Source organism: Streptomyces sp. NPDC107454 (genome assembly GCF_055582885.1).
Map to the genome: position 1 here is coordinate 230,467 of NZ_JBVJPA010000009.1, position 57,671 is coordinate 288,137.

General features: G+C 69.6%; 43 protein-coding genes and 1 pseudogene (1 of these 44 running past the window's edge). 21 read left to right on the forward strand and 23 right to left on the reverse strand.

Annotated features, from left to right (window positions below; all coding sequences use genetic code 11):
- Positions 1-685 carry the 5' portion of a 2,3-diaminopropionate biosynthesis protein SbnA gene (gene sbnA / locus ACZ69M_RS24425; RefSeq protein WP_470052810.1) on the reverse strand. The gene continues 302 nt to the left of window position 1, outside the view, so 685 of the gene's 987 nt are visible here — the first part of the coding sequence; the start codon lies at positions 683-685; its stop codon lies beyond the left edge, outside the window.
- A gap of 463 nt (positions 686-1,148) precedes the next feature.
- On the opposite strand from sbnA, the gene ACZ69M_RS24430 reads away from it, so the two are divergent.
- The 4 genes and pseudogenes from ACZ69M_RS24430 (at position 1,149) to sbnB (ending at position 7,640) form a co-directional block, all read left to right on the forward strand.
- On the forward strand, positions 1,149-3,800 hold the full coding sequence (locus ACZ69M_RS24430; RefSeq protein ID WP_470052812.1) for a Pls/PosA family non-ribosomal peptide synthetase: 2,652 nt from the start codon (positions 1,149-1,151) through the stop codon (positions 3,798-3,800).
- Positions 3,801-3,835: 35 nt separating this feature from the next.
- A pseudogene (locus tag ACZ69M_RS24435) lies at positions 3,836-6,373 on the forward strand (non-ribosomal peptide synthetase); the annotation flags it as partial.
- 53 nt (positions 6,374-6,426) lie between these two features.
- A complete protein-coding gene (locus ACZ69M_RS24440) occupies positions 6,427-6,573 on the forward strand; it encodes a hypothetical protein (RefSeq protein ID WP_470052813.1) in 147 nt (48 codons plus the stop codon).
- Positions 6,570-7,640, forward strand: coding sequence for a 2,3-diaminopropionate biosynthesis protein SbnB (sbnB, locus tag ACZ69M_RS24445; protein ID WP_470052815.1), 1,071 nt, complete (start codon positions 6,570-6,572; stop codon positions 7,638-7,640). Before ACZ69M_RS24440 ends, sbnB begins: the two co-directional genes overlap by 4 nt.
- A 60-nt stretch (positions 7,641-7,700) precedes the next feature.
- Here sbnB and ACZ69M_RS24450 read toward each other — a convergent pair whose 3' ends face one another.
- On the reverse strand, positions 7,701-8,126 hold the full coding sequence (locus ACZ69M_RS24450) for an ATP-binding protein (protein WP_470052817.1): 426 nt from the start codon (positions 8,124-8,126) through the stop codon (positions 7,701-7,703).
- A 200-nt stretch (positions 8,127-8,326) separates the two neighbouring features.
- Between ACZ69M_RS24450 and ACZ69M_RS24455 the strand changes: the two genes are divergently transcribed.
- Positions 8,327-9,091: an IclR family transcriptional regulator gene (locus ACZ69M_RS24455; protein ID WP_470052819.1), complete on the forward strand. Its 765-nt coding sequence runs from the start codon at positions 8,327-8,329 to the stop codon at positions 9,089-9,091.
- Between the two features lie 42 nt (positions 9,092-9,133).
- The gene (gene glpK / locus ACZ69M_RS24460) at positions 9,134-10,648 is read left to right on the forward strand and encodes a glycerol kinase GlpK (protein ID WP_470052821.1); all 1,515 of its coding nucleotides are present in this window, start codon (positions 9,134-9,136) and stop codon (positions 10,646-10,648) included.
- A 101-nt stretch (positions 10,649-10,749) separates the two neighbouring features.
- Here glpK and ACZ69M_RS24465 read toward each other — a convergent pair whose 3' ends face one another.
- From ACZ69M_RS24465 to ACZ69M_RS24480, 4 genes are all read right to left on the reverse strand, one after another.
- The gene (locus tag ACZ69M_RS24465; RefSeq protein ID WP_470053187.1) at positions 10,750-12,789 is read right to left on the reverse strand and encodes a DUF1996 domain-containing protein; all 2,040 of its coding nucleotides are present in this window, start codon (positions 12,787-12,789) and stop codon (positions 10,750-10,752) included.
- Between the two features lie 177 nt (positions 12,790-12,966).
- Complete coding sequence (locus ACZ69M_RS24470; protein ID WP_470052823.1) at positions 12,967-14,250, reverse strand: sugar ABC transporter permease; 1,284 nt, start codon at positions 14,248-14,250, stop codon at positions 12,967-12,969.
- A gap of 5 nt (positions 14,251-14,255) precedes the next feature.
- Positions 14,256-15,038: an ATP-binding cassette domain-containing protein gene (locus ACZ69M_RS24475; RefSeq protein ID WP_470052825.1), complete on the reverse strand. Its 783-nt coding sequence runs from the start codon at positions 15,036-15,038 to the stop codon at positions 14,256-14,258.
- A 38-nt stretch (positions 15,039-15,076) separates the two neighbouring features.
- Positions 15,077-16,165 (reverse strand): substrate-binding domain-containing protein, encoded by a 1,089-nt coding sequence (locus ACZ69M_RS24480; RefSeq protein WP_470052827.1) that lies wholly within the window; start codon positions 16,163-16,165, stop codon positions 15,077-15,079.
- Positions 16,166-16,284: 119 nt separating this feature from the next.
- Here ACZ69M_RS24480 and ACZ69M_RS24485 point away from each other — a divergent pair, with 119 nt between their 5' ends.
- Together ACZ69M_RS24485 and ACZ69M_RS24490 are read left to right on the forward strand one after the other, a co-directional pair.
- Positions 16,285-18,801 carry a SpoIIE family protein phosphatase gene (locus tag ACZ69M_RS24485; protein ID WP_470052829.1) on the forward strand — a complete coding sequence of 839 codons (2,517 nt, stop codon included), beginning with the start codon at positions 16,285-16,287 and terminating at the stop codon, positions 18,799-18,801.
- Complete coding sequence (locus tag ACZ69M_RS24490; protein ID WP_470052831.1) at positions 18,798-19,883, forward strand: sugar ABC transporter substrate-binding protein; 1,086 nt, start codon at positions 18,798-18,800, stop codon at positions 19,881-19,883. Before ACZ69M_RS24485 ends, ACZ69M_RS24490 begins: the two co-directional genes overlap by 4 nt.
- Positions 19,884-19,907: 24 nt before the next feature.
- Here the strand turns inward: ACZ69M_RS24490 and ACZ69M_RS24495 are convergent, their stop codons facing one another.
- Together ACZ69M_RS24495 and ACZ69M_RS24500 are read right to left on the reverse strand one after the other, a co-directional pair.
- The gene (locus ACZ69M_RS24495) at positions 19,908-20,702 is read right to left on the reverse strand and encodes a polysaccharide deacetylase family protein (RefSeq protein ID WP_470052833.1); all 795 of its coding nucleotides are present in this window, start codon (positions 20,700-20,702) and stop codon (positions 19,908-19,910) included.
- Between the two features lie 210 nt (positions 20,703-20,912).
- Complete coding sequence (locus ACZ69M_RS24500; RefSeq protein WP_470052835.1) at positions 20,913-23,663, reverse strand: glycoside hydrolase family 2 TIM barrel-domain containing protein; 2,751 nt, start codon at positions 23,661-23,663, stop codon at positions 20,913-20,915.
- A gap of 157 nt (positions 23,664-23,820) precedes the next feature.
- On the opposite strand from ACZ69M_RS24500, the gene ACZ69M_RS24505 reads away from it, so the two are divergent.
- Positions 23,821-24,546: a GNAT family N-acetyltransferase gene (locus ACZ69M_RS24505; RefSeq protein ID WP_470052837.1), complete on the forward strand. Its 726-nt coding sequence runs from the start codon at positions 23,821-23,823 to the stop codon at positions 24,544-24,546.
- Between the two features lie 82 nt (positions 24,547-24,628).
- On the opposite strand, the gene ACZ69M_RS24510 is transcribed toward ACZ69M_RS24505, so the two are convergent.
- Together ACZ69M_RS24510 and ACZ69M_RS24515 are read right to left on the reverse strand one after the other, a co-directional pair.
- Positions 24,629-26,299 carry an MFS transporter gene (locus tag ACZ69M_RS24510; protein WP_470053189.1) on the reverse strand — a complete coding sequence of 557 codons (1,671 nt, stop codon included), beginning with the start codon at positions 26,297-26,299 and terminating at the stop codon, positions 24,629-24,631.
- A 104-nt stretch (positions 26,300-26,403) separates the two neighbouring features.
- Entirely contained in the window at positions 26,404-26,865 is a 462-nt protein-coding gene (locus tag ACZ69M_RS24515) for a MarR family winged helix-turn-helix transcriptional regulator (protein WP_470052839.1), read from the reverse strand.
- A 221-nt stretch (positions 26,866-27,086) separates the two neighbouring features.
- Here ACZ69M_RS24515 and ACZ69M_RS24520 point away from each other — a divergent pair, with 221 nt between their 5' ends.
- The 5 genes from ACZ69M_RS24520 (at position 27,087) to ACZ69M_RS24540 (ending at position 32,883) form a co-directional block, all read left to right on the forward strand.
- Complete coding sequence (locus ACZ69M_RS24520) at positions 27,087-28,643, forward strand: hypothetical protein (protein ID WP_470052841.1); 1,557 nt, start codon at positions 27,087-27,089, stop codon at positions 28,641-28,643.
- A 124-nt stretch (positions 28,644-28,767) separates the two neighbouring features.
- Positions 28,768-29,625 (forward strand): class I SAM-dependent methyltransferase, encoded by an 858-nt coding sequence (locus tag ACZ69M_RS24525; protein ID WP_470052843.1) that lies wholly within the window; start codon positions 28,768-28,770, stop codon positions 29,623-29,625.
- 11 nt (positions 29,626-29,636) lie between these two features.
- Positions 29,637-30,425: a class I SAM-dependent methyltransferase gene (locus tag ACZ69M_RS24530; protein WP_470052845.1), complete on the forward strand. Its 789-nt coding sequence runs from the start codon at positions 29,637-29,639 to the stop codon at positions 30,423-30,425.
- Between the two features lie 105 nt (positions 30,426-30,530).
- A complete protein-coding gene (locus tag ACZ69M_RS24535; protein ID WP_470052847.1) occupies positions 30,531-31,862 on the forward strand; it encodes a hypothetical protein in 1,332 nt (443 codons plus the stop codon).
- A gap of 307 nt (positions 31,863-32,169) precedes the next feature.
- Positions 32,170-32,883 (forward strand): DUF3472 domain-containing protein, encoded by a 714-nt coding sequence (locus ACZ69M_RS24540; RefSeq protein WP_470052849.1) that lies wholly within the window; start codon positions 32,170-32,172, stop codon positions 32,881-32,883.
- A 105-nt stretch (positions 32,884-32,988) separates the two neighbouring features.
- Here ACZ69M_RS24540 and ACZ69M_RS24545 read toward each other — a convergent pair whose 3' ends face one another.
- The 4 genes from ACZ69M_RS24545 to ACZ69M_RS24560 all read right to left on the reverse strand — a co-directional run bounded on the left by ACZ69M_RS24545 (position 32,989) and on the right by ACZ69M_RS24560 (position 37,520).
- On the reverse strand, positions 32,989-33,987 hold the full coding sequence (locus ACZ69M_RS24545) for a sugar phosphate isomerase/epimerase family protein (protein ID WP_470052851.1): 999 nt from the start codon (positions 33,985-33,987) through the stop codon (positions 32,989-32,991).
- 36 nt (positions 33,988-34,023) lie between these two features.
- Positions 34,024-35,220: a Gfo/Idh/MocA family protein gene (locus ACZ69M_RS24550; RefSeq protein WP_470052853.1), complete on the reverse strand. Its 1,197-nt coding sequence runs from the start codon at positions 35,218-35,220 to the stop codon at positions 34,024-34,026.
- Positions 35,221-35,304: 84 nt separating this feature from the next.
- On the reverse strand, positions 35,305-36,162 hold the full coding sequence (locus ACZ69M_RS24555) for a sugar phosphate isomerase/epimerase family protein (protein ID WP_470053191.1): 858 nt from the start codon (positions 36,160-36,162) through the stop codon (positions 35,305-35,307).
- Between the two features lie 329 nt (positions 36,163-36,491).
- Positions 36,492-37,520 (reverse strand): sugar ABC transporter substrate-binding protein, encoded by a 1,029-nt coding sequence (locus ACZ69M_RS24560; protein ID WP_470052855.1) that lies wholly within the window; start codon positions 37,518-37,520, stop codon positions 36,492-36,494.
- A 396-nt stretch (positions 37,521-37,916) separates the two neighbouring features.
- On the opposite strand from ACZ69M_RS24560, the gene ACZ69M_RS24565 reads away from it, so the two are divergent.
- Positions 37,917-38,948, forward strand: coding sequence for a LacI family DNA-binding transcriptional regulator (locus ACZ69M_RS24565; RefSeq protein ID WP_470052857.1), 1,032 nt, complete (start codon positions 37,917-37,919; stop codon positions 38,946-38,948).
- Between the two features lie 145 nt (positions 38,949-39,093).
- Here the strand turns inward: ACZ69M_RS24565 and ACZ69M_RS24570 are convergent, their stop codons facing one another.
- Complete coding sequence (locus tag ACZ69M_RS24570; protein ID WP_470052859.1) at positions 39,094-39,792, reverse strand: LuxR C-terminal-related transcriptional regulator; 699 nt, start codon at positions 39,790-39,792, stop codon at positions 39,094-39,096.
- 231 nt (positions 39,793-40,023) lie between these two features.
- Here ACZ69M_RS24570 and argG point away from each other — a divergent pair, with 231 nt between their 5' ends.
- Positions 40,024-41,472 (forward strand): argininosuccinate synthase, encoded by a 1,449-nt coding sequence (gene argG, locus ACZ69M_RS24575; RefSeq protein WP_075029507.1) that lies wholly within the window; start codon positions 40,024-40,026, stop codon positions 41,470-41,472.
- Between the two features lie 242 nt (positions 41,473-41,714).
- Here the strand turns inward: argG and ACZ69M_RS24580 are convergent, their stop codons facing one another.
- Complete coding sequence (locus tag ACZ69M_RS24580; RefSeq protein WP_470052862.1) at positions 41,715-42,848, reverse strand: glutathione-independent formaldehyde dehydrogenase; 1,134 nt, start codon at positions 42,846-42,848, stop codon at positions 41,715-41,717.
- 176 nt (positions 42,849-43,024) lie between these two features.
- On the opposite strand from ACZ69M_RS24580, the gene ACZ69M_RS24585 reads away from it, so the two are divergent.
- Positions 43,025-43,216 carry a hypothetical protein gene (locus ACZ69M_RS24585; protein WP_030190387.1) on the forward strand — a complete coding sequence of 64 codons (192 nt, stop codon included), beginning with the start codon at positions 43,025-43,027 and terminating at the stop codon, positions 43,214-43,216.
- Positions 43,217-43,389: 173 nt separating this feature from the next.
- On the opposite strand, the gene ACZ69M_RS24590 is transcribed toward ACZ69M_RS24585, so the two are convergent.
- Positions 43,390-44,688, reverse strand: coding sequence for an MFS transporter (locus ACZ69M_RS24590; RefSeq protein WP_470052863.1), 1,299 nt, complete (start codon positions 44,686-44,688; stop codon positions 43,390-43,392).
- 76 nt (positions 44,689-44,764) lie between these two features.
- Here ACZ69M_RS24590 and ACZ69M_RS24595 point away from each other — a divergent pair, with 76 nt between their 5' ends.
- The gene (locus ACZ69M_RS24595) at positions 44,765-45,322 is read left to right on the forward strand and encodes a TetR/AcrR family transcriptional regulator (RefSeq protein ID WP_470052865.1); all 558 of its coding nucleotides are present in this window, start codon (positions 44,765-44,767) and stop codon (positions 45,320-45,322) included.
- Between the two features lie 77 nt (positions 45,323-45,399).
- Here the strand turns inward: ACZ69M_RS24595 and ACZ69M_RS24600 are convergent, their stop codons facing one another.
- From ACZ69M_RS24600 to ACZ69M_RS24610, 3 genes are all read right to left on the reverse strand, one after another.
- Positions 45,400-45,843: a hypothetical protein gene (locus ACZ69M_RS24600; protein WP_470052867.1), complete on the reverse strand. Its 444-nt coding sequence runs from the start codon at positions 45,841-45,843 to the stop codon at positions 45,400-45,402.
- A gap of 132 nt (positions 45,844-45,975) precedes the next feature.
- A complete protein-coding gene (locus ACZ69M_RS24605) occupies positions 45,976-47,427 on the reverse strand; it encodes a purine-cytosine permease family protein (RefSeq protein WP_470052869.1) in 1,452 nt (483 codons plus the stop codon).
- Between the two features lie 647 nt (positions 47,428-48,074).
- Positions 48,075-48,449 carry a helix-turn-helix transcriptional regulator gene (locus ACZ69M_RS24610; protein ID WP_470052871.1) on the reverse strand — a complete coding sequence of 125 codons (375 nt, stop codon included), beginning with the start codon at positions 48,447-48,449 and terminating at the stop codon, positions 48,075-48,077.
- Positions 48,450-48,814: 365 nt separating this feature from the next.
- Between ACZ69M_RS24610 and ACZ69M_RS24615 the strand changes: the two genes are divergently transcribed.
- Positions 48,815-49,219, forward strand: coding sequence for an ANTAR domain-containing protein (locus ACZ69M_RS24615; protein ID WP_470052873.1), 405 nt, complete (start codon positions 48,815-48,817; stop codon positions 49,217-49,219).
- Positions 49,220-49,238: 19 nt separating this feature from the next.
- On the opposite strand, the gene ACZ69M_RS24620 is transcribed toward ACZ69M_RS24615, so the two are convergent.
- Positions 49,239-50,051: an SAM-dependent methyltransferase gene (locus ACZ69M_RS24620; protein ID WP_470052875.1), complete on the reverse strand. Its 813-nt coding sequence runs from the start codon at positions 50,049-50,051 to the stop codon at positions 49,239-49,241.
- A 142-nt stretch (positions 50,052-50,193) separates the two neighbouring features.
- Here ACZ69M_RS24620 and ACZ69M_RS24625 point away from each other — a divergent pair, with 142 nt between their 5' ends.
- Together ACZ69M_RS24625 and ACZ69M_RS24630 are read left to right on the forward strand one after the other, a co-directional pair.
- Positions 50,194-51,597 (forward strand): PP2C family protein-serine/threonine phosphatase, encoded by a 1,404-nt coding sequence (locus ACZ69M_RS24625; RefSeq protein WP_470052877.1) that lies wholly within the window; start codon positions 50,194-50,196, stop codon positions 51,595-51,597.
- Between the two features lie 80 nt (positions 51,598-51,677).
- On the forward strand, positions 51,678-51,833 hold the full coding sequence (locus tag ACZ69M_RS24630; protein WP_470052879.1) for a DUF6131 family protein: 156 nt from the start codon (positions 51,678-51,680) through the stop codon (positions 51,831-51,833).
- On the opposite strand, the gene ACZ69M_RS24635 is transcribed toward ACZ69M_RS24630, so the two are convergent.
- Complete coding sequence (locus ACZ69M_RS24635) at positions 51,824-55,072, reverse strand: alpha-L-rhamnosidase (RefSeq protein WP_470052881.1); 3,249 nt, start codon at positions 55,070-55,072, stop codon at positions 51,824-51,826. The two genes, ACZ69M_RS24630 and ACZ69M_RS24635, sit on opposite strands and share 10 nt — an antisense overlap.
- 180 nt (positions 55,073-55,252) lie before the next feature.
- Entirely contained in the window at positions 55,253-57,364 is a 2,112-nt protein-coding gene (locus tag ACZ69M_RS24640) for an acyltransferase family protein (RefSeq protein WP_470052883.1), read from the reverse strand.
- Positions 57,365-57,671: the final 307 nt, after the last annotated feature.

Below are 57,671 nucleotides of genomic sequence, written 5' to 3' on the forward strand. Positions count from 1 at the left end.
GCGGGCGTCTGCTGGCGCCCAGACCCGGAATCATCCGCCGACCGGCGTCGCCCCCGAACGTCACGGAGCCCACGCTGTCCACGGCCACGATGCGCACCGGTCGGTGCCACTCGCGGAAGTAGCGCGCGCAGCCCATCAGGGTCCCGGTGGTGCCGGCCCCGACGAACAGGACGTCCAGGTCCGGGAACTGCCGGGCGATGGCCGGTGCGGTCCTGCGGTAGTGGGCCATGCCGTTGTTGGGGTTGGTGTACTGGTTGAGCCACACGTAGCGGTCCTCGGAGGCGCACAGCGCGCGGACGTGGTCGATGCGCGCGCCGAGGAAGCCGCTGACGGGGTCGGGTTCGGTGATGACGTGGACCTGGCCTCCCAGGGCCTCCATCACCAACCGGGTCGCCAGGTTGCAGCGGGAGTCGGTCACGCACAGGAACGGGTAGCCCTTCGCGGCAGCGATCATGCTCAGGGCCACGCCCAGGTTGCCCGAGGACGACTCGACCAGAACCGAGCCCGGCGTCAGCAGGCCGTCGCGTTCGGCGGCCTCGACCATTTCGGTGGCGGCTTTGAGTTTGATCGAACCGGCGAAATTGAAGCCCTCGCACTTGAGGAACAGCGGGTGCCCGAAGATTCCCTCGAGGTCGACGAAGAGATCGTCCTCGTTGAAGTCCTGGGGGGCGGATATGACGGGCATGGTCGTCTCCTTCACTGCGGGGGTGAGATTGCCTTCCGGTCTTCCTGCCGCTGATCCGTCCGGGTCTGGCGCGGGGAGGAATGAGGAGCGGCGAGTCGCGAGTCGCCGGAACGACTCCAGTACGCCCGAATACGGACCCCCTGTCATGCCACCGAAATTCGGGACTTGACACGCGCTGTCTTCGTGCAAAAGCAGCCGTGACCTGGCCGGGCGGGGCCGTTCAGCGCAATTCCCGGGTGATTTTCCCGCGGATCGAACGGGTCCCTGTGAGACGTGGTCGTAAGCCTCCGCAACGCGCACGGAAAGCAGGGGATCGCGGGGCGACGACAGGCAAAATGGCCGGGCTATCAAGACCCATGTGCTTCGTCAAGCCCCGAAATGCAGGGGCAGGACACGAAGCCCCCGGCCGGGCCTACTGGAGAGGCGCGGACATCACGAATCCGTCCGTACCGACCGACGCTGAATGACACGTCACCGAGGAGCTCACGTGCTAGAGAAATCCGTGGAGGTCTTGACGGCCGAACCGGCTGACATCCCACCCCTCCAGGACGGCGGGGACACCGGTTCGGCGACTGACACAGAAAGGCTTCTGGCCGACGTGCTGGCCGGCGTCGTACGCGTCGAGCAGGTTCCGGTCGACAGCCACTTCTTCAACGACCTGGGTGCCGATTCCCTGGTGATGGCCCAGTTCTGCGCGCGGGTCAGGAAGCGGGGGGACATGCCTGCGGTGTCGATGAAGGACATCTACCGGCACCCCACCATCCGGAGCCTGGCCACCGCGCTCGTCGATGCCGCTCCTGCTCCCACCCCTGTCCCCGCTCCCGTCCCGGCCCCGTCCGTGGAAGCGCGGACACCGACCGATGTACGGGCAGCGGCCGAGGGGACGGCGCGGGCCGAGGCGCGGGCGGCGGCTCGTACGCGGCGCTACGTCGTCTGTGGAGTGCTGCAGTTCCTGATCTTCCTGGGCTATTCCTGCCTTGTCGCCCTGGCCGTCGAGGAAGGTCAGCAGTGGATCTCCGCGGGATCAGGCCTGTTCGACCTCTATCTGCGGTCCGTCCTGCTCGCCGGCGCGGGCTTCCTCGGCCTGTGCGCCTTTCCGATCGTGGTGAAGTGGACGCTCGTCGGCCGCTGGCGGTCCGGGGAGTTCCCTCTGTGGGGCATGGCCTATCTGCGCTTCTGGGTCGTCAAGACGTTGATCCGCACCAGCCCCGTGCGTCTGTTCGCCGGTTCACCGCTCTACGTGCTCTACCTCAGGGCGCTCGGCGCACGGATCGGCAAGGGCGTCACGATCCTCACCCACACGATCCCGGTCTGCACCGACCTGCTCACCGTCGGCGAGGGCACGATCATCCGTAAGGACGTGCTGCTGTCCTGCTACCGCGCCCACGCGGGCGTGATCCAGACCGGCCCGGTCACCCTCGGCAGCAACGTGCTCGTCAGTGAGCACACGGTCCTCGACATCGAGACCTCGATGGGCGACGGCGCCCAGCTGGGCCACGCCTCCTCCCTGCACACCGGCCAGGTGGTGCCCGCAGGCGAACGCCGACACGGCTCCCCCGCGCAGCCGACCGAGGTGGACTACCGGAGGGTCGCCCCCGCCGACTGCCCCACCGCCAAAAGGACCGCGTACGGAGTCGTGCAGCTGCTGAGCCTGCTGGCGGTGTACCTGCCGCTGGCGCTGGGCGGCGTGACAGCCCTGCTCACGGGGCTCCCACAGCTTCAGACGCTCCTGAACCCGCAGCCGATGGCCAGCCCGGCGTTCTACGTCGATGCCCTGATCGCCTCCGTGGTCCTCCTCTTCGGATCCCTGCTCGCCGCCCTCTTCGTCGTGGGCACCGTGCCGCGTCTTCTGAGCCGGGCCGTCGAACCCGGCAAGGTCTATCCGCTGTACGGCTTCCACTACGGCATTCAGCGGGCGATCGCGGTGATGACCAACAGGAAGTCCCTCACCACCCTCTTCGGCGACAGTTCCGGCATCGTCCACTATCTGCGCTACCTCGGATACGACCTGTCCCGCGTTCAGCAGACCGGTTCGAACTTCGGCACCGAAGTGCAGCACGAGAATCCGTACCTGAGCTCGGTCGGCACCGGCACCATGATCGCCGACGGACTGTCCATCATGAACGCCGACTTCTCCAGCACGTCCTTCCGCGTGTCCCGCACGGCGATCGGGCCGCACAACTTCCTCGGAAACCGCATCGCCTACCCCGCGCAGGGCAGGACCGGAGACAACTGCCTGCTCGCGACGAAGGTCATGGTCCCCATCGACGGACCCGTGCGCGAAGGCGTGGGCCTGCTGGGCTCACCCAGCTTCGAGATCCCGCGCACGGTGATGCGCGACAACCGGTTCAACCACCTCGAGACCGGCGCCGAACTGCGCCGCCGCCTGGCCGCCAAGAACAGGCACAACGCGGCGACCGCCGGCCTGTATCTGCTCGCGCGGCTGATCCACTTGTTCGTGATCACCCTCATCACCATGGGCGCGGTCGACCTCTACCCCTCGTTCGGCGCACTGGCGATCGCACTGGCCAGTGTCCTCACCCTCACATACACCGTCGTCCACTTCGCGCTCGTCGAGCGGGCCTCCACCGGATTCAAGCCCCAGAAGCCGCTGTACTGCTCGATCTACGAACCCTCCTTCTGGCGCCACGAACGCTTCTGGAAGATGGCCTCGGTCCACTACATCCAGGCCTTCGACGGCACCCCGTTCAAGAACGTGATCTGGCGGCTGCTGGGGGCCCGGATCGGCAAGCGGGTCTTCGACGACGGCTGCTTCTTCCCGGAGCGCACCCTCGTCACCATCGGCGACGACAGCACGCTGAACGCGGGCACCGTGGTCCAGTGCCACTCGCAGGAGGACGGCGCCTTCAAGTCCGACCGCAGCGCCCTCGGCAACGGCTGCACCCTCGGGGTCGGTGCCTTCGTCCACTACGGCGTCACGATCGCGGACGGCGCCGCGCTGGCCCCCGACTCCTTCCTCATGAAGGGCGAGGAAATCCCCTCGCACGCCCAATGGGGAGGCAACCCCGCCCGGGAAATGCCGGACCACAAGACCCAGGTCGAGGCCGGTGAGGAACCCCACGCCAACCAGACCGCCCCGGCTCGCTGTCTCTGACACCGCGCACCGCAGACAAGCAGAGGAAAGACCCGATGGCAACGCATGCGAGTTCCAGCCGGACCGGCCGTGCATACTGGCGCGGCGTACTGACAGCCGGGGGCTTCACGCCCGCCCCACGCTGGACCCTTCAGCCGGTGCCCGGCGTGGGGGAGTACGAGACACCGGTCCCCGACGACACCGTGACCGGGCTGCGCCGACTGGTGGCGGAGCTGGCGGTACCACTGCCCTCGCTCCTGCTGACCGCGCACGCCAAGGTGCTCGCGGCACTGTCCGGAGAGCGGGAGATCACCACCGGCTGCGTCGCCCGGGGCGGCAGCCCGCTCCTGTGCCGCCTCACCACCGCACCCGCCTCCTGGCGTGCGCTGCTGCACCGCACCCACCAGGTCGCCACCGAACTGTCCGCACACCAGGACGTCCCGGCCGAGGACATCGAGGCTCTCATGAGCGAACTGGGCCTGACCGGGCCGCTGTTCGAGACCGTCCTCGACCTCACCGAGACCGTCCTTGCCCCCGCCGAGACCGTCAGCGACACCGTCTGCGATCCCGCCGCGAGCGACGGAGCCCTCACCGAGGACACCGCACTTCGGGTAGGCGTCCGTCACCACGACGGGCGGCTCGTCCTGCGGCTGCGCTACCGCACCGACGCGCTCGACGCCGACAGCGCCGCCCGTATCGCCGGCTACCACCTGACCGCGCTCGCGCTGATCACCGCCGACCCCGATGCCGAGCACACACGGCAGAGCCTGCTGTCCGCCGGGGAGTTGCGGTTCCAGCTCGACCAACTGGCCGGTCCGGACCGGGAACTGCCCGATGCGCGGATGCACGAGTTGTTCGAGGACCGGGTGCGCGAGCATCCGGACGCCGTCGCCGCCGTGCACGCCGACCGGCAGTGGACGTACGCGGAGCTCAACGCCCGGGCCAACCGGCTCGCCCGCGCCCTAGTAGCTCGTGGGCTCGCCCGCGAGGGCGTCGTCGCGGTGGTGACCGAACGCAATCTGGACTGGCTGGCCGCCGTCATCGCGGTCTTCAAGGCCGGAGGCGCCTACCTCCCCATCGAGCCGCACTTCCCGGCCGCACGCATCGCCGCCACCCTCTCCCGCGCCGCATGCACGCTGGTGCTGACCGAGCGCGGCAGTACCACCACCCTCGACCAGGCCCTCGACTCCCTTCCCGGAACCGAGCGGCTCCTCGTCGACACGGCCTACGCGGAAGACCAACCCGACGGTGATCTCGGCATCCCGGTCACGCCCGGCCAACTCGCCTACATCTACTTCACCTCCGGCTCCACGGGTGAGCCGAAGGGCGCGATGTGCGAGCACGCGGGGATGCTCAACCACCTCTACGCCAAGATCGACGACCTCCAGGTCGGCGAGGGGCACGTGGTCGCCCAGACCGCGCCCCAGTGCTTCGACATCTCCCTGTGGCAGTTGGTCTGCGCACTGCTGGTCGGCGGCCGGACCTTGCTGGTCGCACAGGACGTCATCCTCGACGTACCCCGTTTCCTCGACACCCTCACCGACGGCGAGGTCACCGTCCTCCAGGTCGTGCCCTCCTACCTCGAAGCCGTCCTGACGGAGCTCGAACAGCGTCCCCGCCCGCTGCCCGACCTGCGGTACGTGTCGGTCACCGGCGAGGCGTTGAAGAAGGAGCTCGCCGAGCGCTGGTTCGCCGTCCAGCCCGGGATCAAGCTGGTCAACGCCTACGGGCTGACCGAGACCTCGGACGACACCAACCACGAGGTCATGGACCGGGCGCCGGAGCGCATCCTGCTCGGCCGCGCGGTCAACAACGTGCGCGTCCACGTCGTCGACGAACACCTCACCCCGGTGCCGCTCGGCGCCCCCGGTCTGATCGTGTTCTCCGGCGTCTGCGTCGGGCGCGGCTACATCAACGACCCCGAACTCACCCGGGCCTCCTACCTGGTCGATCCGCACCGCGAAGGCACACGGCTCTACCTCGGCGGCGACCACGGCCGCTGGCACCCCTCGGGAAAGCTGGAGTTCCTGGGCCGCCGCGACGCCCAGGTCAAGATCCGCGGGTTCCGGATCGAGATCGGTGAGATCGAGAACACCCTGCTCCGTCTCCCCGGTGTCCGCGACGGCGCGGTGGTGACGGTCGAACGCGCCGACCGGAGCAAGCACCTGGTCGCCTTCTACTCCGGCCCGAAGCCCCTGGACACCGGGACCCTCATCGACCGGCTCGCCGAGTCGCTGCCCGAGTACATGGTCCCGTCGGCCTTCCACTGGCGCGAAAGCCTGCCGCTGACCGCCAACGGCAAGATCGACAAGAAGGCCCTGGCGGCACTCGCCGAAGAACCCGTCACCACCGACGACGAGCATCAGCCGCCGGCCACCCCGACCGAGCAGCGTCTCGCGGCCGCCTGGGCGAAAGTCCTCGGCGTCCCGCAAGACCGGATCGGACGCGGCGACCACTTCTTCGACCGCGGCGGCACCTCCCTCTCGGCGGTGAAGCTCGCCATCGCCCTGGACCGCGCCGTGTCCCTCAAGGACGTCACCGCACACCCGGTCCTCACCGACCTCGCCGCTCTGGTCGACCACGGACCCCAACGCCACACGACCCCGCCACCGGCCTCCGCCTGACCGACGTCGAAAGGAACAGCACCATGCCGTACGCGACCCCGACGCCCCCCATCGAGGCGGACCCGCACCCCGGCGACACCTTCCAAGGACCACGCGAGGGCCTGCTCGCCATGGCCGAGCCGGTGCGCCGGGCCGCGTGGCCGCCGACCGGCGAGGTGAGCGCCGTATGACCACCGTCCGTTCCATCGCACTGGAGCCCGTCATGTCCCAGCCGCACCTCGTGCCGACTTTCGCAGTGATCTCCGGCGCCCAGGTCCAGCACGCCCTTCAGGACCGGGAGAAGCAGATCGTGGACCTCGTCGAGGCCACCTATCACCTGCACGCCGCCGGAGAGTCGGTCAACCCCCCGTCCTACTTCCTGCGCTTCCCCGACCGGCCCACCGCCCGGATCATCGCGCTGCCCGCCTCGATCGGCGGACCGGCGCCGGTGGACGGCATCAAATGGATCTCCAGCTTTCCCGACAACGTCCGGGCCGGCATCCCCAGGGCCTCCGCGGTACTGATCCTCAACGACCACGACACGGGCTACCCCTTCGCCTGCCTGGAAAGCTCCATCATCAGCGCCACCAGAACCGCCGCGTCGGCGGCGCTGGCCGCCGACCACCTCACCCGCAACCGGCTGCGCCCCATCCGCATCGGCTTCTTCGGTACGGGCCTGATCGCCCGCTACATCCACACTTTCCTGACCGCCCTGGGATGGTCCTTCGAGGAGACCGGCGTGTACGACCTGTCAGGCGACAGCGCCGCCGGATTCCGCGACCACGTCCAACAGAGCGACGCCGCGGGACAGGTCACCGTGCACGAGAGTGCCGAGGCGGTCATCCGCTCCAGCGACCTCGTCGTCTTCGCCACCATCGCGGGTGAGCCGCACATCGGCGACCCGGCCTGGTTCGACCACAACCCCCTGGTCCTGCATGTGTCCCTGCGCGACCTCGCACCCGAGATCATCCTCGCCTCGGCGAACATCGTCGACGACGTCGACCACTGCCTCAAGGCCGGCACGTCCCCCCATCTGGCCGAGCAGCTCACCGGCAACCGCGACTTCCTGCACGGAACACTCGCCGACGTCATCTCCGGCAGGGTGACACCACCCACCGACCGGCCCCTGGTGTTCTCACCGTTCGGACTCGGTGTGCTCGACCTCGCCGTCGGCACATACGTCTACAACGAGACGGCCCGTTCCGGGCACCTTCACGTCATCGAGGACTTCTTCCACGACCTGCGCCGATACGGCTGACAGGCAGAGCTTGCTTCAGAGGGGGTGACACACGTGTTCTCGTCAACGAGAGGTGTGCTCTCAGGGTCCGATGAGATCGGCCCAGCGAGTGATCCCGCCGGAGTGGACACGTATGCCGTGCCGAGCTGCCAGCGCGTGGACGATCTCCTGGCCCCGGCCGTGCTCGTCCGGATCGATTCCGGGGGGCGACTGTCCGGCTGGAAGCGCGGATCCCGCGTCGGTGACCTCGACGCGCAGAGTGCTGAGCCCCTCGGCCCGCACCCAGGACAGCCGCAGCTCAGCCGGGGGCAGGGCGTGGACGATCGCGTTGGTGAGCAGCTCCGAGACCACCAGAAGACAGTCCTCGGCGATCTCGCAGGACACGTTCCAGTCGGCGAGGACCGCCTTCACGCGCCGGCGTGCGGCCGAGACGACCTCGGCGACGTGGGGCAGCGGACCGACGTGTTCGACCGCCTCCCGAAGCATCGTATTGAGCTGTGCCGCCATGTCTTCTCCTCCGGTGAGCGCTGTCGGCCGGTTGCCGAGCCTCAGCGCGCGTTGCCGGGCCGAAGTGAACGTTAGGAAGCGAAGTGAGGTCGGTCAATGAACGGCGGTCGCCATTACCGAACGCTCACCTTCACCTGGTGGTGTACCTGCGGCGGCCTGCACGTAAAGCGAACCCTCCGTGGCGGTACTAGGCTCGCCTCATGGCCGGCCCAGTCCAGTCGATCGAACGGGCGGCGGCGATCTTGCGTCTGCTCGCTGGCGGGCCCCGTCGACTCGGGCTCGGCGAGGTGGCGGCCTCGCTCGGGCTGGCGAAGGGCACGGCGCACGGCATTCTCCGCACCCTCCAGCACGTGGATTTCGTGGAGCAGGACGCGTCGACGGGGAAGTACCAGCTCGGCGCGGCGCTGCTGCACCTCGGCACCAGCTACCTCGACATCAACGAGCTACGGTCGCGCTCCATCAACTGGGCCGATGCCCTGGCCGCCCGTAGCGGGGAAGCGGTCCGCCTGGGCACCCCCTTCGAGGGGGAGGTCCTCGTGATCCACCACGTGTTCCGGCCGGACGACACCCTCCAGACCCTGGACGTGGGTTCACTGCTGCCTCTGCACGCCTCCTCGCTGGGCAAGGTGCTGCTGGCGTACGGGACCGCGTCCCTCGAGTCGGCTTCGGCAGCCGGGCTGGAGGCCTACACCCGGCACACCCTGGTCGAACCGGCGAAGCTCACCCGGGCGCTCGCCGAGGTACGGGAAGTCGGCTGGGCCGCGGAGATCCAGGAGATGAGCATGGGGGAAGCCGGTATCGCCGCGCCGATCCGGGGGCACGGCGGCCTCGTCGTGGGTGCCGTCGGCCTCTCCGGCCCGGTCGAGAGGATCTGCGACAGCCACGGCCGTCCCCGGCCGAACCTGATCACTCTGCTCCGCGAGGCCGCACGGGCGATCTCCAGAGATCTGGGAGCAGCACGCTAGGAGAACCCCGCCTCCTCGACACATCGGAAGGCAGACCGGATCATGGTTGAACGGTATGTGATGTCCATCGATCAGGGCACCAACTCCACCCGATGCATTCTGTTCGACCACCACGGGCGGCTGGTGTCGGTCGTCCAGCGGGAGCATCAGCAGCACTTCCCCAAGCCCGGCTGGGTCGAGCACGACGCCGTCGAGATCTGGCGCAATCTACGGCGCATCATGCCCGAGGCGCTCGCCGACGCCGGTGTCGGCGCGGGAGAGGTCGCCGCCATCGGTATCGCCAATCAGCGCGAGACGACGGTGCTGTGGGACCGGCGGACGGGTGCGCCGCTGGGCAGGGCGATCGTCTGGCAGGACACACGTACGGCACCGCTCGTCGAGGACCTGAGAACCCGGCCCGGGGACGAATTCTTTCTCGAGCGTTGCGGTCTGCCCCCCTCGACCTACTTCTCGGCACCGCGGATCCGCTGGCTGTTCGACCATGTGAACGGACTGGATCAACGCGCCAAGGACGGCGAGGTGCTGTTCGGCACGATGGAGACCTGGCTGATCTGGAACCTCACCGGGGGTGCGGAAGGTGGCCTGCACATCACCGACGCCACCAACGCCAGTCGCACCATGCTGATGAACATCCGGGCCCTCACCTGGGACGAGGAGCTGCTGGAGTTCTTCGGGATTCCCCGCCCCATGCTGCCCGAGATCCGGTCCTCGGCCGAGGGCTACGGGGATGCCCGCTCGGTCCTCCCCGGTGTCCGCATCACGGCAGCTCTCGGTGATCAGCAGGCCGCCCTGTTCGGCCAGACCTGCTTCACACCGGGTGAGGCGAAGTGCACGTACGGAACGGGCAGCTTTCTGCTGCTCAACACCGGTACCGATCTCGTGCGATCCCGGCACGGACTTCTCACGACCGTCGCCTACAAGATCGGGGACCAGCCCCCGGTCTATGCCCTGGAAGGATCGATAGCCGTCACCGGCTCGCTGGTCCAGTGGTTCCGTGACCGCCTGGGGCTGATCAACAGCGCGCCGGAGATCGAGACGCTCGCGCGGACGGTCGAGGACAACGGCGGTTGCTACATCGTCCCCGCGTTCTCGGGTCTCTTCGCACCCCACTGGCGCAGCGACGCACGCGGTGTCATCGTCGGTCTCACCTCCTACATCACCAAGGGACACCTGGCCCGAGCCGTCCTGGAGGCCACCGGCTGGCAGACGCGCGAGGTCGTCGACGCCATGAACGCCGACTTCTCGGTCGCGCTGAAGGAGCTCAAGGTGGACGGCGGCATGACAGCGGACAACCTGCTCATGCAGTTCGTGGCCGATGTGCTCGATGTGCCCGTGGTGCGGCCCATGGTCGCCGAGACGGTCTCCCTCGGCGCCGCCTACGCCGCGGGGCTCGCCGCCGGCTACTGGCCGGACCTGGAAGTGCTGCGCCGCAACTGGCACCGGGCCGCCCAGTGGCTGCCGGACATGGACCCCAAGCGGCGGGACCTGGAATACGACAACTGGCAGCGTGCCGTCGAGCGGTCGCTGGGGTGGATCAAACCGCCGAGGCCCAGGTGATTCCGGGGCGACGCTGACAGCGCGCCGGAGTGACAGCGCGCCGCCCGTACCCGCGGCGTGCGGGTACGGGCGGCGCGGTGTGTGCGGCCCAGGGGGTGTTGTTATACGGAGCTGCGCCGGATGCGGCGCAGGAGCACCAGGCCCGCGATCACGAGGACCCCTCCGGCCGCGGCCGGCCAGAGATTGGTGCCGGTGTCGGCCAGATCGCCGGTGATCGCCTGCGGTTCGGTCTGCGACTGCGACTGCGACTGGGAACCTGCCTGCGACGTTTCCTGCGCTGTCGCCTGCGTGGACGGGGCGCCCGCGCCCGCGGCCGGCGTCTGCGCGCGGTGAGTCGCTTCGCTTCCGTGGTGCTCGTGCGCGGCGGCGGTGTCGCTCGCCGCGGCCGAGGGCGACGTGTCCGCCTTGGGCACGACGACGGTGTGGCCGGTACCGGTACCGGTGGTCTGGCCGCCGCGCGTCGGTTCGGTGGTGGCGGGCGTGCCGGCCGGAGGCTGCGTGGTCTGCGTGTCCGTGGGGGTTGCGGAGGCCGTCGCGTCGTTGCCGCCGGAGGAGGCGTCAGGACTCGGGGACGGCTCGCTCTGCGACGGCTCGCCCGTGCCGACACCGCCGTTGTCACCGGCACCGCCGCCGGTCCCTCCACCAACACCGTCGCCACACTGTCGGCCGGCGTTGATGCAGTCCACCATCTCCCGCATGAGGGATGCGTCGAAGACGTTGATGAAGTCGTCGTGGTCGGTGATCGCCTTGTGCACCTGCTCCGGGAACCCGTCCACGGCGTACGGGTTCTTCACCTGGCCGTTCTCGAGAGTCGGCGCGGGAACGTCGTAGAGCAGGCGCATCGTCAGCTGCGGGATCGCCTTGAAGCCGCCCGCGCAGTTGCCGCCTGCGTCGGCGAAGGCGACGTGCGTGCGGTGGTTGGCGCTGTCGATGTTCTGACCGTCCCAGCAACTCTGGAAGGCGAACGACCGCACCACGCTGCTGCCCTGGGGACAGATCGGGTACTTGTCCGTCAGCTGCACCTTGTCCTCGAAGCCGGTGCAGCTCCAGTGCGCGTTGGCGTTCGCGGGGCCGTTGGTGAACGCCTTCGCGTCGCCCGTGATGATGCGCAGGAACGTCGGCATCTCGACGACCTTGCTCTGCGGGTTGCCGATGAACTCGATCTGCGCCTGCTTCGCCTGGAGGACCCTCCCGACGTTGCCCTCCAGGCCGCCACCGTTCTTGTCGGCGTCGAACTCCTGCGTACCGTCCTGCACTCGGAGCACCGGCCAGTAGTACGTGGACTTGTCGCCCTGGTTCTGGCACTTGGTCGCGGCTTTGGCGAGATCGTCGTTCGTGGCGAACGCGTCGTTCGACTGGTTGCCGACGTAGTCGTGCAGGTGGTGGGCACCGTTGGTGACACCGGGGGCGACGATCACGTTGTCGGTGTTGAACTTCTTGTTGGCGTTCACGCCGCACGAGCTGGTGAACGTGCCGGTCGAGGCGTTGCCGCTGCTGCCCGGCTTCTGCGGCACGTTCGGCTGGAGCGTCGTGATGTCCACGAAGTCCGCTGCGACGGGGCCGCTGACGGGGCTCGCGCCGCCGCCCTGCTGGCCACCGCCCTGTTGCCCGCCCTGCTGGCCGCCGTTGTTGTTCTGCTGCTGGCCGTTGCCGTTCTGCCCACCGGCGTTGTTCTGGGGCTGCTCCGCGGGGACCGCGGTGCAGGTGGCCAGCGCGTCGAGCGAGTTCGGGGCTTCGGCGCCCGCGTTCTTGAAGTCGGTCTTGATGCGGTCGATGACCGCGCCCCGCTTCTCCTTCAGCGGACCGAGGATCGCGTTCTGGACGAAGTCCGCGTCCTGTGCCTTGGCCTGCTTCTCCGAGGTCATTCGTGCGTACGCCTCGGAGACCTGCTGGTCGAGAAGGGCGAGTTCCTTGTCGACCTCCGCCCTCGCCTGCTGTGGCACCTCGGCGAGTTTGCTGCCCACGTCCGGACAGTCGATCGTGGCGGCACCCGATGCCCAGGTCTGGTTGCTCGGGTTCGCCTGACCGGGCTCACCGGCCGAGCCGCTCTCGGTCGCCGAAGCGTAGACATTGACCGCTACCAGCCCTCCGCCGCCCAGTATCAGTGCGGCTGCGGCAAAAGTTGCACGCTGTGCCCCCATGGGGCGTCTGCGCGTGTTGCGTCTCACGTGTGTACTCCTACGTCCCGTGGCAGGCCAGGCATGGAAATCCCCCATGCCATACGCAGACGGGCCCGGCAGCGTTCAAACGCCGCACGAATTCACAGCAGCCTCGTAGCTCGCGGCCAAACCTGCCACGGTGATCCCGGGCCACACCCGTCAAGCCCGCCCGTGTGCCTTCTGCGAACGGCGTGACAGCGAGTCGATGACCACCGCGGCGAAGAGAACCCCGCCCGTGATGACGAACTGGACGGCAGCCGGGGTGTCCGTGAGCGCCATGCCCGAGGCGATCGACTGGATGATCAGCATGCCGAGCGCGGCGGACCAGGTGGTGCCGCGTCCTCCGAACAGGCTGGTGCCGCCGATGACGGCTGCCGCGATGGCATTGAGCAGCAGGACGCCCGAGCCCGAACTCTGGCTCACCGAGGTGATGCGCGAGGCCAGGAACAGACCGCCGATCGCGGCCATGGTGCCTGAGATCGCGAGCACCGCGGTCTGTACCCCCGTGACACTGAGGCTGGCGCGACGGGCTGCCTCGACGCTGCCGCCGAGTGCGTAGATCTGCCGCCCGTAGTGCGTGCGGCGCAGCACGATGTCCAGGCCGGCCACCACGGCGAGGAAGATCAGGAGGGCGAGCGGCAGGCCCTGAAAGCGGTTGAGCAGATACGCGCCGGTGAACGCGATCACCGCGAGTACTCCGGTGCGCGCCACGATTCCCCGCAGCGAGCGATACGGCATGCCGACGGTCTTGCGGCGCCGCCTGTCCTCGTAGCACACGAGGAAGACCGTGGCCGCGGCGATCGCCGCCAGGCCGTAGGCGACGGCGTCATTGGTGAAGTAGTAGCTGGTCAGTTTGGCGACGAGGCCGTTCTCGTCGAGGTTGACGGTGCCGCTGGTCTCGAGGATGTACAGCATGAAGCCGTTCCAGGTGAGCAGTCCCGCGAGCGTGACGACGAACGCGGGCACCCGGGTTTTCGCGAAGGAGAAGCCCTGGATGGTTCCCGCCGCGGTACCCGTCAGCACCCCGATGATGGCGGCAAGCCACTCGGGCACGCCGTTGTTGACGTTGAGAACGGCGAAGACGGCCGCCGCGAGACCGCTGATCGAGCCGACCGACAGGTCGAGTTCACCGATCAGCAGGACGAAGACGATGCCGACCGCGATGAGGCCGGTGCCCGCGACGTCCACGCTGAGATTGGACAGGTTCCGGGGCGAGAGGAAGTGCTTGTTCAGGGACTGGAAGGTGATCCAGACCGCGGCGAGGACGAGGACGACGGGCAGTGAGCCCAGTTCGCCGGCGCTGAGCTTGCGCCGGGCGGCGGCGGCCCAGCGATCGACGACACGGGCGAGGGCACGGACGAAGGCCTGCCCGCGACGGGGCTGCGGGGCCCCGGCGTCGGGTTCGGTGGGTTCGGCCCGAGCGTTGTCCGCCGTCCTGCGCATCCCTTTCACCACCCCGACTCGTGGGAGGTCATCCGGTGGGGCACGTTCTCCGTGGCGCCGGTGATGGAGGAGATGATCTGTTCCTGAGATGCGGTGTTCACGTCGAAGAAGCCGTTGTTGCGACCGAGCCGCAGCACGGCGGCCCGGTCCGCGAGCGCTTTGACGTCGCCCAGGTTGTGACTGATGAGCAGTACGCCCAGGCCGCGGTCGCGCAGCTGGTCGACGAGGTCCAGGACCTCGCGCGTCTGCTCGAATCCCAGAGCCGCGGTCGGTTCGTCCAGAAGGAGAACCCGCGGGTTGCCCAGGAGCGAGCGGGCGATGGCGACTGTCTGCCGTTGGCCACTGGAGAGCGAGACGGTGGGAACCCGCAGATCGGGGACACCTTTGGTCAGGCGTTCCAGCAGGTGCCTGGTACGGCGCTCCATCTCCACCTCGTCGAGGAATCCGAACCTGCGGATCTCGCGCCCGAGGAAGAGGTTGCCGACGACATCGAGGTTCCCGCACAGCGCGAGGTCCTGGTAGACGGTGGCGATACCGAGGTCCCGGGCGTCGTGGGGGCGTTTGATGGGGACCGCCCGGCCTTCCCACTCGATGGTGCCCTTGTCCGCGGGGGCGACCCCGGAGATGACATTGACGAGGGTGGACTTGCCGGCCCCGTTGTCCCCGAGAAGGGCGAGGACCTGGCCGGCGTAAATCTCCAGTTCGATGTCGGTGAGGACCTCGACGACGCCATAGCGCTTGTACACGCCACGCAGCGCCAGCAAGGGGGGAGTCGGCACGGTCACCATCTCCTTCCCGGGGCCCGGACCTGCTCGGAACCCGCCTGTCAGGTGAGCCCCGCCTTGCCGCATGCGGCCGCGAGTTGAGGGGTGCAGATCTGCCGGATCGTGTAGACGCCGTCCTTCACCAGGGTGTTCTTGATGTTGCCGACGGTCACGGACACGGGGGTGAGCAGGTCGGCGGGAACCGTCCTCCCGTCGCGGGTCCGCACCTTGCCCGTGGCGATCCGGTCGAGGTTTTCATGGCGGGCCGCGGCCACGGCCATGGCCGCGGCGGCGGAAGCCTCGGGTGGAAAGGGTTTGTAGACCGTCATGTACTGATCGCCTGCGACGATGCGCCGCAGGGCTCCCAGTTCGGCGTCCTGCCCGGTGACAGGAGGCAGTGGGGCGACCTTGTTCGCCTTGAGGGCGGAGATGCTGCCGGCGGCGAGGCCGTCGTTGGCGGCGTAGACCCCGGGGATGGTGGAGGCGCCGAGGGCGGAGATGGCGCCGGACATGTCGAGGTTCGCGGTCTCCGGCCGCCACTGCAGGATGTCGTACGCCTTGCCGATCTTCACTCTGCCGTTGAGCACGGACAGCGCGCCCTTCTTGAACGCCACCGCGTTGGGGTCGCTGGGATCGCCGTTCAGCATGACGATCGCGCCGGTGCGCGCCTTGGCGCCCATCGCCTTCAGCAGTGCCCTGCCCTGGAGCCTGCCGACCTCTTCGCCGTCGAAGGAGGCATAACCGGAGATCGGGCCCTCGGAGAGACGGTCGTAGGCGATGACCGGGATACCTGCCGCATGGGCCTTCTTGACCGCGACGCCGAGCGATGTGGCGTCGACGGCCACGAGCACGATGGCATCGACTTCCCTGGTGATCATCGAGTCCATCTGTTCCTGCTGGGTGGCCACATCGCCCTTGGCGTTGACGTGCTCGACCGTGCAGTCGTGGCACAGCTCCTTGATGTTCTTGGTGAGCAGCGGCGTGTCCTGTGTCTCCCAGCGAGTCGTGGTGGCGTCCGGCAGCAGCAGGCCGATCGTCAGGTTCTCGCCACCGCCTGAGCTGTTCCCGGTGTCCTGCCCGCAGGCCGTGAGAGCGACGGCCGTCGAGATCGCGGCCATGACGACGGCCGCGCCCCGGATGCAGGCCTTCATGCGAGAGACCTCCCTGTCCTTCACCTCGCGCGGCGAGGGCCCGGTGGCAGGACGACCACGTCGTAAGTGTGACACCGGCTGAGTAATATGTCCCATTGATACCCATATACGATTCTGGTGTGGAGCCACGGGCATACCAGGCCGACGCCGCCGACACCGGTTCACCGGCTCCGGTGCCGGAGGCGGTCACGAGCGAGCGGGCCCTGACGTTCGTGGGGGCGGCGCTGACGGCCGTCTATCTGCCCGGTGCCGGGAACCAGGAGCTTCGGCTGGTGGAAACGGCCGGATGCGCCCGTTGCGAGTACGGACTGCCGGAGCGTTTGCCACTGACCGCTGATTCACCCGCGGCGCACACCTTTCGCACCGGCCGGCCACTGTGGCTGACACCCGAGGCGCTCGCCTCCTACCCCACGGGCGGGCCCACGCCCCCGCGGCCCCAGACGTCGCTCGCCGCGCTGCCCCTCGGGACGGAGGGCCGGCGGCTGGGCTGCCTCGTCGTCGTGGGGGATTCGGCGGACGGCTTCGAGGCCGAGCAACGGCGCTTCCTGCAGCAGTACGCCGACGCCGTCGGCGCCGTGCTCCGGACAGGCGCCGTGCTCCGGACAGGAACCGGCCGACCGGCTCCGCCGCTACTGACTCCGGCCCTGCGGAGTCTGTGTGTCGGCTCCTTCGTCATCACGCCGGACACCGGCCTGATCGAGGCGGACGAGACGCTGCTCGAGCTCGCCGGCATCACGCCCGACGACTTCGACGGCAAGGCGGACACCCTGCTCGCGCATGCCCTCCCGGAGGACATGCACGCGCTGATGTCGGTCCTGGAGCCCTCCACCCAGACGGTCGGCCGGCGGGAACTGGAGTTCCGTGTCCGCCGACCGACCGGTGAGATGCGCTGGCTGAGCCTGAGCTGCCAGGTGGCGGCCGGCCTCGACGGCCGGCCGGAGCAGGTCCTGGGCGTGGTGACGGCGACCTCGGTCCTGCGGCAGAGCGCCGACGACGTGTCCAGGATCCAGTGGCTGACTGCCGCACTCGACGATGCCGTAACAGTGCGTGACGTCAGCCGGGTGGTGGTCACCGCGCTGGGCGAGCCGCTGGGCGCCGACCGGGTGGCGCTCGCCGAGCTGCAGGACGACCGGCTCGCCGTCACGGTGCTCGATCCGCCCGAGCCCGCCGCCTGGCCGCAGTGGTGGCGTTCCGAGTGGCGTTCGGAGTGGCCCGACGCGCCGGTCGGCGCCCTGCCCACCCTTCAGATGGCTCTGCGGGACGGACGGATGGATCTGTGGCCCGCCGGCGCGGCCCTCGAACCCGGGCTCGCGGGCATCGGCGCCGGAGGTCTGGCCGTCCTGCCGCTCCCCGCCAAGGGCTGGGTCGCCGGCGTGTGCCTGGTCGGCTGGGACCGGCCGCACGAGTTCGTCCCCGAGGAGCGGTTCCTGCTGACCGCCACCGCGGCGCTGGTGGGACAGGCCCTCAAACGTGCGCGCGCACACGACGCCGAACAGGAGCTCGCGACGATGCTGCAGCGCAGTCTCCTGCCCCGGCGCCTGCCCGAGCTGCCCGGCGGGACGGCCGTCGCCCGCTATCTGCCCGCCAGACGGGGCTTGCAGGTGGGCGGTGACTGGTACGACGTCATAGCCCTCTCCGAGGACCGGGTGGCGCTGGTCATCGGCGACGTGCAGGGACACAGCGCCGGAGCCGCGACGATCATGGGCCAGATGCGCACCGCGATCAGGGCGTACGCCGTGGAGGGCCATCCGCCCGACGTGGTCGTCTCGCACGCCAACCGGCTCCTCGTCGGCATGGAGACCGATCTGTTCGCCACCTGCTGCTATGCCGAGCTGGACATGGAGGAGGGCAACGCCCTGTTCGTACGGGCCGGGCACCTCGCACCGCTGGTACGCCATCCCGACGGCAGGACCGAGGAGGTACAGGTCGAGGGCGGACTCCCGCTGGGCATCCTCGCGGACGCGGAGTTCCCCATGACCACCTGCGCGCTGGCCCCCGGCACGGTGATCGTCATGGTCACCGACGGCCTGGTCGAGGCCGTCGACCTTCCCCTGGACGAGGGCATGGACCGGACCCGCAGCGCGCTCGCCGCGGCTGATCCGGCGGATCCGGGAGAAATGGCCGACGAACTGCTCGGCGAACTCGACCCTCGTGAGGACGACGTGGCGCTGTTGCTGCTGCGCTACGACGGCATGAAGACCCGACCGATACGGGCCGGCTGGGCGGTGTGGCGGCTGCCCGACGCCGTCATGCACGCACGCCGTTTCACCGCACGCGCGCTGCGTCGGTGGAAGGTCGAAGAAGTGACCGACGCGGCGTTGCTGGTCGTGTCGGAACTGGTCACCAACGGCCTCGTGCACACTCAGGGCCCGGTCCGCGTCGACCTCATGCTCCGCGGGGACCGGGTGCGGGTCAGCGTGAGCGACTGCTCGCCGCGTACCCCGGCCAAGCCCGTGATCGTGGACTGGGACGCGACCGGCGGCCGAGGTCTGATGCTCGTCGAAGCGATGTCGGAGTCCTTCGGCTCCGTGCCGGTGGCCGGCGGCAAACAGGTGTGGAGCGAGCTTGTCGTGCCGCACTGCAAGCAGCCTCACGCGGACTCGGGGCACCGGACGGAGCGAGGGGGTCTGCCATGAGGACCCGTACACGGCACGTCGTCGCGGTGCTCGTCGCGGGATTCATGACGACGTGCCTGGCCGCCTGCGAAGAAGTGGAAGAGGAGAGGGGCAAGGACGGCTTCACCGTCGGCCTGCTGCTCCCGAGCCGAACCGTCCCCCGCTGGGAGCGTTCCGACAAGCCGTTGATCGAGAAGCGGCTGAAACAACTCTGCCCCCACTGCACCTTGGACTACGCCAACGCCCAGAACGACGCGATGAGGCAGCGGCAACAGATGACCTCCATGATCACCAAAGGGGTCAGGGTCCTCATCCTCGACGCCACCGACACCAGGGCGCTGCGCTCCTCGATCCAGGAGGCGCACGAGGCGGGTGTCCCGGTCGTCGCCTACGACCGGCTCGCCGAAGGCCCGATCTCGGGCTACGTCAGTTTCGACGGCGCGCAGGTCGGCAGGCTCCAGGGCGAGGCGCTCCTGAAGGCCTTGGGTGACAAGGCGAACGGCGCCGACGTCGTGATGATGAACGGCGATCCGAGCAGCCCCAACGCGGACTGGTTCCGCAGAGGCGCACTGTCCGTCGTCTCCGGCAGGGTGAAGATCGGAAGGGCGTACGACACCCAGGGCTGGAGCATGGACAGCGCCCACGCCAATATGTCCGCCGCGATGGCGGCCCTGGGCCCGGACCGGATCGACGGCGTCCTCGCGGCCAACGACACCATCGCCGCGGGGGTCATCGCCGCTCTCAAGAGCGCCGGGGTCAAGGACCTTCCTCCCGTCACCGGCCAGGACGCCGACCTCGACGCCGTGCAGCGCATCGTCAGGGGCGAGCAGTACATGACGGTCTACAAACCCTTCAAGGCAGAGGCCGACGCGGCCGCCGCCATGGCCGTCGCCCTGGGACGCGGCAAGGACCTCGGCGAGATCGCCACGACGACGACCGACAGCCCCACCACCAGACACATACCCTCCGTCTTGCTCACGCCGAGGGCGGTGACGGTGGACAAGATCAAGCCGACGCTCCTCAAGGACGGCATGTACAGGGTCGACGAGATCTGCACCGCCGAGCTCCGGCCCGCCTGCGACCAGGCCGGACTCACCCGCTGAGAGGACGAGTGGCGGGGCGGGCACTCAGCGCACGGGAAAGCCGAAGGAGTACCCCTGCTGCTTCAGCCAGGGCAGGACCTCACGCAGGGCGGCCACGGTCTGGGAGCGGTCCCCGCCGGCGTCGTGGAAGAGGATGGTCGGGCCGTTGGAGACCTCGCTCTTGACGGTGGCGACGATGGCGCCTGTGCCGGGGTGTTCGAAGTCCTTGGAGTCGACGTTCCAGCCGAGCGGTCGCATGCCGTGGGAGGCGGCGAGGTGGCGGCTGTAGGGGGTGAAGGCGCCGCCCGGGGCGCGGTAGTACTCCGGCCGGACGCCTCCGGAGGCCTGGGTGATCATGCGTTCGGCGTCCAGGATCTGCTGGGACTGGTAGGCCTGGGACTTGGTGTCCATGGTCGTGTCGTGCGAGACGGTGTGGTCGCACAGCCGGTGCCCGGCGGCCACCACCGCCTTGACCAGGTCCGGGTGGGCCTGGGCCTGGGTGCCCACCATGCAGAAGGTGGCCTTCACGCCGTTGTCCCGCAGCACCTGGAGGACCTGCGGCGTCCACGTGGGGTCCGGTCCGTCGTCGATGGTGATGTTGACACCGTGGGCCCCGCGGTCCGAGGCATGGGCGATGTCCACCGACACGGGCTTCCCGCCCGGAGCCTTGGACCCGGCGTTCGGCGCGCCGGAGTGCGCCGAGCTGCCGGCCGGCGTGTGCCGCCCCTCGACGGGATTGGCCTGCGCGGTCCACATCGAGGTGGCGGCGGCCGCCGCCGTCACCCCGACCGCCGCCGCGAGAACCCGCCCGTGCCAACCCCGTCCCCCATGCCGCGACATGTCCGCCCCACTCCTCGTCGTCCTTGTGGATCTCGTGCACCCGTGAGGACGGCGATGGACCGCCGGGGGATGCGTCCGTTACCGATCACGGACAATTCCGCGGGGATTTGGAGACAGAGCGGCGGCGCCACGCGGGGAAAGTCCTCCGAACGAGCGGCGGTGAGCACGGTGTTGGTGTCCCCGGCCCCCTGTTCCGGTATGCGGCCCGGGCTACGGCTGACCTCGGTCCGAGCGGGTTCGCTGCTGACCGACTGCCAGCGTGAGTGCCGCCGGCCGCATTCCGGGTGAGCTCGCGGTGAGGGTGGCGCGGCCCGGCTTTTTTGCGGGCCGCAGGATCGCGAGTGCCTGCCCGTGCCAGGTGTGGCGGCGTGGTTGCCGGAAGCTGTCGACGTTGTGCGGATTGCCGTTGCCCACGGCGGCGAGCTCACCCGCGCCGTCGACCCGGAACGTCACCTCGAGCGTCGCGTCAGGGACGAGACGGCCGTGGCTGTCGGTCACTTCGACGAGCACGTGCGCGAGGTCGTCGCGGCTCGTGGTGAGATCCGTGACGTCCGAAACGAGCCGCAACGCGGCCGGAGCGCCCACCGTCCCGAGCGTCGTCCGGCCGATCTCCTCGCCGTCGCGGATGGCGACCGCCGTCAACTCGCCGGGGGCGTACGGCACGGTGAACGTGGCCATGGAACGTTCGGGAGTCGCGGCGCCGCCCGGGACCTCGGCACCGTTGAGCAGCAGCCGCACACTGTCGCCTGGCGTGTAGACATGAACCGTCATCGGGCGGCCGGGCTCGACGTCCCAGGTCCAGCTCGCCAACTCGTCGAAGTAGCCCCACCAGACGGCCACTTGCTCGGTCCTCGGCAGCGTCGGACGCTCCACCAGCATCTCCACGGGGCTGATGCCGGACACGGCCGCCCGCCAGTGGTTCTGCGGTTTACGCCGGCCGATCAGATCGATGTCCCCGCAGTTGCCCTGGAAGTAGGGATACGGGTAGCCGAAGCCGCCCCAGGAGTGGTGCAGCGTCCGGGCGATCGACCATCCAGGCATGACGTCCTGGTCGCCGATGCCCGCGGCCGTGCCCTCGGGGGCCATCGAAGTCTTGCCGATCCCGGACTCTCCGAGATAGTCCCAGGCGGCCCAGACCCAGTTCCCCACGGCCCACGTGTGGTCGTTCACGAACTTCGTGTCCTGGTGGATCGTCGCGGGAAAGCCCTCGCTCTGGGTCATCGCCCGCTCGGGGTGGGCGTCGTGCAGGGGCCCGTAGCCCTTGCCGTTCGCGTTGTAGTGCACGTCGCCCACATCGACGTAACTCCAGGACGGATCGTCCGCGCTGAAGGTCGAGCCGCCGCCCAGGGTGATCGGGCGGGTTCGGTCGAGGGAACGCAGGCGATCCGCGAGCTGCGCGCCCCGCTGCCCGTTCGTCCTGTCGGTGATCTCGTTTCCCAGGGACCAGATCACCACGCTGGGGTGGTTGCGGTCCCGCAGCACCGCGCTGGTCAGGTCCCGCTCCCACCATTCGGCGAAGTACACGGAATAGTCCTGGGGGTTCTTGCCCGTGTCCCACACGTCGAAGAACTCGTCCATTACGAGCATGCCGAGCCGGTCGCAGGCGTCGAGCAGGGCGGGTGTCGGCGGATTGTGGGCGGTGCGCAGCGCGTTGAAGCCGGCCGCCTGGAGGATCTCGACCCGGCGTTCCTCCGAGCGGTCGAGCGCGACGGCCCCCATCGGCCCGTGGTCATGGTGGACACACCCACCGGTGATCTTGAGCGGTTCGCCGTTGAGCAGGAAGCCGACCCGGCCGTTCCACACCAGTGAGCGGATCCCGAACCCGGCGGTGACGGTGTCGACGACCCTGCCGCGCACCAGCACTTCGGCGCGTGCGGTGTAGAGGTTCGGTGAGCCGGGGGACCACAGCGCGGCGCGCTCGATCGGGATGTCGAGCGAAGAGTCGGCCGTGGCGCCCGATCCGACACTCCGTGCGGGCGCGTGTCGCGTGGCCACGACGTGCCCGCGCGCGTCGAGGACCGTGACCCGCACGGACGCCGGGGCGGGCCGTGCGCCGAGGTTGGCGACCGACACCTCCACATGAGCGACCGAGCGGCGCTCGCTCACTTCGGGCGTCGTCACGTGAACGCCCCAGAGAGGGATCCGCACGGGCCCCGTCACGGTCAGCCACGTATGCCGGTAGATCCCCGATCCGGAGTACCAGCGGCTGTTCTGGCCGCTGTTGTCGACCCGGACGGCGAGTACGTTCGCTCCCGTCGGGTTCAGGTGCGGGGTCAGATCGTAGGCGAACGCCGTGTAGCCGTAAGGGTGGAAGCCCAGGTGTACGCCGTTGAGCCAGACGTCCGCCTTCTGGTAGACGCCGTCGAACCGCAGCTCGACCTGTGTTCCGCCCGCGTCGAATCCCGACGTGGAACGGCCGCCGCCGAGCTCCGGCACCCTGAAGTGCTTGCGGTACCAGCCGATGCCGCCCACCGTGTATCCGGTCGAGCCGCCGTTCTGACTGTTCTTCGTGTCGAACGGGCCTGTCACCTGGGGAGGTTCGGGCTCCGACGGGTCGGGTTCCTTGAGTACGAGGAGGGACGGGTCGCTGGTCGCTCCGCCGTCGGTGGAGGTGGCGTACGGGAGGTCCTCGATGCTCCAGTCGTGCGGAAGGTCGAGCGCCCGCCAGGAAGCGTCGTCGAAGGACGGATCCGCGGCGTCGCTCGTGTCGCCGCGGAAGAAGAGCCACTCTTCGTCGAACGACCGCTCCCTGGCCCACCCGACCCGGGCCGGACCGTCCTGGTCGGCCGCTGCGGCCGGCGGGTCCGACTCGAGCGCCGCCGTGCCCACGGCGACCGCGCCCAGTTGCAAGGCCCGACGCCGTGATAAGCCCCCACCCGGGGCGCCGCGCGAGTCCTCGACCACGTCGTCACCGGCCCGCTTCTCCGCGTCGCCGTCGCGCCGCCGTTCCTTCATCGCCATGTCGTCCACCCCACCCAGTGATTCGGCATTTCGAACAGAAGTCAGAATGCTGAACTGTCGCAGACATGACAGAAGTAGAGGGGTGAGGCCGTCGGGTCAAGACGTCCGACGTCACGGGATGATCGTGGGAGCTGGGGCATGCCGGCAGGATGAGGCCATGTCGAGGGAACCGCTGCTGGTGAGAGCCCGTGGGCTTTGGGAGGGCCTGGCCCGGGTGCCGGTGTCGTTCGCGCCGATGGGCGGTGTGAACGTGGTGGTCTCCGCGGAGTCCGGGCTGTGCCCGGTCGGCTGGGTCGGAGTCGTCGCCCTGGGCGGATCGGCGATCGTGACCGTGCCGAGCGAGAGCGCCGCCGTGACCGTTCGCGACGCGGTGGCGGGTCTGCCGGTGGGAGACGTCGCGGATGGCGTTGCGGTCCGGGAGGTGCTGCCCGTGACTCGGGTGCTGGGGCCGGCAGCGCTGTCCTACGTGTCTCCGGAGGCCTTTCGTCCGGTGGAAGCCGGTGCGTCGACCGTGGAGCAACTGCCGGCCGGCCACCCGGACTTGCGGCTGCTGGAGCAGGCGGCAGGTCGTGAGGACGCCGGCGAGGCCGCACTGGACGAGATCACGTCGCCCGTGTTCGTCGTCCGAGAACATGGGCAGGTGGTTGCGGCTGCCGGGTATCGGGCCTGGCCGAGTCGGACCGCGCACGTCGGCGTGCTGACGGCGCCGGGAGCGCGCGGACGCGGGCTGGCGCGGGTGACGGGCTCGGCGACGGTCGCGCACGCCCTCGCTGCCGGACTCCTGCCGCAATGGCGCGCGCGGCCTCCCGCCTCCCGGCGTGTCGCCGCCGTACTGGGTTTCGAGGAACTGGGCTCTCAACTCAGTGTTGAGATCGCCGTTTGAGACCGCCTGAGAGCGGTCGACGGCCGTTCTCGGGACGCCCGTACCGGCGTCGCACCGGCCAGGCCTGGGCGACGACCCGCGCCTACGAGGGTGCGTTGTTCCGGCGCTTTTCCGCCGGTGCCGGGCCGGCCGCAGCGGGCGGTCGGCTCTGCGGCGGGTTGTCCTGAGCGGGACGCGACCCGCCGCGTAGGGCCGAGGCGAGGGCGGAGACCAGCGCCATGCCCGCGGCGACGCTGAAGACGATGGTCAGTCCGTGGTGGAACGGGCCGGAGACCAGTTGCGGGAAGAAGGTGTGGCCGGTCAGGGTGGCGTGCTGGGCCGCCGTGAGGTGGGTGAGGGTTCCGCCGGATCCGAGCAGGTGCTCGATGGGGTTGTTGCCGAGGAACGTGGCGAACAACGTGCTCACCGGGGGCAGCGACGCGGCGTGCTCGGCGGTGCCGGCCGGTACGCCGTGCGCCTGGAGTCCGCTGCTGAGTGCCGCGGGCAGGGATGAGGCCAGTCCGGAGACCATCAGGGAGAAGAACACACCGATGGACAGAGCGGTGCCCGAGTTCTGGAACGTGGAGCGCATGCCCGAGGCGACGCCCCGGTACTCGGGCGGCACGCTGCCCATGATCGAGGACGTGTTCGGCGCGGAGAACATGCCCTGGCCCAGCCCGTTGAGCAGGAGCAACGCCGCGAAGAGCCCGTAGTCGAAGTTGATGGGCAGCGCGAGCAGCCCGAGGAAGGACACCGCGACGACGACCAGTCCGGCCGTGGAGAACATCCGGGCGCCGAACCGGTCCGACAGGTAGCCCGACACAGGACCCGCGATCAGGAAGCCGAGCGTCAGCGGCAGCATGAAGATGCCCGCCCACAGCGGGGTGTCCTCGAACGCGTAGCCGTGCAGGGGCAGCCAGATGCCCTGCAGCCAGATGATGAGCATGAACTGCAGCCCGCCGCGTGCGATCGCGGTCAGCAGCGCCGCCAGGTTGCCCGCGGCGAACGCCCGTATCTTGAACAACGACAGGGTGAACATGGGGTCGGCGACGCGCGACTCGACGTAGCAGAAGAGCAGCAGCAGTACGACGCCGCCGATCAGGCCGCTGAGCACCCACGGATTTCCCCAGCCGGTGGCGTCGGAGCCGTAGGGCTGGATGCCGTAGGTGATCCCGGCCAGCAGGATCCCGGCGCCCGCGGCGAAGGTGATGTTACCCAGCCAGTCGATGCGTCCGGGGCGCCCCGCCGCGGTCTCGCGCAGGCTCAGGTACGACCAGATGGTCCCGGTGATGCTGATCGGCACGCTCACCCAGAACACCGCGCGCCAGTCGACGGCGGCGAGGAGGCCACCGGCGAGCAGGCCGAGGAACTGGCCGGCGAGCGCGGTGATCTGGTTGATGCCGAGCGCCATGCCGCGCTGCCGGGTGGGGAAGGCGTCGGTGAGGATCGCGGCCGAGTTGGCCGTGAGCATGGACCCGCCGAAGGCCTGCACGATGCGCCAGAGAATCAGCCACATCGCGCCGGCGCCGGCCCGGAAGGGGTCGAGGGACAGCGCGACGGAGGCACCGGCGAAGATGAGGAAACCGAGGTTGTAGATCTTGACCCGGCCGTACATGTCGCCGAGTCGGCCGAGGACGACGACGAGTACGGCCGACACCAGGAGATAGCCCAGGATCATCCAGAGCAGATAGCCGATGTTGCCGGGCGCGAGCGGGTCGAGCCCGATCCCGCGGAAGATCGCGGGCAGCGAGATGATCACGATGGAGGCGTCCATCGTGGCGATCAGTACGCCGAGCGTGGTGTTGGACAGGGCGACCCACTTGTAGCCGGGGCCCGCGGGGGCGTCCTTCCGGCGCGTCCAGCGCGCGGTGCGCGCGGTCACAGCCGTTGCGCCAGTCGGTCGAGGAGGGGCAGGGCCGCCGCGAGTGTTCCGCGCTCCTCCGGGGTGAACTCGTCGAGGACGGCCGAGAGCCGGTGTACGGACTCGGAGCGCCGCTCCGCCAGCATGGCTCGTCCCTCCTCGGTGATCGCCACGATGATCCGTCGCCCGTCCGCCGCGTCGGGGCCACGACCGACGAGACCGCGCTGTTCGAGTACGGCGAGCGTGCTGGCCATCGCCTGTGGCCGTACGCGTTCCAGGTCGGCGAGGGATCCCGGGGAGTTGGGGCCGTCGGCGGCGAGCCGCGCGAGCACCGAGACACCGGAGAGTGACACGTCCCCCACGGCGTGGGCCTGGCGCAGTCGCCGGGTCGTGCGGCCCACGGCGAGGCGAAGGTCCGTGGCGAGCCGGACGGTGTCGCTCGGTCCGTGGGTGTGATCGGTACCTGCTTCTCTCTCCACCTGCACAAGTACTAACAATAGGTTTATCAGTCTGGGCTGGCCAATCAAAAGTGGGTAATGATCGGGCGGGCGATCCCGGGTGACGGCAGGTGATCCCCGACGGCGGCACTCCGCTTCCCGCGTGCCCGCACTGCCGCGGCGCACCCTCTGTCGCATCGGAATGATTGAACGTACTCTGACAAGTCATAGAACTTCGGGCGTGATTGACCGGGGGAGCCGTCATGTCCTGGGACAACAACGGCCCGCGCGCCGGATTCGTCGTACCGCCGATGCCGAGCGCACCGCCGCCCGCTCCGGCTGACGGGCTGCGAGCGACCGCGGTGGCCCTGCTGAACCTGTGCGGACTGGGCCTGGGTTACGCGCTGGTGCGCCGTCGGGGACTCATGACGCTGTGCTGGGTCGCGACCGCGCTGCTGCTCTTGGCGGCCCTCCCCGCGGACCCGGACGGCGTGCCGGGCGCAGCCGTCGTCGCCTACCTGGTCTCCCTCGGTCTCGCGGCGGTTCATGGCGCGGTCGTGGGGCTGCGGACCCGTCTGGTGTGGCCGCCGCGCGCCTGGCTAGCGATCGCGCTCGGGATCGTCCTTCTGGCCGTGCCGACCGGTGGCGTCGTCCTGTACGACGGCGCGCGCGACGACGCCACCGAGGCGATGCTCATGGACCGGCTGGAGCGGGCGGACAAGCTCGTGCAGACCGCCGGCAAGCAGCCGTTCGCGACGGCGGAGGCCGATTACCGCCGGGCCCTGGCGGTCTATCAAGGCCTGCGCGGCGACCATCCCGGCTCCCGAGCGGCCGCCCGGGTCCCCGACCGGCTCAAGACCTACTACGCCACAGTCGGTGCGCCCTACGACCAGAAGAACTACTGCGACGCCATAGCGCCCCTGAAGTACCTGCGCACCGTGCCGAGGACCATGGGCAAGCAGGCACTCGGAGCACTGTCCACCTGGCCCGACGATCGGCTGGCGACCTCGCTCTACGAGTGCGCGTCGCAGTCGCTGAGCGGTGGCGAGACGGACTGGCCCACGCACTTCAGCGATCTCCTGACGACGTTCCCGCGGTCCGCGTCGGCCGCGAAGGTGGAGCCGACCGTCAAAACGGCGGTCGACAAGGCCGTAACACAGGTGGCCGGCGGCGATCCCTGCACGGCCGTCCAGCACCTCAACAGCCTGGGCACCCAGGTCCGTGCGCTGCCCGGAGAAGAGGCGGGTGTGGCCGCGGACCTCGGCCAGGACGCCGACCGGGCCGACAGGACCGCGGACTCGGGTACGTACGCCTGCGGAGTGGACCAGTACAAGGACGGGCGCTTCGACGAGGCCGTCACCACGATGAACGACTTCGTCAAGCACCATCCGCACCACACGAACCGAGCCCGCGCCCAGAAGATCGCCATCGCGGCGGAAATCGCGCAGACGGTGCCCGCCGCGGGCAAGAGACTGCCCACGACGGCATCCGGCGGCAGTATCTCCGTCACCGTCAAGAACGACAGTCCCGACGACATCACCGTGATGTACACGGGGCCGGTGACGGGAAGCTTCCCTCTCAAAGCCTGCGGGAGCTGCACGTCCTACTCCCTCGCCCGCACGCTGGTGCGAGGCTTCACACCGTGCAACGACAGCGGGAAGAACTATCCGCAACGGACCATCCGACTGCCCGCGGGCACCACGTACTTCGTGCACAAGGCCCGGAGCGGAACCGGGAAGTCCCCGGCCTCGGACACGGCCAAGCTGAGGAACGGCTACATCTACACCGAGTGCGCCTACACGACGAGCTTCGGCTACTGAGGCCCCGGCGTGTGGGAGGGTCGTGTCCCCGGCTGATCGCGACGCTGTCGTCCGGTGCGCCGGGAACCCGCGGTCGCGGTCGTCCACGGCCGACTCGGAGACCGACCGCAAGGAGAGGGGCATCGTGGCGGACGAGCAGAGCGAGGTGCCGGACAGCAGCGCGGTGCGCGTCGCCCTCTGGCGGGCGATGCACGTGCGGGTCGACTCGCCGCCCCACGTGATCGAGGACGAGATCGGGCTGCGACTGGCGGCACCCGAGGAGGGATGGCGGCTCCGCCCGGACATGGACCCGCGGGGCACCAGCGGGTTCCGGGCGGCCATCGTGGCCCGAGCCCGTTTCATCGAGGACCTGGTGGCCGAACAGGTCGGCCACGGCGTCGCCCAGTACGTCGTGCTGGGCGCCGGTCTGGACACCTTCGCCCAGCGCAGGCCAGAGATCGCAGCCCGTCTGCGGGTGTTCGAGATCGACCAGCCGGGCACCCAGGCCTGGAAGCGCCGACGCCTGATCGAACTCGGCTACGGGATCCCCGACTGGCTGCGACTCGTGCCGGTCGACTTCGAAGCGGGTGCGGACTGGTGGGAGCAACTGTCCGGCGCCGGCTTCGATCCCGGCCGGGCGACGGTCGTCGCCTGCACCGGCGTGAGCATGTACCTCACCAAAGACGCCATCGCGGCGACCCTGCGGCGGCTCGCCCTGCTCGCCCCGGGCTCGACGCTCGCCATGACCTTCATGCTGCCGGCCGAACTCGTCGATGACGCCGACCGCCCCGCACTCGAGGCGACCAAGCCACAGGCGCAAGCGGCCGGAACGCCGTTCATCAGCTTCTACGCCCCGCAGGAGATGGTGGCGCTGGCCCGAGACGCCGGCTTCAAGGGCGTCCACCACGTGCCGGGAACCGTCTTCGCCGAACGCTACTTCGCCGATCGGACCGACGGCCTTCGCCCGTCGAGCGGAGAAGATCTGTTGTTGGCCACTACCTGACGGGTGGTCGCATGGCCGGTGACGTGAGGTTCGAGCCCGATCTCTACCGCGGTACGGCCGGATACTACGACCGGTTCCGGCTTCCCTACCCCGACGCGATGATCGCCGATCTCGTACGCCGGACAGCCCCCTCGGGGCGCGGGCGCCTGCTCGACCTGGCATGCGGCACCGGCCAACTCGCCTTCCCGCTGCGCGACTCGTTCGCGGACGTGTGGTGCGTGGACGCCGAACCCGGCATGACGGAAGTGGTCCGCGCCAAGGCGATCACCGTCGGCGCCGAGGATCTGCCCGCCGGGCCGGACAGCTTCGAGTCGATCGTCATCGGCAATGCCTTCCACCGGCTGCGCCGCGCTGCGGTCGCGGGACTCGCCCACACCTGGCTCAGGCCGGGTGGCTGCCTCGTACTGTGCTGGTCGACCTCCCCCTGGGCGGGCTCCCAGGACTGGCAGCGGGCGCTCTCCGGCGTGCTGCGCACATGGCAGAACGCCCTCGGCGCGGCCGGACGCGTTCCGCAGGGCTGGGATCAGCCGAGGCGGCGGGACCCTGACCACGAGGTGTTGTCCCGTGCGGGGTTCGAGCCCGTCGGACGCCACGAGTTCCCGGTCGAGCACCACTGGACGATCCGTGAACTCGCCGGGCACATCCGGTCGACGTCGTTCCTGCCGCCGGTGCTCGCGGACCACGCCGCCGCCTTCGACGCCGACCTCACCGCCGAACTCAGCCGCCACACGGCCGACGACCGCCTCACCGAGACGGTCGGCTTCGCCTACGAACTGGCCCACAAGCCGGCACGGGCGTGAAAGCCGACCGGGGAGCAGAGCCCACCTGGTGTACACGAGCGCGTCATGATGGCCTACCGTCCTTCGGCCGGTTCGGCGGACCACCGGTTCACCGAAGGAGGCTCCGTGCCGACCACACCGCAGACCGTGCCCCTGCCCGAGCGTGCCAGTCTGGAACAGCTCAAGAAGCGGGCGAAGGACTTGCAGCGGGCCGTGCGCTCCCAGCAGCCCACCGCCTTGGCACTCGTCGCGCGGCACGCGCCCGAGAGCCGGAATCCGCTGGCCGAATTCAGCCTCGACACCGCGCAGTTGGTGATCGCCCGCCTTCATGGATTCCCGAGTTGGCCGCGCCTGCGGCAGCACCTCGCCGCGCATTCCGGAGCGCCCCGTGACCAGCCACGCTCCGGCATTCGTAGGGTGGAGGACTTCTACCGTCTGCGGACCGGGTGGGCCTCCGCGGCTGACGTACGCCGCTGCGACGCGGCCGCGACGCGTGCGCATCCCGATCCGGCCGACTGGCAGCCGTTGCTCACCGCGCGCCGCAACGGCATCAGGGTGATCGCATTCGGCTCGCCGGACGGAGTGGTGTTCGCGGAACTCACTCCGAAGCGGGTCACCTTGTCCCAGCCCGCCGTGGGCGCGTCGCCCGGCGAAGGAGCCTCGGCGACGTTCCACACCGAGTTCGGCACCATCGCGGGTGTTGTCGCACCCGAGGTCGGCAGCCTGGTCGTGGAACGGCCCGCGGACCGGCGCCCGCTGGGATGGACGGTGGTCGCCGACGGTGTGTTCGTGGCTCCCAACGCGTTCCTCGTCGACTCCACGGGCCTCGTTCTGCGGACCAACGGCAGCCCGAAGGGCGAGATCGTGCCCGTCGCGGCACTGCCGGCGCGCGCGACCGCCGTCGAGGACCGGCCCGCACCGGCCGTCGAGGACCCCGTGCTCGCCACCGACGATCTGACCGCGGTTCTCGCGGCGGCCGACGCACCTCCGATCGTCGATCCGGAGCAGTGGCGACCCGGTGCTCACGCCGACCTCACACCGCACGAACGAGTCCGGCTCGGCCGCTACGGCAAGCTGCTCGTCTGGCACACCACCGGTGACCGGGCGAGCGCCGAGGACCCGTTCGTGTTCGACTTCACTCCTCAACAGGGCCCGGTTCGGGACTTCGCCGTGGTCGGCAACAACATCGCGGCCACCCGGATGTACTACGACTTCACGGACGGCGCCAGCGGCACCATCGCCGTGGTGGGCCTGGTGGAAGACGCCCACATCGCCTCGGTCGTCCTGCGTCGCGACGGCATGCCCGACCTGGCGGCCCACATCACCGGAGGGACGTTCCTCATCGCCGGGCCCGAGCTCACCGACCTGCCGGAGCGCGGCCCCGTCACGGCCGTGCTGGTCGCCCGGGACCGCTCCGGAAACGTCCGCGAAGAGCTTCCCTACCAGGAGCAGGACTGACGCAACCGTGCGGGAAGGACGTGGACGAGTACGCGCAGACGCGGCGCGTGGACGTCGTAGAGGGGGCGTGACGGAGCACTCGGGCGGCGTGCCATTATTTCCCGCCACGCCCCTTTTGCCTTCTATATCCGCTCGCCTAGCGTGGTGCCGCACGACCACCGCCGGGTCCGGACCGCGACGCGGGGGCGGTCGGCATGAACAGGGGGTGGGGACGATCAACAGCGCAATGGCACGCCCACGGGGTCGGGGTCGGCGCTCTCGGGCGCGCGGGGTTCTGGGATTCGTCGCGGCCGTCTGCGCGGTGCTCATGCTGAGCACGGCGCCGGCACAGGCCGCGCAACACCAGGACGCCAACGAGTACGCGATATGGAACTTCCACGGCGCCAAGGGGTTCTGGAACATCGACCAGCGGGTGCAGATCACCCAGAAGGCGAACCATTCGTACTGGGCCATGATGTGGGACTTCACGGCCACACCGGGCAACGGCGGGTACATGGGCCTGCAGACCGACGGGACGCGCTTCAATCACACGACGGGTGAGACGGCGATCTTCTCGCTGTGGAACGCCAACGCCGGCAGGGGGAGCTGCGGGGCGTTCGGCGGCGAGGGGGCGGGGCTCAGTTGCCGGCTCGCCTATCCCATCGACCGGCAGGCCGACTACCGGCTCCGGGTGTGGCGCCTGAACGCGGACGCGGGAGGGCAGTGGTGGGGCGCGTGGATCCAGAACATGAAGACAGGCGTCGACACCGCCATCGGAAGTCTCCGGGTGCCGCGCGACCAGACGCTGCTCGGCGTCCCGTCCAACTTCAGCGAGTACTTCGGCACCGCCGTCGCCTGCGACAAGGTGCCCCGGTCGGTCGCCTACTTCACCCAGCCCGCGGCGAACGCACAGGGCAACGGCACCTACCGATACGGCTCCACGTATGAACGGTCGACCCGTGGCCGGTGCACGGGCGGCAACGTGCAGCTGGTCGACCTCGGGTGGACGAAGGCCGCCAAGGTGACGCTCGGCGGACGGTGACATCACGGTGGGGCGCCGCCCCACCGTGGCCCGTCGCGAACCGGGTGGAGCAGCTGGTGGCCCCGCGCCTGGTGCGTGGGCACGGGGCCATGCGGTGGAGTGGAGCTACAGGGCGGTCGCGGCGCCCTGAAGGTTCTTGGCGGCCAGTGCCAGTCCCTCGGTCTGGGAGTAGGCGGCGTCCTCGTGTTCTATGTTCACGGCCATGTCCGGGTCGATCTCGGCGAGAGCGCGCAGGAACTCGGTCCAGTAGGCGACGTCGTGTCCGACGCCGACGGCGACGAACTTCCACGCCGGGTTCTCGGGCCAGGCGTTGCACCAGAACCCGTAACCGGTGGGCACCTTGCCCGGCGCGTCGGCGGGTACACGGGTGAACGAGGTGTCCAGCACGCCACGGATGTCGGCGCCGGGGCAGAGCGTCGCGTCCTTGGCCGCGGCGTGGAACACCAGCGGACCCAGCCACTTGATGCAGGCGACGACGTCCATGCCCTGCCACATCAGGTGTGAGGGGTCCATCTCCGCGCCCACGTTCATCGCGCCGGTCTCGTCGACGAGCCGCTTCAGGGTGACCGGGGAGAACACCAGGTTGTGCGGATGCATCTCGATGGCGACCCGGACGTCGTTCTCCCGGGCCAGCGCGTCGATCTCCTTCCAGAACTCGACAGCCACGCCCCACTGGTAGTCCAGGACGTCCATGTAGACGCCGTCCCAGGGGTTGACGACCCAGGACGGGTACTTCGCGTCGGGGTCGGAGCCCGGTGTGCCGGACATGGTCACCACGTGCCTCACACCGAGCAGGCCGGCGAGGCGGATGGTGCGGCGCAGGTCGTCGGCGTGCTTCGGGCCGACGCCGGGGAGCGGGTTGAGCGGGTTGCCGTTGCAGTTGAGGCCGGTCAGCTCCATCCCACGGTTGGCGAAGGTCGCCAGGTACTCCTCGCGCGCGGTGGCCGAGGACAGCAGCAGGTCGACCGGGCAGTGCGGGGACGGAATGAAGCCGCCGGTGTTGACCTCGACGGAGGTCAGGCCGTTCTCCTTGAGGATGTCGAGTGCCTCCGTGAGGGGCCGGTCGTGCAGACAGGCGGTGTAGGCGCCGAGCTTGAGGGCCATGTGTGTGCTCCTTGGACGCGAGTGGGGGTCAGGCGGTCAGGCGGCGGGCGGAACCGTGACGGCGGCGCCACCGCCGAGGGAGGACTCGACGACGGCCCGGATGATCTCCATGGTCCGCAGTGCGTCGGCGAAGGTGGCGCAGGCCGGCAGCGGCTCGGCGACGCCCGCGACCTGGTCGAGGAAGGCCCGGGCCTGGTAGGTGAAGTTGTCGGCGTTGCTGGCGCCCACACCCGGCGCCTCCATCGGGACCCCGCCCGCGAAGTACGGCAGCTGCGGGCCGACGATGATCTGGCGCGCGCCTCGGGTACGAGCCTCGGGCTGGGCGTCGTCGAAGAGGTACTCGGCGGGCCGATGCTGGTCGAACGCGGCGCGGCCACCGACGCCCAGGATGTCGAAGTACAGCCCGTTGGGCAGGCCGAAGCCGGTGCGCGTCACCGAGAAGGTGCCGACGAGACCGGACTCGAAGCGGGCGGTGAAGGACGCGGTGTCCTCGTTCTCGACCTCACCGAACTCGTCCGAGACGGGAGCCGCGTTGTGCCCCACGACCGCGCCCAGCGGCAGGGGCCGCTTGGGGATCTGCGTCGACAGCGAGGCACCGGAGACCGAGGCGATGGGCCCCGCGACGTACTCGGCGGCGTCGATGACGTGCGAGCCGATGTCCCCGAGCGCACCGGAACCGAGGCCGCCCTTGAACCGCCAGCTCAGCGGCCCGTTCGGGTCGGTCGCGTAGTCGCACCAGTAGCGGCCGCTGAACAGGGTCGGGTCACCCAGCTCGCCGCGCCGGACGTGCTCGCGGATCGCGGCGATGGCGGGAGAGCGGCGGAAGGTGTACCCGACGGTGGTCACGACATCGGCGGAGCGCTCCAACTCGGCCATGGCGCGGGCGTCTTCCAACGATCCGGCAAGCGGCTTCTCGCACAGCACGTGCTTGCCCGCGGCGACCAGTGCCTCGGCGATCGGCCGGTGCAGCGCGTTGCCGACGACGATGCTGACGGCGTCGATCGTCGGGTCCTCGGCGACGGCCTCCCAGCTCGGGAGTGCCTTCTCGAAGCCGTAGCGGCGGGCGGCGTCCTCGCCGAGCTCGATGTTGGCATCGGCGATCGCGGCCAGCCGGACCGGCGGCAGACCGGCGCCGAAGACCGTGTTGACGTTGCGGTAGCCGGCGGCGTGGCTGCGCCCTGCCATACCGGCGCCGATGACCGCGACGGAGAGGGGTTTGGCGGACGTGGTCATGGAGGTGCCTCTCTCAAGGAAGGTTCACAAGGAAGGAATGTCAGCCCGCACCCGGGACGTCAGTGCCGGGGCTGTCGTGGTCCGTCAGGACCAGATGGCCAGGTGCTCGTCGATCTTCTTCCGCATGAAGACGGATGACTCCTTGGCGCGTTCTTCCCAGGCGAAGACACAGGCCGTGAGCGTCCCGTCGAAGCCGTTCGCGCGCAGCTCGCGGAAGAGTTCGTCGAAGTCGACCTCGCCCTGGCCGATGTCGAGGTGCTGGTGGATCCGGGCCGACGTGCCGGGCGGGTTGAGGATGTAGCGGTTGCCGGAGGACGCGGTGTGGTCCAGGGCGTCGGCGAGGTGGACGTGGGTGAGCAGGTCGCCGGCGTGCTTGATGATGCCGGGAGCGTCGTTGCCGATGTGGAAGGTGTGCGGGGCGCAGTACAGGAAGCTGACGTTCGGGTGGTTGATGCCGCGGATCAGGTTGATCGCGTCGTGGCCGTTCTCGATGAAGTCGTCGGGGTGCGGCTCCAGGGTGAGGCGGATGCCCTCCCGCTCCAGGAGCGGCAGCAGGTCGTCCATCGACTTCCAGAACTGGGCCTCGCTGCGGTCCGGTTCCTCGGGCCGGCCGTTGAGCTCGGAGATCATGCTGTCCACGCCGAGATCGGCGGTGATCCGGATGGCGCGCTTCCAGTAGCGGACGGCGGCCTGCCGGGCATCCTCGTCCGGGCCCGACCAGCGGAACAGGGGCAGGACGGAGGAGACACCGACGCCCGCCGAGTCCAGCGCCTTGCGGAACTTCCGTACGGTCGCGTCGTCGACGCGCGGGTGCCGGAAGAAGGGGATGAAGTCCTCTCTGGGGGAGAGTTCGATCCATTCGTAGCCCAACTCGGCGACCACGGCGGGCAGTTCGAGGAGCGGAACGTTGCGGATCATGTAGGGGTCGAGGGCGATCTTCACGGGAGTGTGCCTTCCGGTCACGGGGAGACGGTGGAGCGTTGGGGCAGGACGTCTTCGGTCCAGCGGCGGTGCCTGGCGGTGCCCGGAGGCGGGCGGAGGTCGTGGGGCCGCCTCCGGGCACCGGGGTGCCGCCACGTCATGTCCGCCCTGCACCTGGGGCCTTTGCACGCCCGAACGAGATCTCGTTCTTGGCGCGCCGGGCGAGGGCGCGCGTCAGAGGACGCCGGGCGGTCCGGCCGTCGGTCTCCTTGGGGCCAGGGCCAGGGCCGTGGCCGGGGCCGGGGCCGGCGGTGTGGTCACCGCCGGCTCGGCCCGCTGGGTCACGGTCCTCACCGGGTGCCCTTCGCGGCGAACTGGGAGACGGTGTCGACGTTGGTCTTGTCGACGAACGCCGGGCCGGTCAGGATCGGCTGCTCGCCGCCGCCGCTGTAGTTGCCGTTCGTCTTGTAGAGCCACAGGGAGTCGACGGCCAAGTAGCCCTGGAGGTAGGGCTGCTGATCGACCGCGAACTGGATGCTGCCCTTCTCGATGGCGGAGATCAGGTCCTTGTTGAGGTCGAAGGTCGCGACCTTCGCCTTGCTGCCGGCCTCGGACGTCGCCTGCGCGGCCGTCAGCGCGAACGGGGCGCCGAGCGTGACGACCTCGTCGATGGACTTGTCCTGCGCGAGCTTGGCGGTGATCGTCGACTTCACGGACGGCATGTCGGTGCCGTTGACGTAGAGGTTGTCGGTCTTGCCACTGAAGGTCTTCTTGACACCGGCGCAGCGCTCTTCCAGGTTGACGTCCCCCTGGGCCTGCACGACGCACAGGGCGTGCTTGGCGCCGGTGCCGTTGAGCTTGGTGCCGAGCGCCTGGCCGGAGACGGACTCGTCCTGGCCGAAGAACGACAGCAGACCCTGCTTCTTCCATTCGGACAGGCCGGCGTTGAAGCCGACGACCGGGATGCCGGCCGCCTCGGCCTTGGCGACCACGGCCTTCATGGCGTCGGGCTTGGCGAGGGTGACCGCGATGCCGTCGACCTTCTGGTCGATCGCGTTCTGCACGAGGTTGGCCTGATCGGCGGCGGTCTCGTCGTTGGAGTAGATGAGCTTGACGTTGTCCTTGGCGGCGGCCGCCTCGGCGCCCTTGCGGATGGTGTCCCAGAAGGTGTCGCCGGAGGGCGCGTGGGTGACCATGGCGATCGTCATGCGGGGGGTGTCGGCCTTGCCCGCCGACACCGCGGCCCCGCTCTCCGCGGCCTTCTTCCCGCCGGAGCTGCTGGAACAGCCGGCCAGGGTGAGAGCGGCCGCGGCGGCCACCGCCACGACGGGGGCGATTCTGCGGAATCGGGGAGAGCGGGGAAGGGATGTGTGTCTCATGGCGCGTGCACCTCGCTGTGCAAGTGAGAGGGAGTGACGGGCAGTGGGCTGTGGATGCGCGGCTGCTGGATGGGGCCGGGGAGGTCGCGGCGGCCTCGGTCGGGGCGCGGTGCGCGGAAGCTGTTGGCAGCCGGACGCAGGCCCTCGACCCGGTGGAGTCGGTGGCCTGGGCGTGATGACCGTCCCGGGGTCGAGACGATGCGGTGGCTTGGGGAACTCGGTCTGCGGGACGGTGACGTGGCCGGTCTCGGAATGCCGGGAGCGGTAGCGGTAGCGGTCCGAGCCGACTTCGTTGGAACGTCAGGACAATTTAAAGCGCTTTAAGTTCTGGTACTATCGGCTCGTTCGGTCAACGTGTCAAGGGTGTTGCTCGAGGAGATCTGCCGGGAGGTGCGAGTGGACGACGACGCTTCCGCGAGTCGCAGGGACGGCGCCAGCAAACGCCCCCGGCTGGAGGACGTGGCCGCCCGCGTGGGCGTCTCCACCGCGTCCGTCTCCCTGGTGCTGCGTGGTGTGCCCGGCCCCAGCGAGCGCACCCGGCAACGCGTTCTGAAAGCCGCCGCCGAGCTCGGTTACCAGGTGGACCGCACCGCCAGTCTGCTGGCCAGCAGACGCACCCGGCTGCTCGGCGTCATGGTCGACATCCACAGCCCCTTCCACGCGGATCTGGTCGAGCACCTCCACACGGCCGCCGAGGAGGTCGGCTACGACCTCGTCCTCAGCACCCAGACCCGCACCCGCGACGAACACACCGCCGTCGAGACGCTGCTGGCCTTCCGCAGCGAGGCTCTGATCCTGCTCGGCCCGACCGCCTCGGGCGACGCACTCGCCGCGCTGGACCGCAAGGCTCCCGTCATCGCTGTCGGCCGCCGGATCGCCGACGCCGACCTCGACGTCGTCCGCTCGGCCGACGACGACGGGGTCGGCCAGGTGGTCGACCACCTGGTGGAGCTCGGCCACCGCGCGATCACCTACGTCGACGGCGGTAAGGGTGTCATCGCCACCGACCGTCGCCGCGGCTACCGCGCCGCCATGCGCCGTCACGGCCTGGACGCGCACATCGGGGTGCTGCGCGGCGACAACACCGAAGCGGCCGGCGAACGTGCCGCCCGCCAGCTGCTCGACGGCGCCGAACTCCCCACCGCCGTCGTCGCGTTCAACGACCAGTCCGCCATCGGCGTCCTGGCCGCTCTGTCCCGTGCCGGGGTCGCCGTGCCGGGCGAGGTGTCCGTGGTCGGCTACGACGACGACGCCCTGTCCCGCCTGAGCTGTTTCAACCTGACCACGGTCAGCCAGAGCGCCCGTGAACAGGCCCGGCATGCGGTGGTCGCCGCCGTCGAGCGCCTGGACCAGGGCCGCACCGAGCCCCGCGAGGTCGTACTGGCCCCACGGCTCGTCCTGCGTGGCACCACCGCGGAGCGCGTCTGACAGGCGCTCCGGGGCCACCGCCAGCACGCGGGCGCGGCGCGAAGGGGAGGCGTGGCCTGCGGGGGAGTGGCACCGCACCGCGGACCTGCTCGCGGAGTCGGCGGCCTTGCGGTGCGGGCCGGCGGCCTTGCGGTGAAGGTCGGCGTCAGGCGGCCGGTCGCACCAGGCCCGTCTCGTAGGCGAAGGTCACCGCCTGCACGCGGGCGCGGGCGCCGATCTTGGCGAGGATGTGGCTGACGTGAGACTTGACGGTGGTCGGCGCGATGGACAGCCGCGCGGCGATCTCGGCGTTGGACCAGCCGGAGGCGACGGCGGTGAGGACGTCGCGTTCCCGCTCGGTGAGCATGTCGAGCCCTGTCTCCTGCTCGGCCGTTCGGGCCGGGCGCTCCTGGCGGACCGCGTCGATGAGCGCACGGGTGACGCTGGGTGTGGTGACGGCGTCTCCGGCGGCCACGATGCGGACGGCCGCGGTCAGTTCGTCGGGAGTGGCGTCCTGGGGGAGGAACCCGCCGGCTCCCGCGCGCAGTGCCGCGTAGGCGTACCCCTCGTGGCTGCTGGGGGTGAGGACCAGTACGCGCGGGGGGCGTCCGCCGGCTCTGACGTGCTCGGGTGCCGGAATCGGGGTGAGGGGCCGGGTGATGCGACGGATGGCCTCGACGCCGTTCGGATCGGCTGCGTGGTGGCCCATCACGACGACGTCGGGACCGAGCGCGGCGCTCATGCGGACCGCCTCGGCGCCACTCGCCGCCTCGCCGACGACGGTCAGGTCGGGCTCGGCCGCCAGCAGCATGCGCAGACCGAGACGGTGCAGGGACTGGCTGTGCACCACGAGTACGGAGGTCATGACGGGCGCCCTTCGTGAGGGTCGGGGCGACGGCCGACGTGGGTCGGGTGTCCGCCACCGCACTCCCTGCGAACGAAACGGTTTCGTTCACTTCGGTGCCATCAGCGTAGCTCGGGTGCTATCGAAACGACATCGTTTCCTTTGTGGTCTCGGTCACTTCTCGACCGTCGGGACATCAGGCCGTCTACGGAGTGGCTTGCATGACCATGCGGGATGTTGCATAATCTTGCCATGTCCAAGGTCCTCACTTCCCTCCCCACCGGCGAGCGCGTCGGCATTGCCTTCTCCGGCGGGCTCGACACTTCGGTCGCCGTCGCCTGGATGCGCGACAAGGGTGCCGTCCCGTGCACGTACACCGCCGACATCGGTCAGTACGACGAGCCCGACATCGCGTCCGTGCCCGGCCGTGCCACCGCGTACGGCGCCGAGATCACTCGGCTTGTCGACTGCCGTGCCGCACTGGTCGAGGAAGGGCTGGCCGCACTCGCCTGCGGTGCGTTCCACATCAGGTCGGGCGGGCGCCCGTACTTCAACACCACGCCGCTGGGGCGTGCCGTGACCGGCACGCTGCTGGTGCGGGCCATGCTCGAGGACGGGGTGCAGATCTGGGGCGACGGCTCCACGTTCAAGGGCAATGACATCGAGCGGTTCTACCGGTACGGGCTGCTCGCCAACCCGCACCTGCGGATCTACAAGCCCTGGCTGGACGCGGACTTCGTCACGGAGCTCGGCGGCCGCAAGGAGATGTCGGAGTGGCTGCTCGCGCACGGGCTGCCGTACCGGGACTCGACGGAGAAGGCGTACTCCACGGACGCCAACATCTGGGGCGCCACGCACGAGGCCAAGACTCTGGAGCACCTGGACACCGGTATCGAGACGGTCGACCCGATCATGGGCGTGCGGTTCTGGGACCCGTCGGTGGAGATCGCCACGGAGGACGTGACGGTCGGCTTCGACCAGGGCCGTCCGGTGACCGTCAACGGCAAGGAGTTCGGCTCCCCGGTCGACCTCGTCATGGAGGCCAACGCGATCGGCGGCCGGCACGGCCTCGGCATGTCCGACCAGATCGAGAACCGGATCATCGAGGCCAAGAGCCGCGGCATCTACGAGGCCCCCGGCATGGCGCTGCTGCACATCGCCTACGAGCGTCTGGTCAACGCGGTCCACAACGAGGACACCGTGGCCGCGTACCACAACGAGGGCCGGCGGCTGGGCCGGCTGCTCTACGAGGGCCGCTGGCTGGACCCGCAGGCGCTGATGGTGCGCGAGTCGCTGCAGCGCTGGGTCGGCACGGCGATTACCGGCGAGGTGACCCTGCGGCTGCGGCGCGGCGAGGACTACTCGGTCCTCGACACCCGGGGACCGGCGCTCAGCTACCACCCGGACAAGCTCTCCATGGAGCGGACCGAGGACTCCGCGTTCGGCCCGGTGGACCGCATCGGCCAGCTCACCATGCGGAACCTGGACATCGCCGACTCCCGTGCCCGCCTCGAGCAGTACGCGGGCCTGGGCCTGGTCGGCAGCGACCACCCGACGCCGATCGGCGCCGCGCAGGCGGCCTCGACCGGTCTGATCGGCGCCATGGACGAGGGCGGCGCCGAGGTGATCGCCTCGCGGGGCGAGGCGACGGACGAGGAGACGATGCTGGACCGCGCGGCGATGGAGTCCGGCACGGACTGACGCCGGTCACCGGTCGTAGGTACCCGGGCGGCGGGCCCCGGCGGATTCTGTTCCGCCGGGGCCCGCCGTCGTCCGCTGCGCGAGGGGGAGGGGCTCACCGCCACGGCTCCCGTCGCTACAGCGACCTCACGCATGGGTGGCCGACAGCGACTCACGCATGGGGAGCGGCGGGACAGGCTCACGGACACACCGTCCGCCGACGTTCCCTGTCCGGCAGTGGGCGGAGGCCGCCGTCCGCAGGGCTACGGGTGCAGTATCACCTTCGTGTAGCCCTCGATCCGCTTGTCGAACTTGTCGTAGCCCGACGGCGCCTGATCCAGGGGTAGTTCGTGGGAGACGACGAAACTGGGCTTCGCCCTGCCCTCGATGATCATGTCGCGCAGGTACCGGTTGTAGCGCTTCACGTTGCACTGTCCCGTCCCCATCCGCAGGCCCTTCTCGAAGAGCTTGCCGATCGAGACGAGGAGCATGCCCTGCTTGGCCTGTTCGTCCGGGCCGCCGGGGTCGGAGGGTACATACAGGCCGGGCACCCCGAGCGCTCCGGTGGCTCGGACCGTGCCGACGAGCGAGTTCAGGACGGTTGCCGGTTCTTCGCGGTCCGTGCCGTGCCCTGTCGCCTGATAGCCGACGGCGTCGATGCCCTTGTCCGTGCCGATACCGTCCGTCTCGTCCTTGATCTGCTCGATCGGGTTGCCCTCGGAGAAGTTGATCGGAACCGCGCCTATCTCCTCGGCCTTCTGCAGTCGTTCGGGGACCCGGTCCACGACGAAGACCTTTTTCGCGCCGCGCATCAGAGCCGAGTAGGCGGCCATGAGTCCGACAGGCCCTCCGCCGTACACCGCGACACTCTCGCCAGGGCGCACCTGGGCGAGCTCACAACCGTGGTATCCGGTGGGGAAAATGTCGGCGAGCAATATGAAATCACTCTCGTGCTCGTTTCCCGGCGGCAGCTTCAGGCAGTTGAAGTCGGCGAAGGGTACGCGCAGATATTCGGCCTGGCCGCCCTTCCAGGGGCCCATGGCGACGTATCCGTACGCGCCGCCCGCGAAACCGGGATTGACGGTGAGGCAGTAACCTGTGAATCCCTCGACGCAGTTCGTACAGAACCCGCAGGCGACGTTGAAGGGCATGACCACACGGTCGCCCTCCTTGAGCGAGGTGATGCCCTGGCCGAGTTCTTCGATGATTCCCATGTTCTCGTGGCCGAAGACGATGCCGGGCTCGGCGGCGGTACGGCCCTCGTACATGTGCAGATCGGATCCGCATATCGCGGTGGAAGTGACCCGTACGATCACATCGTTCGGATGTTGGATGCTGGGCTTTTCAACCTCTTCGACCGCAACGCTGAACGGCCCTTTGTAAACGACGGCCTTCACGGCTGCCACCTCCGCTCGGTGACGCATGTATGTGATGTCCACGCCCCCGCCCACATTCTCCGCGTGACCCATCTCTCATGATTCTCCGTCCTACGCGATCGGACAAGCCGGTAACGTCGATGTGAATAACTGCCCGGTGCCGTGCAGAGAAATGCAGTGGCGAAGGAGGCCGAAAGATGTCAGCACAGCGACTGGGAACGCTGCTTGTCCCCGTGCCGGGATTGTCCGGCACCACCTACCCGCCGGGAACGACCGTGACGGTCCGCGGACGAGGCGCCACGGTCGACGCCTTCGTCAACGGCGACTGGCTTCCCCTGTCGTGGTGGGAATTCTCCGACGGCCTGCGCGAGGACATCGCCGACCGCTGATCTTCCGCGCCGATGCCGCCGCGGGCATCGGCGATGACCGTGGTCCTGGGTGGGGTCGTGTCGTTCCTCGGGAGTCCAAAGCCCCCGGCAGTGGGCCTGTGTGCCTGCCGGGGGCTTCGTGTACCCGCCCACCGTCATGGATCGGTGGTGAGGGTGTCCGTGCCGGACTGTCTCTAGCGCTGGGCCGTGGCGGGCCGGCCGCACTGGTCGGTGTTCCTGGCCCGTCCCGTGCGGAGCCGCTGGGCGGCGAGCGCGAGGGCGCTGAAGGCGATGACGGCCGCGCTGTAGACGACCGAGGTCTCGTGCAGGCCGACGTTCGTGGCGGCGATCCCCGCGACCACGGCCGGGATGCTGAAGGCCAGGTAGGAGATGACGAACGCGACCGCGAACAGTTCGCCCCGCTCGGCCGGCTCGGCGATTCGGGCCAGTGTGCCGAAGCTGGCGAGACCCGAGCCGCCGAAGCCTATTCCGGCGATGGCGGTGCCGGACGCGGCCATGGCGAGCGAGTGCGCCTCCACACCGCCCAGACCGACGGCCGTGCCGAGCAGCAGCAAGGTGGCCGAAAGGGCGAGCGTGCGCTCGGTGGGCCAGCCGCGCAGCGCGAACGCCGTGATCGATGCGGGCACGCAGAGCAGGGTGACCACCAGGCCGCCGATGACATGGCTGGACAGGCCGAACAGGTTGGCGGCCACTGACGGACCGAGTGAGAGATACAGTCCGCCCAGTGCCCAGCTCGCCACCAGGATCGGCACGAGTGCCATCAGGTTCGTGCGCAGTCGCGGAGCGACGCCGAGGCGCGGCTGAAGCGACCGCACGACGCCGGGCCGCCGCTGTGCCGTCTCGGGCAGGAGGGCGATGGCCAGGCCGGCGAGGACCAGGGCCGCGAGCAGCAGCGCGTAGACCAGTCGGGTCGGGTGCGGCCCGTACTCCGCGAGGACGCCACAGCCCAGTGCGCCGAGGCCCAGCCCGAACGTCGGGGCCGCACCGGTGATGACGCCGGCACGGTGCGGCGCGTGGGGCGGATTGAGATCGACGAGGGTCGCGCCGAGTGTGGTCATGGCCGCGCCGGTGGCGATGCCCTGGACGAAGCGGGCCGTGAGCAGGATCGAGACGTCGTCGGCGACGATGAACAGTGTCATCGCCACCGCTTCGAGGGCGATGGCCGATGCCAGGACGGGTCGGCGGCCGATGTGATCGGACAGTGCGCCGAGCATCAGGAGTGCGCCGATCATTCCGACGACGTACACCGCGAAAACGGTGGTCAGCGTGGTCGCCGAGAAGCTCCACTCGTGCTGGTAGATGACGTAGAGCGGCGATGGCGCGCTCGACGCGGCCATGAAGAGGACGAAGACGGCCGCGATGGACGCGAAGGCCACCGGTCGGCTCAGCCCGCGCCGCACACGGCCGGACGGTGGGCCCCCTGTGGCTGAGGCCGACGGGATCTTCTTGTAGGACGTGGGTGCGTCAGACATGCGCTCTCTCTCAGAATGCAGCGATCACTGCGTTAGCAGTCTCCTCTAACGCAGCGATCGGTGCAATAATTTCCGCATGACCGAAGCAACAGTCCAGCCCCGTCCCGGCGGCCGCTCCGCGCGGGTGCGCGCGGCCGTTCACCGCGCGGTCGGGGAACTGGTCGCCGAAGAGCCGGCCGAGGCTCTGACCATTCCCGCCATCGCGGCGCGCGCCGGCGTGCACGCGACCACGGTGTACCGGCGGTGGGGTTCAGTGGCACAGCTCCTGGCCGACGTCGCCACCAGTCGGTTCAGTGGCGACGTCGTGGTGCCGGACACCGGCTCTTTGGCGGGTGACCTGGAGCGGTGGACGGGCGATGTCGCCACCGACCTCGCCGACCCCGACGTCCTCGCCCTGATGCGGGCGACGATCGGCTCGGGTCCGGAGGGCGGATGCGCCTGCACGGCCGACCGGCACGCTCAGCTCGAGTCCATCATCGAGCGGGAGCGAGCTCGAGGAGGCGAGGTGCCGAGCGTGGAGCGGGCCGTCGACGGACTGCTCGGTCCGCTGTACTACCGCGCGATCTTCAGCGGGGAGCCCGCGTCAGGGGAGTGGGCGCGGGGTCTGGTCGCGCCGTTGCTCGCGGCGGTCTAGGGCTGTGACCGGACAGATCGGCCGGGACGGGAAGGCGGTGGCCGCAACCGATCGTGCGGACGGCGTCGCCGGCCGCGTCACACGTCGTACGCCGAGAAGTCGACGACCGCCGTCGAGTCCTTGCCGTACCGCACGTCTATGTCCACCGCCATCGCCCCGCCTTCGGCTTCGGGGTGCAGATCGATGTGGGCGCAGACGTCCGCCGGTGTCCCGGAGCAGTTCTCCGGCGTGAGACGGGTGCCGGGATAGGCCGCCTTCAGCCACGCCTCCAGATCCGTTCGTGGGATCGTGAATCGTGCCTGGTATTCCGTGTCCAGCCAGGCGCGGACGGTGCACTTCGCGTCCTGAGCCCCCTGGGGCAGCCCGTCCTGGTCCGCGTAGTCCATGGCGTCCGCGCACGAGGCGGCTTCCACCTGGGTCATCGGGTCGGCTGTGAGGGCCGTGAAGACCGTCCAGGCGATCCACCCCACGAAAGCCACCGGGAACGCCACGACTGCGGCGAGCACCCATTTCCGCCTCATGATCACCCTTTGCCGTTGTTCGCGTCCAGAGCGGCGGCCGTCACTCTGCAAGACAGACAGGACGCACCAACGTGCCCCGCGGTTCTCGGCCGGTCGATCCGCGAACTCGCCGCCCAGCGGCGCACGGCAGCGTCACGGCTCTCGATGCTCATGGGCCGCCGATTCCAGCGTCGCGATCTCCGCCTCGGCCAGGCGGGCCTCGGCATCGACGTCGATCGACCGGGTGAGCAGCCAGTAGAGCACCGCGGAGACGGGCAGCCCGATGAACAGGGCGATGTCAGCACCGCCGAGCGCGTGGGCGGCGGGTCCCACGTAGAGCGTGCCGACAGAGAAGAACGGCACCATGACGGCGAAGCCGACCAGGTAGGAGATGATGCCGTGCCAGCCCCAGCGGCCGTAGATGCCGTGCGGGTTGAAGATCTCGGCGACCGCGTAGTGGCCGCGGCGCACCACGTAGTAGTCCATGAGGTTCACGGCGGTCCACGGAATGAACAGGTAGAGCACCAACAGCAGGAAGTTGTTGAAGTTCTCGAGGAAGTGGGCGGTGGAGGCCAGTGCCCCCACCACGGAGAGCGCCGCGGTGAGGCCGATGGTCACGAGCCGTACCGCGACGGTCGGCCGCACTCTCTTGAACGAGTCGATCGCGCTGATGAGTGTGAGGGACCCGCCGTACATGTTCAGGGCGGTCACCGAGATCAGGCCCAGGGCGGAGAACAGCAGCACGATCGCGCCGAAGCCGCTGAAGACCTTGTCGCCCGCCGCGTTGATCGAGCGGACGGTCTCGAAGTCCTTGCCCGCCCACGCGGCGAGCAGAGCCCCTAGACACATCAGCCAGATGCCGCCGAGCGCCGAGCCGAAGTACGTCCAGTAGAAGGTCTTGCGGACGGTGACGTCCGGCGGGAGGTAGCGGGAGTAGTCCGAGACGTAGATGGCCCAGCTGATCTGGTATCCGGCGACCACGCCGAACTGCGCGAGGAACGGCGTCCACTGGAAGCCGCCGAGGTCGAAGGAGCCCGGGGGATAGTGCAGGGTGAGCAGGATGCCCACGGTGAAGATCCCGAAGACGACCAGGAAGGTGTAGGTGAGCACCCGTTCGGCGCGGTGGATGACGTCGTAGCCCACCAGCGCGATGACGAACCCGATGAGCGTGACCACGACGACCCACAGCTTGACGCCGCCGTGCAATGTGGTGTGCAGGGCCTCACCGGCCAGGATCGTGTTGAAGATGTTGAACCCCGCGTACTGCACATAGGCGAACAGCCATACGAGCAGGGCCCCGACGTAGCCGAACTGCGGCCGTGACTGGATCATCTGCGGCAGTCCCAGCTGCGGACCCTGCGCGGAGTGGAAGGCCATGAAGAACGTGCCGAGGATGGTGCCCGCGGCGATCGCGATCAGCGACCAGACGAGGTTGCCACCCTCGGTGATGCTGATCAGCCCTACCGCCAGGGTGGCGATCTGCGCGTTGGACATGAACCACAGAGGCCCCAGGTGCCAGAGCTTTCCGTGCCGCTCGTCGAGGGGGACGTAGTCGATGGAGCGGATTTCCAGACCCGATACTCGTGGCTGCGACGATGTGGTCACGAGTGCCTCCTTTGAGCGGTTTCATCATGTGATGAGAAGATTAATCGCCTATGATCACGTTTATCCTCTTGTCGTACCGGCCTAGGAGGGCCGTACCGGTCAGTATGTCCGGCCGGTACGCAGTGCAACCTCAGGTGCGCCAGGCCACTGAAAGGATGAAAGAACCGTCGGAAGAGGCCGGGGTGTCCGGGTGTCCTGTCCTACTCCGCTCAGCAGGGCGCCGCGGCCGACCGTCTGTGCGGCGGTCCCGGAGATGACGGCAGGGTCGGCGCCAGCAGGGGGCGACACCGCCCCCGGAGGTGCGAACGACCATCTCGAGGGCGGCAACGACAGCGACAGCTCATCGGGGACGGCCTTGGGATTCTTCGGCGCCTCGGCGCCTCGGGGGCCGGCGACGACGTACTCCTGGAGGGGCCCGTGGAGTTGGGTGACGCGACGCGCGACAGCGTCGCCGTCTCGGGGAACGCGAGTGGGGCCGGAGGTACGATCACGACCGGCGACCACCCCGCTTCCGGCGGCACCGTGGTCGGTGACAGCTCCCGGGGGACGCCACCCGGTCGACCGCCGGACGCGATGTGACACCGGGCTCCCTCAACAGGCCCCGGCGAAAGGCCGGTTGGCCGCTGCTCTCGTCCCGGCCGCAGGGATCAGTCCGTCGTGCGCCGAGCGGAAAGATCGAACGCCGGCGAGTGCTGCTCGGGCTCGGGCCTGCCGTCGCGCCGTGCGTCGTGCTGGTCGAGGAGGGTCAGCAGGCCCTCTACGGTCAACCCGGCCTCTGCCGGGTGCCGGAGGATGGTCCCCGGTTCGATGTGGTAGATGTTCGAGCGGCCGTGGCGGGTGTGGGTGAGATAGCCGTCCTGCTCCAGATCGGAAATGATCTTCTGGACGGCACGCTCGGTGAGTCGGCACCGTGCGGCGATGTCACGGATACGGGTTCCCTGATCCCTGGAGATCGCGGCCAGCACTCGGGCGTGGTTGGTGAGAAAGGTCCAGCCGGTATGTCCCTGCGGTACTTCACCCATGTCTCGAGGATACGGCTCGGCATTCGCGCATTCAAAAGGGTGAAAGAAAGTTCCTGTATCTCTTGACGTGTGAGGGTCCGGAGGCCGACGCTTGGAGTAGTGAGATAGGCGGATGCCCCAGGAGCGACTGCCATGCACGAACGTCCACTCTCCGTCCAGGCCGGCAGCGAAGGCTTCTGCCCGCTTCTGAACGGCGTGGCACGTTCGGCCGGTGGGCGGGCGGCCGCCGCGATCTCCGGTGCCATCGACACCGAGCACCCACTCCAGCGCTCCCTGTGCGAAGCCTCTGTGCGGTCGATCGGCGGACCGCCGGCGGCCGTGACAGGCATCCCGGCAAGAACGACAGAGCGCACAAGGAGGATGGGTTGAGCGACGACGCCGAGCAGGACCTGCGCACCGAAGTCGTCCAGCTCAAACGGGCCATGCAGACCCGGCCGGTCATCGATCTGGCCCGGGGAGTGCTGATGGCCTCGTTCGGCCTGAGCACCGCCGACGCCTGGAATGTACTGGTCGAGGTGTCCCAGCACACCAACACCAAAGTCCACCGTGTCGCCGAAGACCTGGTCGCCGCCGTCAACGGAGATCCGCTTCCCGACTCGCTCCGGCACCATGTGTCCGCGGCGGTCGCCGAAGTCCACGGTCCCCATGCCCCCAGCCATCCGAGCGCCGAGTGGACCTCTCCCGCCGACCGGGCGTCACGGACGGGCGGTGACAAAGACACGCCGCCGATGTCCGACCGACGTCGCAATCTGTCCTCGGACCCGCTCTGACCCCTGGCCTCCGGCTCCGTCACACACGCTTGCGGCCGACGCCCGCGTACACCCAGTACTCCGACGGGTTCCCCGGGATGTGGTCGTCCGGGGCCGGGCGCCACAGGGGTACGTAGACCAGGTCGGGCTCCACGAGGTCGAATCCGTCGAAGAGATCCCGGATCTCGCCGCGGGAGCGAGCGGTGACCGGGGATGTGGCCTTGGACCGGTACAGCTGCCCCACGGCCGCGGCCGTGTCCGGGCGATCCTGGTTCGTCGCATGCGTGAGTGCCAGCCAGCTCCCGTCGGGCAGGGCGTCCCGGAACGCGGCCACGATGCCGCCGGGGTTCTCCTCGGGCGTGATGAAGTGCAGGATCGTGATCATCAGCACCGCGACGGGCTGCTCGAAGTCGATCAGCTTGCGTACCTGCGGGGACGACAGGATGTCGGCAGGCCGGCGGATGTCGGCGTCGACGATGTCCGCGCCGGGATTGTCGGCGAGCAGGGCGGTGCTGTGGGCCACCGCCACCGGGTCGCTGTCCACGTAGACCACCCGGGCGTCCGGGCTGGCCGCCTGTGCCACCTCGTGCACGTTGCCCTGTGTCGGGATGCCCGATCCGAGGTCGATGAACTGCCGTACTCCGGCCTCGACGAGAAAACGCACGGCTCGGCCGAGAAAGGCGCGATTGGCCCGCGCCAGCGTGCGCACCTGGGGGTCGATCGCCGTGAAGGCCGCCAACGCCTCCCGGTCTATGGGGAAATTGTGCTGTCCGCCGAGCATTGCGTCGTACATCCGGGCAACGCTCGCCTTGTCGGGATCGATCCCCTGCGGGAGACCGTCGTTGTCGGCCAACTCAACTCCCTGTCATGTCCGTGATCTTGACGCTCCATCATATAGTTGCCGACCAGGCGTGGCGGGATGATGCCCAGGCCATGCTGCCGGAGCCGCGCCTCACCGGAAAGGCACAACCCTGCGGAACGAAGCGCACTGTCCCATGGACGACGAACCCGCCACCGCGCGTTCACCGCGTCGGTCGGCCTTTTCCCCCGCGGCCGACGCCATCGGCTCGGAACTCGACCTGAGCCTGACCGGGAGCCATGTCGTCGACGCGCTGACGCCCGGGTTCTGCGACGCGGCCTCCGTCTACCTGCTGGAGCGCTGGCTGCTGGAGGAGAACGCGTACGCCTCCGCGGAACCACCGCAGATCGAGGCCCGCCGACTGGCGCTGCGCATCGGAACGGACGCGCCCGATGACTGGGAGGGGCTGCTGCCGGTCGGCGAGGTCGTCGTCTTTCCGCGCGGGACGCCCTACACACGTGCCATCGCCACCCTCGAGACGCAACTGCTCGACATGGTGGACGCCCATACGTCCGCGCGGCTGAGCACCGCCGGTGGCGGCGACGCCCGCATGGACGTCCTCCTGCGCACGGCTTCCTTCCTCGTCGTCCCGCTGCGTCTGCGCGGTACCGCCGTCGGATTCATCGCCTGCACGCGCGGCCCGGACCAGTCGCCCTTCCTGCCCGCCGACGCCGAGGCCGTGGAGTCGCTGGCGGTGCGGTCCTGTGTGGCCCTGGACAACGCGCGCCGGTACGAACGCGAGCGCCGTACGGCACTGGCCATCCGCCGGAGCCTGCTGCCCGCCACCGAGCAGGTTTTCGAGGGATGTCGTATCGCCCACGGCTACCTCCCCGCCGGGCGCGACAACATCATCGGTGGTGACTGGTTCGACGTGCTGCCCCGTTCGGAAGGCCGCGTCAGTCTGATCGTCGGGGACGCCATGGGGCACGGTCCGGAATCGGCCGTCGCCATGATCCAGCTGCGCACCGCCGTCCGTACCCTGGCGGGACTGGACATCACCCCGGCCGAGTTGATGCACCGTCTCGACGCGCTCGCCTGTGACACACCGGGGGCTTCCTTCGCCACGTGCATCTACGCCGAGTGGGACGCGAGGCGCCGCATCTGCACCTTCGTCGGAGCCGGCCACCCGCCCCCGCTGATCCGCGATCCGGGCGGCCGGACCGGGCCGGTCACACTCACCAGCCCGGGCCTGCCCCTCGGACTCGGCATGGGGACGTACGAACCCACCGTTCTGCACGTGCCCGACCCGATGCTCCTCCTGCTCTACAGCGACGGTCTGGTCGAGTCCCGCCACACCGACATCGACCAGGGCATCGCCCGTCTCGCCGGCCTGCTCGACACGGACGGCGTCGACCCCGACCGCGTCGCCGGCCCGGACACCCTGGACTCCCTGTGCCGGCGCCTGCTGCACGGCACGTCGGCCACCAACGACGGAGCGGACGACCGTACGCTCCTGCTCACCGAACTCGTACCCGCGAAGATCCCCTCCCCGCCGCAGGAGCCGGAGAGCTCCCCCGATCGCCTGCCGCAACCGCGCTGATCGCCTGCCGCGACCGCGTTAGGAGTTGCCCTGCGGTGGTACACGGAGGTGACGAGGGGGGCTGATTGCGGGAGGTTGCCATGCTTGTCCTCGGCATCATTCTGCTCGTCGTCGGTTTCGTCACGGGCATCAGCATTCTTTGGACGATCGGCGTGATCCTTGTGATCGTCGGTCTCATCCTGTGGGTCCTCGGGGCTGCCGGACACGCTGTCGGTGGTCGCCGCCACTACTGGTGACTGGGGCCGCGGGCGGCCCCCTGTGCGCGCCCGGTCGTGAACCGGTGGTCGCCGGAGCCGACCTGGTACACGACGTAGCCGTCCTCTGTCCGCAGAAACGTCGCGTGGGTGTGGGTCACCGCGCCCGGGTCTTCCCCGGGTACCCACACCTGCGCGGTCGTGTTGGGAGGCACGGCGCAGCTCAGGACGAACTCGCCGGATCGCTGCCGCCACCGCGTGGAGACGGGGCCGTAGCCTGAGGTGAACGTGGCGCGGCAGGAGGTGACGTCGCCGCCAGGGCGGGGGCGAATGACGATCTCGCGGTAGCCGGGCCGGCCCGCCGCGATGCCGGCGATGTTGGTGTACATCCACTCGCCCACCGAGCCGTACGCGTAGTGGTTGAAGGAGTTCATGGCCGGGGTCTGGAAGCTGCCGTCGGGCCGGATGGAGTCCCAGCGTTCCCACATCGTGGTCGAGCCCTTGTCGATCTGGTAGCCCCAGCTGGGGAAGGAGCGTTGCCGAAGCAGCCGGTGGGCGACATCGGTGTGGCCGGTGTCGGTGAGGACGGGCAGCAGCCGGGGTGTACCGAGGAAGCCCGTCGAAAGGTGCCAGTCCTTGGCCTCGATGAGCGCGACGAGGCGGTCGGCCGACGCCTTGCGCAGCGCGTCCGGCAGCAGGTTCATCGACAGGGCGATGACATAGGCCGTCTGTGTGTCCCCCTTCACCTTGCCGGCGGCGGTGACGTAGGCGTTCTGGAAAGCGGTGCGGACGCGCTCGAAGAGGTCGAGGTAGGGGGCGGAGTCCTTGCCGAGCTCCTCGGCCGTGCGGGCCGCGAGGTCGGCGCTGTGCGCGAAGTACGCGGTGGCGATGACGTCCTTGGGGGTCTCGTCGGAGACGTTCAGCCAGTCGCCGTACCCGCCGGCCGGCCGCAGCAGGTGGTCGCTGTTCTTCTCCAGGTACTTCAGCCAGGCCTGGATGGAGGGCCAGGCATCTTCCAGGACCTGTCGGTCCCCGTACGCCTGGTACAGGGACCAGGGGACCGTGACCCCCGCGTCGCCCCATCCGGCGACACCGTTGCCGACCGTACCGACCATGGGTGCCACGTCCGTGAAGGCGCCCTCCGAAGTCTGCGCGTCGCGCAGGTCCACGAGCCACTTGGTGAGGAAGCGGGCCGACTCCATCGTGTACGCCGCCGTGGGCGCGAAGACGTTGATGTCACCCGTCCACCCCAGGCGCTCGTCGCGTGCGGGTGTGTCCGTCGGGACGGACAGGAAGTTGCCGCGCTGTCCCCAAGTGATGTTGCTGTGCAGCTTGTTGAGCATCGGGATGTCGGTCTCGAAGTCGAGGGTGAAGGGCGCGGAGGTGTGCATGACGCGGCCCGTCACGGCCGTCGCCGGGGGAGTGCCGGGGAACCCGGTCACCTCGACGTAGCGGAATCCGTGGAAGGTGAAGCGCGGCTCGTACGTCTCCTCGCCGTCGCCCTTGAGTGTGTACGTGTCGGTGGCCGCGGCGGTGCGCAGATTCGCGGTGTAGAGGGTGCCGTCCGGGTTGAGCACCTCGGCATGCCTCAGACGTACGGTCGTTCCCGCCTCGCCCGAGACGCGCAGCCGTACCGATCCGACCATGTTCTGGCCGAGATCGAAGACGAAGACGCCCGGCTGTGGTTCGGTCACCGTCCTTGCCGTGAGTTCCCCGGCCACCCGGACCGGGCCGTCCACCTGCGCGACGATCAGGGCGGGAGCGGTGTCGCCCGCGGCGCTGACGTCGAGCCAGGCACGGTCGTCGAAGCCGGGTGAGGTCCAGCCGGAGGTCTCCTTGCGCGCGTCGTACGTCTCGCCGCCCAGCAGGTCGGCGGAGACGATCGGTCCGGGGGCGGCCCGCCAGTCCGTGCCCGAGACGACGCGCTCACTCGTCCCGTCGGCGTACTCGACCTCCAACTGCCCGAGCAGCGCGGGGCGTTCGCCGTAATGGTGGGGTCCGAACATACCGACGTTGCCCGCGTACCAGCCCGGAGCCACGTACGCGCCGACGGCGTTGGCGCCGGGCCGCAGGAGCGTGGTGACGTCGTACGTCTGGTACTGGACGCGTTCGCGGTAGTCCGTCCAGCCGGGAGCGAGCTGATCGCGGCCCACGCGGCGGCCGTTGAGGTGGGCTTCGTACAGGCCGAGAGCCGTGGCGTACAGGCGGGCGCGGGCCACCTTCTTGCCCGGGAGCCTGAACTCGTGGCGCAGCTGGTTGGCCGCGTACGACGCCGGGACGACCCGCCCCCAGGGTCCGGCTCCCCAGGCGGCGGCCTCCTTCGCCGCCGGCCAGCCGCTGTCGTCGAAGTCCGCCTCGCGCCAGCCGGCGGCGGGCTCCTTGTCCGTCGACCTCCAGGAGTCGTCGGTGACGATCCGCTGTTCGCCGGATGCCGTGTGCAGGACGAGGACGGCGACCAGACCGGCGGGTCCCTCGGTCGCGTTGGTCGCCGAGACCGCGAGGACGTTCTTCCCGGAACGCACCTGGGCGAGGACGTCGAGCACGGCCGGCCGGCGCCAGCCCTCGTTGTCCGTCGCCAGGTCGGTACGGGCCACCTCGGTGCCGTTCACGGAAACGGCATACACGTTGTCGGCGGTGATGGCCAGGGTCGCCGCCGTGACGCCGTCCGGGAGATCGAGGGCGCGACGGAACCAACGGGTGGCCGCGGGCGCGCTGTTGGCCGGCTCGCCCTCGGGGAACCAGATCCAGGCGCTGCCCTCCAGCGACGGTGCGTCGGTGAGAGCCGGAGGGGCCGAGACCCATTCCGCCGACCACTGTGCGGCGTCCATGAGGCCCGTCTCCCAGCAAGCCGCCGCACTCCAGGCGGAGACAGCGCCCTTGGCGTCCCAGACGCGTACGGACCAGAAGTAGCGCGTCCGCGGCTTCAGTCGGGGGCCCGCGTACGGGACGAGTACGGACTCGCCGGAGGTGACTTTTCCGCTGTCCCAGACATCCGGGTGCGAGAGGTCCGACGCACTGGAGGCGACACGGATCTGATAGGCGCTCTGGCGCACCCCCGGTTCGTCCGAGGCCATCGGCCAGCTCATCCGCGGGTGTTGCGCGTCGAGGCCCAGGGGGTCCTGAACGTACTCGACGGTGGGCGTGGTGACGCGCAGGGCGCCGCGTGGTGCACCCGCTCGGGCCGGTGCGGACGCCGTTGCGGCCACTGCTGATCCGGTGTCGGCGACGGCCGCGGCCGTCGTGGCCGCCGATGCCGCCAGGAAGTTCCTCCTGCTGATCACTGGGGCCCCTCACGTAGAAGCGATGAATCGATTCACGGCGGTGAACGTAGGGGCGTGCGGGATGGAGGTCAATGAGTGTGCCGGATTTTCTTGCTGCGCTGCCGGGCGGGTACGCGCTTTCGGTGGAGCCCGACGCGTCCGAGGCGGGGGCGATTGAACGGTTTCAATCGCCCCGTGCGTTCAGGACGCACTGACGAGGCGGTCCAAGGAGTCGGCGAGGACGGGGGTGAGGGCCGCGGCGTAAGCCTCGGAGAGGTGGCTTTCGTCGCGGTAGACGGCGGTGTCGGCGACGACGACGGGGCAGACGCCCGTGCGGATCGCGCAGACCCAGGGCCGGGGGTCGATGACCGTGGTGCCGGTCTCGGCGGCGGCGTTGCGGATGGCGGACTGGCGGGTCGCATCGTGGATCGCGTCCGGCAGGTGGTTCGCGCAGGCGTGCAGTTGCAGGGAGTTGTCGGCGGCGCAGTCGATCGGGTCCCCCTTGGGCCACGGGGTGTCGAGCAGGGCGGCCACGTGGGCGCCGGAGGTGGCGAGGTCCCGGAAGGTGTCCTCGAAGCCCGTGGTCCACTGCCGCAGGGTGTCGTCGGCGGGCTCGGCGGGGTCGCCCGCGTCCGAGGAGGAGACGACCACCAGGGCGGGGTGAAGGGCGTTGATCCTCGCCACGACGTTGGAACGCCAGGTGTCGCAGGCCGTGTAGGGCTTGTGGCGGTTGATGATGGTCACGCCGGCGACCTTGCAGGAGGCCTTCGTCAGTGAGACCAGCTTCCATCCGCGCTCGGTCGCCAGACCCTGCAGAGCCGGGAACCACTGGGCCGCGTGGGAGTCGCCGAAGAGCACGACGGTCCGGGAGGACGCGCGGTTGCCGTAGACGCACGGCGGATTCCTCGTGCTGTCGTAGTCGACATGGCAGCCGTCCCGGTAGACCGCGGACCGGGAGGACTTCACCTTCGGCAGGGCCGGGGTGAGGTTGTTCGGCAGGCTGCCGGAGGACGCGGCCAGGAGCTCGGCCAGCCGCGCCTGCGGGTCCGGCGCACCGGCCAGCTCCTGCGCCAGTACGGGCGCGGGGCCGCCGACTTCGATCGTCGGCGGGACCGCCGCCGCCGTCAGCGCCAGCACCGTCGCCCCCGCCGACAGCCCGACGCCGAGCGCCAGCGCCCGGTTCGGCCGTTCCCGGAACGCCCGGTGGAAGCGGACCGGGTTCTCGACGAGACGCAGCGTCAGCCAGGCCAGGCCCAGGGCGACCGCGCACAGCCCGAGCGCGAGCGGTACTCCGGCGGCGCCGTCCGTACGGCCCAGCGCCACCGGGGCTACGACCAGTAGCGGCCAGTGCCACAGGTACCAGCCGTACGAGAGCCCGCCCAGCCACACCATCGGCCGCCGTCCGAGCAGCCACCCCGCGCCGTGCGAGGCGGGCGCGCAGCCGCCGGCCAGGACGAGCGCGGCGCCGAGGACGGGCAGAAGAGCGTGGTAGCCCGGGAAGGGCGTCCCGTCGTCGTACCAGACCGCCGCCAGCGCGACGCAGGCCAGGCCGAGCCAGGTCAGCGGGGCCGCGAGGGCTGCGGGCAGCCGTTCCAGCCGGGCCGTGGCCAGCGCCACCAGCGCGCCGGCGCCGAGCTCCCAGCCCCGGGTGGGGGAGCCGAAGTACGCCCAGGGCGCCGAGGAGTTCGTCACCAGGACGCTGACCACGAACGACCCCAGGCACAGCGCCCCGAGCACCAGCGCGATCAGCCGGCGCCGGCCGCGGGCGGCCCGCCAGCTGAGCAGCAGGAGCAGCGGCCATACCAGGTAGAACTGCTCCTCCACGGCGAGCGACCAGAAGTGCTGGAACGGCGAAGGCGGACTGTTCTGGGCGAGATAGTCCGTACCGGCCGCCGCCAGCCGGAAGTTGACCGCGTACAGCGCGCTGCCGAGGGCGTCACCCGCGTACTCGGCGAGCCGCGCCTTCGACAGGAACAGCCATGACCCGGCCAGCGTGACCGCGATGACCAGGGACGACGCGGGCAGCAGCCGCAGCGCACGGCGGGCGTAGAAGGTGCGGACCGACAAGCGACCGGTGGTGGCGAGTTCGCGCAGCAGCAGGGACGTGATGAGGAAGCCGGAGATCACGAAGAAGACGTCGACCCCGACGTATCCGCCGCTGACCTGTCGCACCCCGGCGTGGGAGAGCACCACGAGCGTGACGGCCACCGCACGCAGCCCCTGGATGTCCAACCTCAACGAGTGGCCTCCGGGTGGTGCGGTTCTGCCGCCCGCTGGGATGGTACGGACCTCGGCGGGTGTGGTGCTCGGCATCAGGCGCAACTCCTTGGGGACTGACATGGATTGATTCCGTACTGTCCGGCCGCCGCCCGGAGTTCGGGTGAACAACGCCTCAACTTCACGAGAATCCCCGGCGTGACGAGAATTCCCGGCGCGCCCGTGCGGATTCCGCTGGTCGGAGGGCCGGCCCGGGCATGACGATGTCGGGCGGTCGAATGGGGGAGAGGAGGTAATCCGTTCGAGCGTCGCGGTCCGCCACCTGTCCGTGGCGATGGTGGCGGCGGGCCGGCTCCCGCACGATCTCCCCGGGGGATTCCTGGAATTCGTGCTCGAGTGAGGG

Bases quoted from the DNA above. Each gene is read 5' to 3' on its own strand.
- ACZ69M_RS24430 (WP_470052812.1), top strand. From the start codon at position 1,149: ATGACACGTCACCGAGGAGCTCACGTGCTAGAGAAATCCGTGGAGGTC.
- ACZ69M_RS24440 (WP_470052813.1), top strand. From the start codon at position 6,427: ATGCCGTACGCGACCCCGACGCCCCCCATCGAGGCGGACCCGCACCCC.
- sbnB (WP_470052815.1), top strand. From the start codon at position 6,570: ATGACCACCGTCCGTTCCATCGCACTGGAGCCCGTCATGTCCCAGCCG.
- ACZ69M_RS24450 (WP_470052817.1), bottom strand. From the start codon at position 8,126: ATGGCGGCACAGCTCAATACGATGCTTCGGGAGGCGGTCGAACACGTC.
- ACZ69M_RS24455 (WP_470052819.1), top strand. From the start codon at position 8,327: ATGGCCGGCCCAGTCCAGTCGATCGAACGGGCGGCGGCGATCTTGCGT.
- glpK (WP_470052821.1), top strand. From the start codon at position 9,134: ATGGTTGAACGGTATGTGATGTCCATCGATCAGGGCACCAACTCCACC.
- ACZ69M_RS24465 (WP_470053187.1), bottom strand. From the start codon at position 12,789: ATGGGGGCACAGCGTGCAACTTTTGCCGCAGCCGCACTGATACTGGGC.
- ACZ69M_RS24470 (WP_470052823.1), bottom strand. From the start codon at position 14,250: ATGCGCAGGACGGCGGACAACGCTCGGGCCGAACCCACCGAACCCGAC.
- ACZ69M_RS24475 (WP_470052825.1), bottom strand. From the start codon at position 15,038: ATGGTGACCGTGCCGACTCCCCCCTTGCTGGCGCTGCGTGGCGTGTAC.
- ACZ69M_RS24480 (WP_470052827.1), bottom strand. From the start codon at position 16,165: ATGAAGGCCTGCATCCGGGGCGCGGCCGTCGTCATGGCCGCGATCTCG.
- ACZ69M_RS24490 (WP_470052831.1), top strand. From the start codon at position 18,798: ATGAGGACCCGTACACGGCACGTCGTCGCGGTGCTCGTCGCGGGATTC.
- ACZ69M_RS24495 (WP_470052833.1), bottom strand. From the start codon at position 20,702: ATGTCGCGGCATGGGGGACGGGGTTGGCACGGGCGGGTTCTCGCGGCG.
- ACZ69M_RS24500 (WP_470052835.1), bottom strand. From the start codon at position 23,663: ATGGCGATGAAGGAACGGCGGCGCGACGGCGACGCGGAGAAGCGGGCC.
- ACZ69M_RS24505 (WP_470052837.1), top strand. From the start codon at position 23,821: ATGTCGAGGGAACCGCTGCTGGTGAGAGCCCGTGGGCTTTGGGAGGGC.
- ACZ69M_RS24510 (WP_470053189.1), bottom strand. From the start codon at position 26,299: ATGGACGCCTCCATCGTGATCATCTCGCTGCCCGCGATCTTCCGCGGG.
- ACZ69M_RS24520 (WP_470052841.1), top strand. From the start codon at position 27,087: ATGTCCTGGGACAACAACGGCCCGCGCGCCGGATTCGTCGTACCGCCG.
- ACZ69M_RS24530 (WP_470052845.1), top strand. From the start codon at position 29,637: ATGGCCGGTGACGTGAGGTTCGAGCCCGATCTCTACCGCGGTACGGCC.
- ACZ69M_RS24540 (WP_470052849.1), top strand. From the start codon at position 32,170: ATGCTGAGCACGGCGCCGGCACAGGCCGCGCAACACCAGGACGCCAAC.
- ACZ69M_RS24545 (WP_470052851.1), bottom strand. From the start codon at position 33,987: ATGGCCCTCAAGCTCGGCGCCTACACCGCCTGTCTGCACGACCGGCCC.
- ACZ69M_RS24550 (WP_470052853.1), bottom strand. From the start codon at position 35,220: ATGACCACGTCCGCCAAACCCCTCTCCGTCGCGGTCATCGGCGCCGGT.
- ACZ69M_RS24560 (WP_470052855.1), bottom strand. From the start codon at position 37,520: ATGAGACACACATCCCTTCCCCGCTCTCCCCGATTCCGCAGAATCGCC.
- ACZ69M_RS24570 (WP_470052859.1), bottom strand. From the start codon at position 39,792: ATGACCTCCGTACTCGTGGTGCACAGCCAGTCCCTGCACCGTCTCGGT.
- argG (WP_075029507.1), top strand. From the start codon at position 40,024: ATGTCCAAGGTCCTCACTTCCCTCCCCACCGGCGAGCGCGTCGGCATT.
- ACZ69M_RS24585 (WP_030190387.1), top strand. From the start codon at position 43,025: ATGTCAGCACAGCGACTGGGAACGCTGCTTGTCCCCGTGCCGGGATTG.
- ACZ69M_RS24590 (WP_470052863.1), bottom strand. From the start codon at position 44,688: ATGTCTGACGCACCCACGTCCTACAAGAAGATCCCGTCGGCCTCAGCC.
- ACZ69M_RS24595 (WP_470052865.1), top strand. From the start codon at position 44,765: ATGACCGAAGCAACAGTCCAGCCCCGTCCCGGCGGCCGCTCCGCGCGG.
- ACZ69M_RS24600 (WP_470052867.1), bottom strand. From the start codon at position 45,843: ATGAGGCGGAAATGGGTGCTCGCCGCAGTCGTGGCGTTCCCGGTGGCT.
- ACZ69M_RS24610 (WP_470052871.1), bottom strand. From the start codon at position 48,449: ATGGGTGAAGTACCGCAGGGACATACCGGCTGGACCTTTCTCACCAAC.
- ACZ69M_RS24625 (WP_470052877.1), top strand. From the start codon at position 50,194: ATGGACGACGAACCCGCCACCGCGCGTTCACCGCGTCGGTCGGCCTTT.
- ACZ69M_RS24630 (WP_470052879.1), top strand. From the start codon at position 51,678: ATGCTTGTCCTCGGCATCATTCTGCTCGTCGTCGGTTTCGTCACGGGC.
- ACZ69M_RS24640 (WP_470052883.1), bottom strand. From the start codon at position 57,364: ATGCCGAGCACCACACCCGCCGAGGTCCGTACCATCCCAGCGGGCGGC.